Origin of the sequence: Terribacillus sp. DMT04, from assembly GCF_019056395.1 — a bacterium.
In the GTDB taxonomy this organism is placed as follows: Bacteria; Bacillota; Bacilli; order Bacillales; family Amphibacillaceae; genus Terribacillus; species Terribacillus aidingensis_A.
The window spans coordinates 57672-115342 of the sequence record NZ_CP077640.1; the positions used below are offsets into that span (position 1 = coordinate 57672).

Below are 57671 nucleotides of genomic sequence, written 5' to 3' on the forward strand. Positions count from 1 at the left end.
GTCATCAACTATATCAGGGTATGGATCGCCCACTTCTACAGGGTTGTAATCATTCTCAGTGTCATTTACTTCTGGTTTCTCTTGTTTCTCTTCATTAGCGATTTCAAAGACATTAGAGCCATGTTTTCGTATCCAGGCAACAAATGCCTTAACATCATTAAATATCAAGTGTCCAGGCTTTATCTCATGCAATACATTGTCTTGTGTACTCCGAATTAAACAAGTTGCATTTGCAAATTGTAACTTCTTGTAATCCTCAACAGACACATACTTTTCATCAGTAACCAGAAAATCACATTCAACTTTCGATACATCGATTTTCTCTTCAATGACTGAGATAGAAAGCTCTTCAATGACCGCGCCGAATTCGCTGCGAACAATATTGAGTAATGTATTGTCACATATTGCTAAAGAGATTTTCTTCATTTCTGATTCTCTCCTGTTTTATATATGTGTTAATTCTTTCTCTAATTTGAGGAGTAAAAGGAAACTTGCGATTTTCTACCTGCCCTATGTAACTTGCGGAGAATCCCAGATCTTTTGCGAATTGATACTGACTTCTACCTAAACGTTTTCTAAGGATAATCAATCTCTCAATATCGTCCTCTATTGTGCTGATTTCATTAAAGCTATTGATATTCACCTTTATCACCCTTGTGCCAGAATTTAAAATAAAAAAACCGCTATTATCCCTTTTCTTGGGATTATAGCGGTTTTCGCTTCGTTTATAATTTGAGATTATTATAGCACAATTTAAAGTGAAATCGGAAAAATAATTGAGCAATTGCTACGAATGGGCTATACTAGCCTTATATTCACTTTTTTTAATCTTTTTAAGCAACTCATTTGAGTTAGCTGTTTCATTATTAATGACACGTTACGGAGCCTTTGAGGTTCATAGATATCCCGTCTATGTATCCTCAAGGGCTTTTTTGCGTTTAAAAGACGTGAATAATAAATTCAGAAAGGGTGCAAAGAAATCATGGGAGATAATTTAGACTTTGCAAGTATTGAACAGGAATTTAAAAAACCATTTAAAGATGATGAACTGGGTTGGAGAGTATTAAACTCATTCAAAAGGAATAACAAAACGTATGTGAACTTAGCAGCATATGTAGATAGTAGAGCAATTATGAAAAGACTAGATTCTATATTAGGTATTGATGGTTGGGAAGACATTTATGAAGAAATAAATGATGGTTTTAAATGTGGAATACGAATTTGGATTACACAAGATCAATCCAGAATAAAATGGGATGGTGCTCCTCGTACTGATTTTGAATCAGTAAAAGGCGGTATGAGTAATGCATTCAAGCGTGCTGCAAACAAATGGGGCATCGGTAGATACCTTTACGATGAAAGTCTCGTTTCTACCGAGCTACTTCCGCAAAGAGGTAATAATGGGGAATATAACTATTTCCAAGATAAAAAGAAAGACCTTAAAGGCTACTATAAAGTGCCTGTTAAATCACAAAAAGCTAAAGCACCAATAGAACCACCTGCTAGAGATGAAAGTGATCAAGAGTTAGAAAAGATATTTGAAGGCCTCAATGATTATGAATACAAATTAGGGTTATCAAACAAACCAAAGTTGAGCGTCAGGATCTTTAATAGAGCAAACAATATTACAGAGAATTTGAATGTTAATCAAATTGATTACATTCATAATAAAGCTTCTAAAGCCGAACTGAAAAAATATTATTTAGCACTAAGACCGTTATACAACATCTGTATGGCTGCTAATAAATTTGAAACTAGCTTAGATGAAGTTCTTAAATATGCTCAAATTATCAAACCAGAAATAGAAGTAACTAACGTATTCTCACTTTTATTTCAACTTACCAATGATGAGGTTAAGCAGATATTTGAGATAGCTGAAACGGAGTATAACAACAATAAAAAGCATGCAATGTAATTGCTTCTAAGGGTGAACAGGAGATAAATCTTCTGTTTTTTTATTTACATCAAACATTGGAGGAAGAAAATATGAAACTATCGATTGAAAAAAGCATTTTATTAGAAGGTCTACAAAAAGTAACGAAGGTTGTTACTAACAAGAATTCTATACCAGTGCTACAAGGGATCCTAATGGACGTTGACCACGAAAAGATTGTTTTAACTGGCAGCGATTCTACAGAAACCATTCAGCACACTATACTTGTTGAAGAAGGTATAGAAGTTACGGAAGCAGGAAAAACAGTACTGCCTAAAAAAGTACTCGATATAGTTAAGAAAGCACCAGCAACTATTTACTTAACAGAAGATGGAGATAAATTGAAGATAAAGTTCAAAAAGAAAGGGAGAAGTGAATTTAATCTTAATTGTCTTAACGCTGACGAATTCCCTGCATTGCGGGATAACGAAAAGAATTCGGCAGCTATCAGTTTAAGTAGTCAACAGTTCAAGTCTATTGTAAATAAGACTATCTTTGCCGCAAGTACACAAGAAGCACGTCCTATGTTACAGGGTGTTCAATTTGGTACAAAAGAGGGTTTACTAACTCTTTACGCGACAGATAGCCATCGTCTCTCTAAAGTGCAAATAGAACAGGATTGTACAGACTTCAATGTTGTAGTGCCAGCAAGAGCTTTAGATGGCATGTTAAAGGTTTTTGATGATGAAGGAACAGTTGAACTTCATATTCAAAACGAGCAATCTGTCATGTTTAAAAGCGGTAATACGAGTTTCATCACAAGGCTCTTCCAAGGAAATTATCCTGCAGTAGAAAGATTACTGCAGATCGAGTCAGACACTACGATGACAATCGAACGAAAAAGCTTCCTTAATGGATTGGATTTAGTATCACTCGCAGCTGATAATACACGCCCTACTGTTCATCTTCATGTAAACGGAGTAGCAGTTTTGGAGAGTTTATCAAGCCAATCCGGAAAAGGAACAATTGAGGTTGAGTACAAAGCAATTGAAGGCATGCAAGACGAATTCGATATAACGTTCGATGCAATGTTTGTTATGGATTCGCTTAAAGCGTTACAGAGTGATGAAATTAATTTTAATTATGTAGCTAAAGATAAGCCTATTATTATCACTGGGGCTGACGATACTTTAGCTTCAGAGGTACATCTAATTACACCAATTAGAACTAAATAATGTTAGAGGCAGGGAGTATTCATTTTGAGTACTCCCCTTTCTATTATGGAGGATTAGTATGAACAAATTTAATATAAGTTCATTCGAGGAGAACCTTAAGGAAAAGCATAAGAATTCTGGACATTTATCTTGTAACAAAGGCTATATAACTGTCCTTGAAACTCTTTGGTACGGAAAAGACATTACAAGAATAGATTTCACAGCATTCACAGATTCTGATGTACAACTTGCACTCGACCATATATGGAGTATAGCAGGTGAGGCGTTGGATGATGGTGATGAAGCATTTGAAATTGATTGGTCCTCAGATTATATGACATATGGAGCAATAGATAACGCTCTTACAGCGATAGCAATGAGTAAATTTAAACGATATCACAATGAAAATGATGATTTCATTTAGGAGGATCAAATGAGTGTTATAGAATCGCAAGAAATTCACTCTTTAGAAGCGACACTATCCACGCTTTTAACAGCAAAGCTTTTTGTAGACGCCGGTGTAAATCCTGATGAGTTTCGAACTAAGGATATATACGTGAATTTCTACAGAGGAGACACCAATGGTTATGAAATATTTATTGAAGGCCTAAATTTCTTATTCGAAGAGATTGAAGAATATGATCCATACGATAATTCTAGAGAAGAGTTACTCGAAGTTGGAATCAGTGCAAATGGTCATGAAAAGTATCTGATATTAAAAGATAAGCTTTTTAATGGCTGTAAAACAATAGATTTATCTGAATACAAAAGAATAATAGATCAGGATAATCTCTTCTTTGATATGGGATTTGAATGGGCTTCTAAATGCGATGGTATTCTTATAAGCCTTGATGGTATTGGATACTATCACTCATTAACCAGGGCTATTTTAAAGCTTAGAGATGATTTAAAAAATCGAAAAGAGGAAATTGTAGCATGAAATTCACTATTGTAATAGATGATGACATCTCAAATTTTGATGATCATGTATTAATAACGCAGGAAGAAGAGAATGTGACAGTTGCTCAGTATACTATGTCTCTTTCTGATGTAAGTGCAGCCTTAAACAATTCAAGGGAAAGCTATACCTATATTGAGACTCCCCTTCTACCGAGTAATTGTTTGAAATATGAGAAGGTAGATGGTTCCAGGGTAAATGGAGGCTTTGTTGAAAATGTCTTTGTTGAGATCCCAAAAGGCAATTTCAACATTACATTTGAAGACAAGGTTTACAAAATAGGAGTTCCCCGACTAATTATAAAATACTCTGTTGCTTCCAGCCGAGTATTTGAAATAGCGATTTTTGCATTAAAACAAGGTCAGAGAATCGAGGAAGATGGAGAATTGTTCTACTTCCCCTTTCCTAATGTAGCGCACGAATCTGGTGTGGCGTGTTTTGGTGCTAATACTCTACCTAAAGTTGAGAAAATAAGACATTTAGAAACATATCATTACCTTTTCTTCGCAGCCCCTTTTGGAGCGGATTATGGTACTAGAGTTCTAACAAATAAGACTATCCTTCAATTATTTGAAAGTCTGGATAATGAGGAATTTAATGATGATTGGCTTATGCCGGCAACAACAAAAAAAATTGGTGACTTTATGAAAATAAACGATGAGGAGAATTTACAAAATGACTAAAAAACTTAATTCAGAGCAAACAGATATCTTTTCACTTTTTGATATGCCCGACGAGTATGCTGAGGAACAAAAGAAGCAAGCAGAAGAACGAAAAAAACAGCAGGATGAGAGATTAAAAACAACCAAAGAGGCTGCTAACAAAAAGGATAAGAAAGACGAATTCACGCTTAATACTGATACTAAAATATACTTTTACTCGGAACTGATCGATGTTAATGAGTACTTTAGTATCGAGGAACTTACGAATGGAATTCCTAATACTACAAAAGCAGAAGAAGAACTCACTTATAAAAAACTAAGTGAAAGAGAGTTATTGAGTAGGCTAAAAAAAGACTATCCCGTATTAGATGTGAGTACAGGAGCGCAAGCAGTGTATATCAAAAGTAAAAACGCTGTTTCCATAATACTTCAAGCTAAAAAGAAGGGTGGTCCTGCAGCTCCTACCCATGGATTAGTCAAAACAGATACCAAGATCCCTTATAGTATTTTGAGAGATTTCATATCTCTTGCAAAGAGAGTATATGACCTATATGGAACAGAGTTTCATGCAGATATATACCTGGATCATGAAACGAATGAATTCTTTTTAGATATTCCACAACAAGAAGTAACAAGCGTTACAGTAGAAGTTATTGAAGATGAGCTAACTACCGCATTACGTTTCTTGGAGCGAAGATGTACCAAGTATATGGAGATACATTCACATCATGTTATGAGGCCAATACCGAGTGCATTAGATGATGCTAGTGAAAGAATACCCATCTACTATGCAATAGTTGGCCGCTTAGATTATTATTTGCCTCAAGTAACAGTGAGAACTTTTGATATAGAAAGAAATGAGCATGTCAGTTTTAGTCCATCTTTAGTTTTTGAAGATCCTTTCTATTATGCTAATCCACAATATGATTTAAGTAAGGTGGAGAAAGTATGAAGGAAATAAGTCTTCTCAAAGATTTCGGGCGATACAATACTGTTTATCCTTTCATATGTCAGATAGGAACCGGTGCAACTGGTACACACTTAGTTCAGAACATTGCACAAATGCTATCAGGATTTAGAATGAGTTTTAATTACATTCTAGCTGATCCAGATGTAGTAGAAGATAAAAACCTAAAAAACCAATTGTTTATTAATAAGGACGTCGGCCAGACAAAGGCAAATGTCTTAGCCAAGAGATATAGCTCTGCATATGATATAGGGATAAGTTCTTATTCTGATGGATATGTAGAAGATGTAAAAACGTTAAAAAGGCTGTTTAGTATAAATGAAAAATATGCTGATATTAACTATGGTACATTAATCTTGCCTATACTTATAGGTAGTGTTGATAATAACTTCACCCGTAAGGTTATGCATGAGTTTTTTTATTCCGTACCTAGACTATTGTATATCGACGTTGGAAACGATTCAGTTAAGTTACCTAAAGATAAAGAACTAAGTAATATAGGTCATTGGACCGCGGATGAGAAGATAGAATATGATTCATCAGGTTGGGATGGACAGGTGGTCTGCGGATTGAGATTTAATAATGATACTATCTTAGATCCGGTAGCTACTATTTTCCCTAACATCCTGGAAGAAGAGGATGAAATAGCGCCAAGTGAGATTTCTTGTTCAAATGTTGTTGCAAGTGATCCGCAGCGCCTAATGACTAACCGTATGGCATCGATAAGTGTACTCACTTATCTTAATCAGATATTTGAATCGGGTACTATAAACAATCATATGACGTTCTTTCATGCGAAGGAAGGCTTTATGAGGAGTCAATAATAAAAGAGCTGCATAATAGACTGACCTAGCGATGTGAGACACAAAGAAAACACCCTTATTAGGCTGCCATGCTACCATATTCTTTTGGTGGGTGGTAGCCTAATTTTTCTTGGATGCGCTCTTCATTATAATACTTCATGTATCGGTGAATCCGTTCGATAACTTCTTTTTCTGTTATGGAATTGAATCTTGTATACATAAACTCCTCTGATTTTAAGCTCGAGTGGAACGATTCAATCACTGCGTTATCCCAACAGTTTCCACGCCTAGACATACTGCTGGTTAGTTTCTGTTCTGCCAATTCTTGTTGGTATGCATAAGACGTGTACACACTTCCCTGATCGGAATGCACGATGACTCCTTCTGGATTATGTCGGCTCGCTATGGCTTTCCGTAATGTATCCAGGACAAGTGATGTCTGTTGATGATTATCCAAACTGTATGCGACGATTTCATTGTTGTATAAGTCCATGATGGTAGAGAGATACAACGTTCGTGATCCGTATTGAATATACGTTATATCTGTCACCCATTTTGTATCAGGCTTTATAGCCGTGAAGTCCCGATTTAGAAGGTTCGGGGCGATAATGACAGACTCTCCCTGCGATTTCCATCTCTTTTTACGTTTAACTTTACATTGGAGATGGAATTTCTGCATGATACGCTGCACCGTGTTTCGATTGCGTTTGATACCATATTGGCGCTGAAGCAGCTTCCGTATCTTTCGATGCCCGTACCGAAACGAGGTTTCGGTACACAAAGAAATGATTGCCTCCTCAACTGCCGTTCTTAGGGGAATGCCTTCGGAGGCCCAACGATAATACGTTGACCTGGCAACCTCCAAGACATTTAAGATCGTTGTAACGGTATGCTTCTTGCGTAGTCTCTCCACTAAATGAAGGACTACTTCTTTTTCAACTCCTTTTCGATCTCCAAGTACTTTTTTAGAATTTCATTTTCTACTTTTAAGTGCTCGATTTGTCTGTTCGTTTTTTCCTCTTTAGAAGCATACTCCGGGCCGTGGCCATAGCTGTATTGCTTTCCAATCGGCTGATCAAATCGATGCATCTGATTATCCCGGTACCATTTCATCCATGTCTTAATCTGAGAAACATTTTTAATCCCATACTTCTCCATTAATTGTTGGTTGGTATACTGCCCACTTAATTTATCTTTTACCACTGCCCATTTCGTTTCTGCCGAATATCTACTTTTCCCCATAAAAAATACCCTCCAAATTTACACTTAATCTTAGTGTATCACTTGAAGGGTGTTTTTTTATGTCCCATTTGATTAGGTTAGTCTATAATAACTGCAGCTCTTTTTTCATACCTTTTGTAATCCTTGAATTAAACAGGTTCAAGAATTGGAGAAACATCTGTGTTTTCACTTCTCGTATCACAAGTAGAACAAAATTTGAGCCAAGTAGGGTATTCATCGTACATTGGTACCATAATACCACCACAAGAACAACTTTCATTATAATTTTCTGTTGCTTGTTGTTCCTCGCTTTCTTTAATTTTCATTTGATATTCCATTTCCATTACGCAATCGCTTAATTCATCTAGTTATAAGTTTTTCTTTTTCGTTCTCTAATTCTTTAATTCTAGCAATCTCCTTCTTGTTAAATAATCCTTTTATTAGTTTGAGCATTGCGAACATCTCCGGTTTATTATTCTGTTCATTCTAAATGAAGTTGTTCCTTGTCTTCAAAACTAGCTTCTAATTTCTCATTAGCTCTAGTGGCAGCAGTGTAGTCTAGGTACGAAACAATTATTACCGTTATTAGGATGCCGCTAGTAAAACCTAGAAAAAAGAGCTGCAAACTTTTTTTCACCGCTTATACATCTCCTTAAGTCAATATATGATGATTTGTTGTTAAATAACCAATTAGCCCGCTAGCTAATATAGTGACAGCAAGTGCTAGCATAAAAACTTTTTTACTCATGGTATCTTTCCCCTATACAAAGAGATAGACTAGCAAGAGAGCTATATAAAGCAATCCACTAATCAATCCAGCATTTAGTAAGCCTACAAAAAAATCGCCTTCTCTATTGATCATTGCCCTGCACCCTCTTCTACGACAGCAAGATATTCTTTCACAATAGCTACATTTACCTGTAGCTGCCTTCTCTCTAGCTGATTCTTCTCCAGGAATCTTGAAACTAGATTGTTGTAAATCAATTGAATCTCATAAGGAGTAAATGTTGAAGCGAGATTAACGTTGAAGATATAGTTATCACCTTCACCATTGTTTACTTGTATTAGAGTTACATCGCCAGCCTTGTTATCAATCTTTCTTAGAGAAGACCACCAATATAAATCCCACATTTCGGTTTCAGCAGTAACATGTTTCGGGCCTAGAAAAATCTGAGGAGTAATAAAAGTGAAGTCTCCTATTCGCGCCATACGGCTCTCTAAACCACCCTTTTGAGCTTCCACTCCTATAGAGTCTCTTTCATCGATAAACGCTCTCTTACTGCCCAGGAATGCAATGTCAAAAGCTATTTGATTTAAAGGATAGTGAACATCCTCATATTCACTGATTAAACTCATAATGAACTGGTACATTGTCTCAGATATAAGTGCTTCTTCCTCATTTTGTAAAACAGCTTCTCGTATCAATAAAGGGATTTCTTCTGTCAATATACCTTCTGGATTGGAAAGCCATATAGGATCCAAAGTTGTCTGCTCATCAGATAATAATTCTCGAACAATGAAGTAACCATTAAAGTATTGGGACTTAACAGCCTCAAAGAAGGGGTCTTCATACTCTCTATGTTTCTCTGGATCGGTAATAGCCTTCACTTTTTCAAGATAGTACTGATACATAATATTAAATTGCTTATTGAAATGCTCATCGTTTATAAATGATTGACGAAGTTTGTTTTCAGTAAGAAGTAAGGCTTCTTTTTTCGTACCAGCTGTATTTGTTGTCATTTGATATCCAACTCCTATTCTTATTGCTCAATGTATGGTGCAGATGGACTGTCATCAGAGAATTTCCAGATTCCATCTTCTTTGACGATCGTTGTGATATAGAATTCTTCTTTTTTGTCTCTTAATACTTTCCGATAAAAGTATGCTTCTACTTTTCCTTGACTGTACTGCAGCTTTGATAGAGTGTAATCTTTTGCAGCGGGATTACTTTCTTTGTAAAGTTCCTGGATGCTTTCAAATATATGAACTCCATCATGCTTGTCTTTAGGTAAATCGGCTACTACCTTATCGGAACCATAATTTGAAAGAAATTCGTAATACTGCTCCGCTTTCAACTCACCGTTTTCAAAAGAAAAGAGTATAGCTGCAACATATTGTGCGAATGACTCAGGGTCTTTCTCGTTTATCTGTTTTGACACACTCTCATTCTTTTCTATTTCTTCTAATTCATCTAAGTCATTCTCTTGTAATGAATCTGATATAGGTTTTTCGTATTCCTTATAAAAGTTCTCAAGCTCTTGTTCAGATTTAATGTCTTCAGTTTCATTGTCTTCAACTTGTTTGCCTTGTGTTTCCTTTGCCTTCTCTACAAAACTATCGCTGCAGCCTACAAGGAATACTAAAGTTAAGGTGAATGATAATACAATTAGTTTTCGCATGCTGTCCTCCAGTGACCTACATCTAATTTATTTCTAAGGTAATCTTTATCGTTATTATTTAAGTAAGTTGCTATAGTAGAGCTTTCTAAGGAAGTAGTTCTATGGATGATTTTTTCATAGAAAGAAGATACATCTGATATTTTCCAATTACCTTTACCTGGAGTTATGGCGTGATCAAGAATATTCGCAGCACAGTAACAAAGAGTTTTTAAATAGTCTTTGTTTACATTAGTAGAAACGCTAATTCCCTCAATCTTTCTTGTACCAAAGAGACATATAGTCACTATTAATGATTTGTGGTTCAATACATCTGTTCCAAAAAGCTTTGTAAACACTTTGTCACCCTGTGTATATAGCTGATTCCTTAGATTCTTTGCTGAACCGTTAAGTTTAATTTTAAATTGACTTCTATTAGGCTGAACCTTCACCATATCACCTAAATTATTGACTAAGATGTAATTGAATAAGTAATGTGATTTATCCCTTTCAAATGGAACTACTAAAGTATCTTGATTTAGTGCATCTACTTCACTGCAACTTATCAATGCTGCTATTATTAAGTTTCTGTATGACTCGCTTGATATCGTAATACACCTCCTTTAAAACAAAAAAAGCCTAAACGAAGCGCACGGAGGCACTTCGTTTAGGCTTTATACCTGTTATATTTTGTATACACTTATTCTACTACTTGTGAACTTTGATTATCAAGTATGTTTTTACCCTCTTCAGTTCTGAGCTTACTGTGCTTAACAAGTATAGCAGCACTCTCATACTCTATTCCAAGCATTTCAGATATTGTATCGATTTTATAATTAAGTTCATAGTGAAGGTAAAAAGCGTATGCTAGACGAATTCGCGATGGAGATAATTTTGTATTTAATCCAAAGTCTTTAGCGATTCCATTTAGATGGCCATGTATTGTCATTAATTCCATCGGACCAATTGAACCATCTTGTTTTTTGGAGGTTAAAAGGTACTGTGACATATTAAAGTGAGCTTGAAACATGTAATGGTTAAAGAAATCTGCATGTATACCCATATATTCTACAGAATGCTTCCCAAGATCTATAATGACCCTCTCTTCTGAAACAAACACATTCTCTTTTTTAACGTGATATTCAGAACTTCTTAATCCCTTAAGAGAAAGTAAAAACACAGCTTTTCGGCTATCAGTATAACCCGCTTCGTTTAAGACATCTGATGTTATTTCCATTAAACTTCGATAATCTAAAAATGAAGGACTCATTTTTATGTGTTTTATCGTATCGATTTTGGCTGCGGGATCAAGTGCAATCTTATGGATCCTTTCGAGATAGTCAAAAAAGTTCTTAAGAATACTCAGATGCTTATTCAATGTAGATGCGCTATTGCCATCACTTAATTCCTTATATTTTAGAAAATCCTTAATATCAGATGCAGATATCTGATACAGTTCTTTTCTTCTTTCGTACTTGTCATCCAGGAAGATAAATAACATGTTTACAGTCTTAATATAAGATTCAACAGTATCTTCACTTTTATTATTGTTAAGTAGATAGTTTGAATAACCAAAAGGCAAGCTATATCACCTCTTCTCGCAATCTTTTAATACATTATATCATCACTTCTATCTGACACATATTCACATGGGTCAAAAGACATCTTGATGACATCTCGTGTCTTTTAGAGATACATTAGAGTAATTAATTACCCTAATGTATCTCTAAAAGCTCAAAACATTGTCTCCAAAATGAAAAAAGACCTACCCTATTCCTTCTCAAAAAAAAAAGACGACACTACAGAGTGCCGTCTAAGATTTTATACTTTGTATCCCAACTTGAACCTCAATCCTCATCGCCCATCTCTAGGTATCCAATACCAATATCACCTAGTCCCCCTGCAGCTTCTTTTATACTATGAAATCTGCTTTGCATATCTTCTAACTGCAGCTGGTCTTTTTCAACCTTCTCTCTGGCGACTGCAAGTTCTTCTTCTTTAGCTTTTTTAAGGGAATATTTCTCTTCAAGCTGAGAGTCAAATTCTTTTTTAAATGCACTTACTTCTTCTTGAGCAGTTTGCTCTGCTTTAGCCATAACTTCATCTACATCAATCGGATTGTTATCAGGCCCTTTGAAGATGTTTTTCAGTGACCATTTCTGCTCATTTTTAACAGCCATTGAATTTCTCAATGAATTATCAAGCATGCGATAGTACTTCTTCTCGAGTGCCTGGTTGTTTCTGCTTAATTTGATATTATCAATCTGCGAATCAATGTGCTTAATTTCATTCTCGAGCAACTGTACTTTCTTAACAGAATTATCCAAGTTGTATTGTTTCTCAAATACACTACTCTTCAAAGATTGTATCGTAATCATTTTCTTTAAGGTTGAGATTTCCTCTGCAAAGTCTAAATCGTCATAGTTATAATCTTCTACTTCTCTTGATTTAGGAGGCGTATAGCTTTGATTCGAAATTGCACCTGTTAATCCAACGAGATAACCAATATCAGAAAGAGTCTTTTTCGGCTTGTCCATAAGAATGAATATCATATGAAGTTTGACAATACTTATGTAGTCAAGTCTAAAGAACCTTCCTATTTTTTCAGGGTTTATATAATCGTTTATTTCTGATCTGAAATAGTTCCTCAAAGTTGAATCAGCTCTAGCTAAAATAGTGCTGGCTTCCATAGTACTGTATTTAGCAGTTGTGCTCATGTTTAATATTGATTTTGTAAAAAGTTCGTCATCTAGCTTCCAGTATGCAATCTCAGTCCGAAGAGGATCTTCCTTAAATGTTTGCTCAAGCAAATTCTTCATATCGTTTTCGTTGGACAAAACGCTACACCTCTTCATTGTGTATTTCTACAATAATACTAACTATAAAATGCTGTGAAATCAAGGATATCAGCGTATATTACAAACGTTAACAGTATTTACTGTAGCGGAACTGTATCGCTAGTTAGCGCTGGTTCGTTACCTAGCGTTTTAGTGAACGTTATAGCGTTTATTGGCGTTTGTATAACGTATTGGTTGCATTTTGTTTGTGTATTATTAACGTTCGATTCGCGATTATTATACGTTCTTACACTATGGAAACGCTAAGTAGCGCAATGTAACGAAATACGATAGCTAATTATGATGATCTATCGTATTTTATCGTTCGTGGGTTCACAAACGTTTTGTAGCGCAAAAAAATAACCCTCTAAAAGAGGGCTATCTCATCTTAAAAATCGATATCATCAAGGCTAGATGGAGTAAAGCGTTTAGCGTTTTGATTATTTTCATCAGACTCCTCGAAGTCGTCTAAAGATAGTTTCTTTCTTCTTTGGGGCTTATCCTGTTTAGTTGAGAAGAAATCATCAAATTCACCTAAATTTAGTGATGCTGCAGCTTCTTTTTGAGCTTTCTTTCTATCTTCTTCGATCTGTAACCATTCTTGTAACTCGGAATTTAACTTAGCTATACGAGTAGGTGGTGAAGGTAAAACAGCTATACCATATAGAGTTAAATTCTTTACTCTGCTGTTATTAGAAATTGATAGGTTAACCTTAGTTTCCAATAAATCTGAGCTAAATTTATAAACATCATCTGCGATTCGCGGCTCGATATTTCTAGATGAAGGATACATAATAGCTACCGCTGCATTTACAGTTGAAGTTGAGTCATATTCAGCTAATACTTCATTGTTCCTAAAGAGCATATCTATTACACCTGAAAGATTAGAATCAGTTTTAATATCGTTATTTCGAGAAATAGATAACCAACCTGGTGTAGATAGCGTACTCAGAAGCTCAGTTTTGTCCAGTACCGATCTACCGCTTAGAAGGGGAATAGATGAAATCTCTGCAATTAAGCCAGATACAACCATATTACTATAGGATTTAGCATCTACTTGATGACCTCCGTTAGTTTTAAGAGGGCTTTTCTCGTAGTAATCATTCATTCGTTCATTGTCTATAACTAAAATACTACCGATTTGATTTTGATCAACCATACTTTGAAGCAATGATATACCTGCTAGTGCATTCTTTCTGAATTGGGAGCCTCTCTCATCTGAAGAAGGAAGGCTACATATAACGCCTAAAGGAATTTTATCACCAGGTAGTTTTCTTGCTTCGCGAACTCTAGAAAGGTAAGAAAGGGCTACTTTTAATGCGCCGTTTCCAGTTCCACCGCCAAGACTCACACAAACCCATACAAATTCGGCATCTTGAATCTCATCAGCTATGGCTACTTGCTGATATTTCTTTTTGTTCTCTACAGCTATTTCATAACCCAATTGTGCATTCTTATCTGTTCCTTCCAGTTCCGGAAACTCTTCACTAGAAGTAACTATTCTGTGAGAATCAGGGATAAGTTGATTATGTTCTTCCATATCTGACTTAGAAGAGTTAAGGAGGAATGTTGGATGGCCGAATCTTGAAAGTTCAGCTGCTATTCTTCCGCCGCCTTGTCCTAAGCCAATAATTGCTTGAGTAGGGTAACGATCCATCTCATTTTCAACCTCTTTAGAAAATAAGTGTTCAGACAGGATCGCTTTTAGAGCACCTAGTTTATTATTTTCTGTCATAGTCTTCATTCAATATCCCTCCGCTTTTTTTCTTGTGTTAAAAGGGTTCCTAACTGTAATCCCCTGATTGTTACAAAATAAGGAGTAGATGTGCCGTCTTCTTTTTTCTCTATGAATCCCTGGGATTCCAAAACAATGAAAGCAGCGTCATACTTTTTTCTTTTGCTTTTATAATCTTCGAGACGCGTTTTAACCAATCCTTTTATATTTTGGTTTTCACGATTATAAATTAGAATCTTCCGAAATACCTCAGTTGTAAACTCGTTATGTTTGTCTCTTAAGAACTTTAGCGTCTGTTTATCGTACTCAAAGTTCTTGAAGTATGTATCATTAGAAGATTGAACTATCTCATCCAAAAGTATCACCCTCTCCTTGTGTACCTAAAAGGTTCTTAATTATGTACCATGAATTCATTATAACAAAACCCTATTAAATAAGGCAAATGCAATGTTTTGTTAATTGTGGTACTAAAGGCACCTCTATTATGGTACACAAATAAGGTACATTAATTTGCGGGTTTTATATTTGTCTTTTAACTATAGAATCTGACCTTATTATCATTAGATTTGGACTTTTGGCATCTATCTCTCTTAAATATGTACTTGTTGCTGCTTTAAAGAGCTCATTGATCAGACTATAAGACGATGTTACGCTGCGTTCGGTTTAGGTAATGACATGATAAAAAGTAGCTATATTCGCTAATCAGCGTTTGTTTAACAAAAGAACTTAGCTATCTAGCGTTGAATAGCATCTTAAGGAATCACTAGTAAGCTCAATAGCGTTTAACTAACGGTAACGTTCATTTAATGCTAGCGCTACGCTTCGTTTTACTTAACCGAACGATAAAAGGACGCTAAATATAAGAGGGGAAAACGCTATTAAGCGTAACAGCTTAAGCGTAACAGTTTAACCGTAACAGTTTAACCGTAACAGAATGCCTGTTACGCTTAAACTGTTATGATATCGAAACAAGTTCGATAGCTTCGCTACGCGGAAATTTGCATCCTCAGAACCCCGAGTATTATCCCTCACAAAGAATTGAAATATAGTTAAAAACCATTTGTATAGCTGTTCTAGACAGCCTTAAAATATTACTCTAAACTATCCCTTAAATATGCCTTATCACTCCTTTATATAATGGGTAATTTCAACTTAGAATAGTCTAAACTGAAATAGGATGCTACAATGTTTTAAGAAATATATATACAACAGGGATAAGCCCATTCACATTACTCAATAGGAGTATAGTGGATGGGCTTTTGTTATGAGGAGGTATTTAAAATTAAGCATCATTTTTCATTCGGCATTAATGGAAGGGGAGTCTATCTACAAGATTTTGAATTAGATCTTCTAAGGATTCTTGCTAATCAGAAGTTAGTTACTTCCAAGCAATTTCTAAATTTATATAACATGTATAAACCTATCTCTGGTGATTCACTGAGAGTGAAGCTATCCAGATGGAGCAAGTATGATGTAGTCAGTACTCAAAATGTGAGGGTTCAAAGAAGATTTGGTAATCCGCTCAAGCATATTAGAATAGGCCAGAATGGAATAAAAATTCTAGTTGATATGAAAATACTATCTCCTGATTGGAATAAGGTTGAGATAAAGAAATTCTCTCAAATTAAGAACTATGATCATTACTTTGGGATTCAAGAGATAGCCACTAGAACCATCATTAACCTGCAGAACAAATTAAGTGACTTCAAATCTATATCTCCTGGTTTTGCAGATGGTTCAGTTATTAGTACGGATGAATTATCTTTGTTAGCTGCAGATAATGTGGTTCCAGATTGGATACTAATTAGCAAAGGGCAAGTGCTGTTCTTAGAGTTTGATACAGGCAATGAATCATTACAAGTTATCCAGGATAAGGTTAGGCATTACATATCACTATCCAAAAGGGACCACTCGAATAAATACATTGTTCTGTTCTCACTTATTGATGAGTCTATGCCTACGCTTCGATATTACCCTGACAACAGAAAGGTTAGAATCAACAATATGAAAATGGCAATCAAAGAAACATTTGATTCAATTGGAGGAAACCCGTCTAACTTAAGTGTTTATGTCGTTTCGTTAAATAGATCAGTACGATTAGCAGAAGAGATCTTAATTGGCACAAAACCATATGGACTTGTAAATCAAGAAATTGAATTAGATACCTTTGCAACTTTAATTAATGAAAATAAAGGCCTTAACTTTCGTTTTGAAAATACTAGACACCTTAATTCTCAGGCAGGCCATGCATTAGGAACGGTTGTTGAGATAGTAGATAAGAGTAGTGGCAGAAGAACGACTGCTTCTTTACTTCTAATGGACGAGGGGAGCGTTGACATGATTGCTAATGTTAAGCGGTTTTCTGATTATTCGCAGATGAATGTTTTAGACAATGATAGCAAGATACTTATAGGTGTCTTCAAAGATAAAATTCAGTTGGAGAACGAAATTATAGGAATCAACCTTCCTAACGTATATTTCACTGATATGGATAGTTGGAAGCCATCTGGTTCTCAGGAATTTTTACGATCTGTATCACCTACAAAGATGGAGGTATGTACACTTGAATAAAAAAGAACGATTTATTAGCAGCCTCCCTACTATAGTGTCTGTAACGCTTTTAGTTTCTTCTCTTTTTCTAACACTAAGAGCAATCTTTAATTACTCATTTTTAATGATTGGTCTGTTCCTAGACAAGATACCCGCGTTTATACTTTTCGGTAATCCATTAAAGCCAACAATATGGGGGATGCTTGCTATTCTCTTACTCTCTGTTACAGCATGGTTGATTTCAACTAAAGTGAATAGATTCAAGTCAATTAAGTGGAAAACGTATATATTCTTTCAGATGTTCGCGGGGATAGTAGCCTTTTACGTATGGTGGATATCTGCTCCTGTCTACAATCATGTAGTACCTTATTTACTCACACTGGTAAATGGAATTGACATGAATGCAACATGGTCACAATTACTACTGGGGAACCCGGATTCACTTATGGTTTTCATAATGTTTTTCCCGACAATTGTTATAACTTTGATCCTGTTATGGCTGGCGGGACGGTATTCCCAGCATAGTGATTCACTTAAAGTTGCTTTTAGAGAATTCGAGTTTAATTCTTACTGGCTACAAAGATTCATCGGGTTAGGGGAAACAGAGAGCTGGCCCGACGTTGTATTAGGGAAGGATTCAAAGACAAAGGAATTAGTTGTTCAACTAGGTAAAGATAGACCACTCAACAACTCTATTATCGGTAGTATTGGTACCGGTAAGACAGCTGCGTTGGTGCTGCAACTGCTCAATCAAGACTTACATTGGATGGCGAAATTCATCAATAAATTTGAAGAAATTCATGAGGACGAAGATTATATTTCTGAGGATAAGAGCGGGATGTACTTAAACGGTATATCTGTAATAGAACCCTCCAACGATCTATGTCAGAAAGTATTCCAGTTAGTTAAGGCGCATAACATACCAGATGAAGCGGTATTTTATATTGACCCTACTAATCCCGAGACCCCTTGTATTAATGCTATGCAAGGACCGGTTGATCAGGTAGCGGAAGCTTGGACAATGGTAATTGAAGGATTGGCCGAAGAGGGTAATTCAAACTTCTTCTTCCAACAGTCACAGCGCAACCATTTGAAGCAATATATATATTTGTTGAAGCTTCATGACCCTGATAAAGATGTGATCTTTGATGATCTAATTGATATATATAATAGTCCGCAACTAGTAAGAAGAATGCATGAAAAACTGAAGAAAACCTTCCCGGAGGATATAGCAAGTATTAAAGATAGAGATGAACGAAACCATTGGAAGATTGTACAACAAACTGATGAGTGGTTCGATATGCATCACTTGCCGCTATTGTCACGAAACGGTACACCTGAGAAAGTTAAAATACAGGGAGATTATTATGGAGAACCCGCATACTACGACTCTCAAGCAGAGATGGTTAAAGGTCTCAGAAATATACTATCCGATCTAGGTGCCAACAAATTAATTCGTAGAGTACTTTTTGGGAAATCAAATTTCAATTTTGATAAGCATCTTGAATTTGGCGGTGTATTACTAGTCAATACAGCTAAAGGAGAACTAGGCGGATTATCCAATGTTTTTGGTAAGTTGATTCTATTGAGCCTTCAGAATGCTGTATTCCGGAGAAAACCAAACGTATCTAATTTTCACCATATACTAGTGGATGAGTTTCCAGATTATATATACAGACCGTTCAAAGAGTTTCCTGCTCAGTCAAGGAAGTACAAGACTATTATTACGGTAGTTGCACAAACTGTTGCTCAGCTTGCAGATAAGTATGGTGAAATGTACCTGCAGACTTTACTTACGACTCTTAGACATAAGATGGTGTATGGAGACGTATCCGAATTTGATGCGAAGCTATTCTCGGGTATCTTTGGGGAGGCGGAGCATTTTGAAGAAACACAGAATGAGCAAAGTATTTCACCTCTCCAAGAGAATCCTGTAACACGAGCTGGAAGTTCTTACGTAAGAACAGAAGAGGCCATACTGTCTCCTAATGATATTATCTTCCAGAACGCTTTCCAGGTAGCAGCTAAACTTGTTAAAAACAATAGACCAATGCCGGTAAGACAAGTGAACGCAAACTTCGTTCCTAAAAAGGAATTTAAAGTAGCAAAGCACTTGGTAACAGATGAAAAAGGTGAATATTGGATTCAAACTAGGGAGCGATTCTTACAGAGTGAATACCTTGTTCAAACTCCTGCTGAAGAAGAAATAGAACATGGTGAAAGAGAAGTTGAGCAACAGGAAGCCGTGGAAATTAGAAAGGAGCATGACGATCCAATTATTATTGTTCCGGATAACGAGCAACCTGTAAGAGTTACTTATCATTCTGATAGGCAGACCAAACATGTAGCCCCTCCTGTAATAGAGCATACCGAGGCATCTGATGTAGATGCTAGTTATGATCCTCTAAGTGAATTGTTTAGCTCTACTGCTGCTGTAGGAGATGAAGAAGAAAAAGCAAGTCTGTCTGTTTTAGGTAAAGAGGAGAACGATTTGCTAAAAGTGCTGCAGAATGAATCATCTAAGGTAAGTAGCACTAAGCCAGAATCAATCTTTGATGAATTAGAAGAGGATTACAAATAATCTTAAAATCATAGTTTAATATTTGATAGTAAAGGAGTTTATATATGGAGGATAAGGTATTAGTAGATAACTTCCTTGAGTTAATAATACTTCTTGGAATGATGATTTCGGTAATTGGTATAATTAAGATCTCTTGGACAGTCGCTAAAAAACGAAATAAAGAAAAGTTCGAAAGGGAATGGGAAGCGGCGAGGAATGAAAGTAATGATATATAAGCCACTCCTTTAATCGGAAATTGAAGAGAAAATCACAAATTGAGGAGGAATTCTATTGTGTCTTTGCAGAGGCTAAATAGAGCAAGTAGCTTATACAAACAAGATATAAAAATATACAGTGATATCCTTACAGCTACGCTAAAATACCAATTAGTTAAATCACTAAGGAGTTGAACAGTTGAATATAATAAAGAAAGCCTCATATGCTCTTCTCGCTTTTCTATCTGTTTCGATTTTTTATGTAATTCCATATTCTTCAGGAATAAATCGTTACTCAGTATTAGTATTGGTTCCCTTGGCGATTTCCTTGCTTGGAATAAGTTGTGACAAACTATTTATGAAGGAAAATGAGTTACCCAAAGGCGCTATCATGCTATTGAGTATCTGTGCAACTATAGTGACTGCTATATATCTTTTTGCTCAGCCAACATATACATTTGATAGGTGGTAATCATTGCTGTAGCTGCTGTAAGACAATCAAAGTTACTAAAATAAAGACCCGCAAAAAAGTAAATCTTGCCAAATATATAATCATAATGTAGTATCTACACTATAAGCGAATATGACTAATGGGACACCCCAATACTACTTTGCCTCTAGGCATCGTATGTGTTGGGGTGTTTTTATTTAATTTTTTGGAGGGGTATCATATGACAGAAACACTTTTGAAGTCCTGGAACAGTAATGTCGAGCTTGAGGAATTAGCTAATAAGCGGCGTACCGGAGAAATAACAAGAGGCGCGGTAAGTTCCACTACAAAAATGAAAATGCCTACAGAAGAAAGTGGCAGAGTAGTAACAAAGGAAGTGGAAGTAGCTATTTTCAGACTTGAAGGCGGCATCAGAGCCTATTGCCCTGCAAGTGAATTCTCCGCTCATGAGTTCTCCAGCTTAATTGGCTTTGTTGGATCAATCCAGGAGTTTGTTATTACAGCTCTGGATCTCGAAAATGAAATCGCTACTGTCAGTGTTAAGAGAGCAGATGAAATAAAGAGCGCCGCTTTCTGGGAGGAATTGCGCACCCGTAAAGACGAAGAGACTCTGTCTAAAGAAGTTTACGAAGGTGTTATCTCCGGATATAATCCACAATCACGCACAATATTTGTGAAAGTGAATGGGACCAATTGCTTTATGAATACTGCAGAATGGGATCATGGCCGCATAAGAGATATAGAGACTCAGGTAACTCGCGGTTCTAAAGTTGAAGTAAAGGTATTACGTATCGACGAAGAGAGACAGCTAGTACAAGTTAGCAGAAGAGCAGCCATCGAGGATCCATTTGATCAATTGGAACAGATGAAAGACATGGAAGGTATTGCAGGTAAGATTACTAACGTTCATCCTATCCACGGTATTTTCGTACAGCTGGACAACGGACTAGAAGTAAAGGGTATTAAGCCGAGAAGTCTACAAGAACCGGATGTTGGCGATATTGTTTCATGCCGCATTAGAACTATTGATAAAGAGAGCCGGCGCTGCAAAGTTGTTATCTATGCTTATCCCCGCGGCAAGAAACAGAAAAAAGACGTAGCTTCGTTCCTTTTCGACTAAATGACAATAGAGCTTGTAAAGGATGACGCACTAGAATATCCCTATTATTATAACAAGCGGGGAGAAATTCCTTTTTGGGATCATCCACTAATAAAGGGATATAAGTTCTTGCCAAAGAACTATAGGCCGCATGTTAGCCTTGATGCGGTGCTGTCACTTTACCTTAGAAAGATTATCGATGACGCAGATATAATGCTCCTTAAAGTGCTTGGCGATTCCATATGTAGCAACGAAGACCAATTAAGAAGATACCTTGCTTCTAAGATGTCTAGATCAGATGTTTCTAAACGCTTAGACCGTTTCAGAAAGTTTGGTTTGGTAGACAGATGGAAGATTAGGGTATCTACAGATGAGGATGAAGAAATTAAGCCGCCTGCTCCTTTCACTCTAGGAGTGGCTGGCTATAAGTTTTTAAAACACTTCTACAATGAAGACTTCTTTATGGAACCAGGCAGATGGGATACACTTGGGGTAGGAGCGGTACAGCGGTATGTAGCAATGAATGAGCTCAGATGTAGGCTTATCGAGGCAAAAGTAGCTAAGTCATGGAAATGGAATACTACGATTGCTGATCATATGAGAATTAAAAAGCCTATGGGTGCTGCTGAAATCCAAACTCCTAAAGGAAATTTGAACTTCTTAATGGAGAGGACTCAACAGAGTCAAGATTTTGTGGGGTTCATTAGAGAAAAATTATATTCCTGGGCTGGAGTTTATAAGAGCTTAGGCAACCTTCCAATACGCGGGATGGGTGACAATATACCGGTAGTAGTTCTATTTACGTCTACACTATCAATAGCAAATCATCTTAATAAAGAACTACTGTTAGATACTTTCCCGTTTAAGATTTGGATTTGTGTTGAAGAAGATATGGTGGATTCAGGGTTAGAGACAGCAATATATAGCCCTATAAAAGGAGAGCTAAAGAGATCGCGGTTGGATTTCTTAGCAAAGCCTTATGAAGGCTAAAATACAGGACAAAACTTACAAAATAATGGTAATAAATTTTGTTGACGTTACCGAACACAAGTGCTAATATTGTCTCAAGCATCCTTTCTGAATATATATTCGGAAAGGTGGGTTCCCAGCTTCCCATGGCTGGGAACTGACAATATAATATTATCGGGAAAACCCCGAAAAAATCATGAATGATCGTGATTTTTTCGGGGTTTTTTATATTTCTGGATAAAAGATGGAGTGACGGTTTTGAAAAAAGTCTTACTAGCAATCGGAGATGCAACATACAGTAAAATTCTTCGAAACCACCTTAGTACGCATGAAGATGATTTCGAAGTGATAGACAGTGAAGTCATGCATCATCGTTATTTGGACGAATTTATTATTGCAGAACAACCTGACATTCTCATCTTACATGACTACTACTTACCTAATGACTTTAAAAGTAGTGATAGAGAATGGATTGAAACAGTCTATCGGATAAGAGAGCAATTCAATGACAAGGTACGAGTAGTATTTCTTTGTGAGAGAGAGAATAGTGATCCATTTCTGACTAACCTTGTTGCATACCATGTACTAGATATTTTCAACAAGAACTCTATTGATTTGGACGCCATGATTAATCAGTTGAAGAATGAGCCGCTTTTCTCAAACGTTTCAAGGTTCATGAACACTGCAGCAGAGGTAGCAAAGGTCGATATACCAGCTCCTACTGTACTTGAGAAAAAGCCAGAACAAGAAGATGTGGTAGATACAGAGCCTCTTAAAGAGGTAGAAGAGCCCCCACCGCAAAAGCCGAAGAAAGAAAAGCGAGAGAAACCTGAGAAGCCGATTGTACAAAAGCAAGTTATTAAGCGGAATTATCAAATACAGCTTAGTGAACAGGTTGAAAAGGTAGTAGGTATTCCAGTCGAACGAAAGACAGTCCTGGTTATCAGCCCCTTTGCAAGAAGCGGCTCTACATTTTTTTCGCACATTGTCAGCCGGCAGTTGGCTATGTTAGGAGTTTCGACAACCTATATGGAGAATCCATTTCAACCATCATATACATGGGATCGATTTAATGGCCATAACCTGAAGCCAAATTACAGAAGTAAGTATTTTCAGCAAATAACAGAGTATGAACTTGATTCTGAACAAGTGGAAGATTGGATCTTCCGTGACGTTAATCTCCTTGTAAAGAATCCTGCTGCAGAAAAAGAATATGATGAGCAATACTTTGGATTTGATAATTACATAAAAATGCTGTTCGCAAGTACAGCAACGGTAACGATTATAGACGCCGGTGCGGATTGGGCGAAGCCAGTTTATAGAGAATTATTCAGTGTAGCCAGCCACGTGTTCTGCGTGGTCGAACCAGATTTAAGCAATCTACAGAATATCTTTGACGAGAATGACTTACAAAAGAGCTTGCTCTTTGAAATGGCAAACGATGATAAGTTTCACTTAATCGGTAATCGTTTCAGCAATGGATTTGATAAAGAACTGATAGAGCTAGCAAATCAAGCATTAGACCTAGATTTCACTACCTGCATTCCCGAGTTTTCTTCTCAAGACGTTTTCATGTCTCAAACTAAAGGAGAATTCTTAAATGATTCAAGGAAAAATCGAGAGAGTATAGAGAAGGCTCTTGCTCCAGTTCTTGAATTACTTCTACCTAAAGAATTTAGGAAGAAACAAAAAGGTAGCAGCCTCATGGGACGTTTGATGAATAAGAAGATAAAAATAGTTACGAATGAAAATTAAATAACGAGGAGATATGAAATGAAAAATAAAAAGATTTTCCTAGCTTTAGGTACAGCTGTTCTGCTTCTGGCTTGCCTTCCAACGTATGAATTATTTTTTAAAGACAAGATGGATAGCGTTGAAGTTCTGATAGTAAACGCTGAAGAAGGTATCAAAGCAAAAGACCAGCTTACAGAAGATAATGTCATTGTAGAACGGAGAAGAAAACAGGATTTAGTTGCTGGAACAGCGCTTGCCACAGACTTTAAAGAGGTTATCGGCAAGGAAGCAGGTAAAAATCTAGTGAATAACTCAATTGTGTCTAAAGAAGATATTGATTTTGAAGATTTGGTTCCAGACCGCTCTAAAGGTGAAGCAATTAGACCAATTGTAAATGACATGATTTTTGCTCAACCAGGATCACTAAGAAGAAAAGACAGTATTGATATCTACGCAATAAGCGATACAGACATCGAAACAAATACAGCAAACGAGACTCAAGAGTCTGATAACGACTCTGATGATGCGGATGGAGAAACAATTGTATCCAGCACAAATCCTGACCAAGAAGTGGCAGCAACTAAATTAAAAGCACCAATTTTACAGGATGTAAAAGTTGTATATGTAAAGGATTCATCTAACCAAGAAGTTACAAATGAAATTGAAGAAAAAGGCACAGAAGAACGATTAAATGCGACAGGTAATATTTCCGATCTTGAAGTAATCCTGGATGAAGCGGACTTTGATTTGTTAATGAACACAGTACTAAGTGGAGAGAAACTATACATTACTTATAACTAGGGGGCAGTACAAATGGAGATGGTAATAGGAACTTTAAGCAATGACAAAATCTACAAAGAACTTTTTGAGCAACATGATGATATTAAACTAGCACTCACAGTAGGCGAACTAGATAAGCATAATAAGACTTTTACTGTTGATATTAACGCACTACTAATTGATGGAAATCATAAACATCAACATGAGTTAGGTAAGGCAACAGAGCAGTATCCCGATATACCGGTTTTTTACAAGCTTCCTGATGGAATCAATCGTGATGAAGCAAAACAGATTCAATACTTCTGCTCAGCTTATAAGGTTAAAACGTTACCACCTAACTTAAGTCCAAGAGAAGTCACAGATAAGATGTACAACCAAATGAAAACAGAGATGTCTATCGCCAGTAAACAGACCGTAGTGTTATATGGAACGCACAGTGGGGCCGGCGTAAGTACCACAACATTTAACCTAGCAGAATCTATTTCCTCTCAGGTAAATGAGAAAGTGTTGGTACTCAGTTTGAATGCATGGGATCCTTCCGATTACTTCTTCGAATATAACGGAAAGTTCTTAAATGACTTAAAGGTCGATCTTCAAACAAAATCTTTGACTCCTAACCTACTTGAAAGGTCAGTGCACAAGCATAAGAATTTCTACCACTTGGCCGGCAATCGTGATATTAAGCTGCAGCGCTTTTATCGAATCGAAGAGATTGAACATCTATTAGATATCGCAAAGAAAACATTTGACCTGGTTCTAATTGATGGCGGTACACATTTTGATACAGCAGTAGCTGCCGAGACTTTAGTAAGCAGTGATTTAAGATTTATTGTAACGACACAAGAAGATAAAGGATATCGTGGTTATTTCCCTCACGTCTTTGAACAATTGTTAGAACCAGCTGGTGTGAAGAAATCAGAGTTTATGCTTTTAATTAATCGATACAATCCAAATATGTCTCTGATTTCTGAGAAAGACTTGGAAGATGAGATGAATATATCACGTCTAGCTACTATCCCTGATATGGCAGAACTTGGTCCGGTTGCAGTTCGCCAAAAGGAACTTCTATATAACGTAGCTAAAGGCGAATATAAAAAGAACATAGATATTGTATCTAACCTAATTATCTCAGAAACTAAATTATCAATTAAAGATCAAGATATTGATAAAAATACAGGTCTATTCGGCAAATTGTTCACTAATAAAAAACCTGCAGGAGTTGGTAGATAATGATCAAAAAAAACCTCCTACATGATGAACAGCATATCAAGGAAGAACATTATGACGTCGGCCAATGGCTCACTAGCCGCATCAAGGATATTGGTGGAGAAGCTCCTAGAACAAAGTCAAGTACGGAAAAGAAAGAGGAAGAATTTAAGTCCCTTTGCCAAAAAGTCAAAACGCAAATGGATGTAAATAACACGCTAACAGGTGAAGGAAGTAGTGAATGGCTTGATAGAGTACACAAAGCTGTAATAGGTGATAAGGATGAAATGGCTTACTTCATCAATAAGATCAACGAAGTGTTGCATTCAAGTAACTTAAGCGTTAGTGAATATCCTTATTTTTATGACTCCTTAGCAGAAGCCATTTTCCATGAAGTTTGGGGTATCTCCATTCTTCAGAAGTGGGAGAAGTACCCGGAAAGTGAAGCGGCAGCAATTCGCGGGACCGAATTATGGATAGATGTTAATGGAGAATTTGTCCTTCAGGAAGAGCGATTTGCAAGTGATGACGTAGTGGAACATATCAAGAGGACATTTACTATCCGTTCGAGTGATTCAATTATAAATAAAGAAACTCCAGAATTGGAGATTGAACGAGAAGATGGCAGCCGTATCACTATGATCCAGAAACCCCGCAGCCGCGAGAACTATGTTATGTTCCGTAGATTTGTTGTAAAAGAAGTCAGCTTAGAAAAGCAGGCTGAACTAGGCACCATTGACGAAAGGGATATTGGAATCTTCCAAGCTCTTTCCCGTACTATGCCGAATATTATTATCGCTGGTCGTGTTCGATCAGCTAAATCCACCTTACTAAAGACTATGGTGAAGCAGCGGGATCCAAAATATGTGATTGCTTCGATGGAGAAACACTTCGAGCTGCAGTTAAGTAAATCCTTACCAAACCTAGTCTTTGAGGTTCAAGCAAAAGAAGGAGACCTTCACACTGCTTTACTTCGTTTACTCCGGATGGAGCATGACTTTATTGTTGTAGGAGAGATAAGGTCATTAGAAACAGAAGCTTACCTACAAGCATGTGAGCGGGGCGAAAGAGGGGCTATAAGCTCATATCACTTAACGGATAAAGATAGCATAGTTCCGCAGATTACGCGTCACTTACTAGATGAATTTCCTAACCGAGTATTTGCAAATGAGTTGGAGCGCGTAGCAAGAAACCTAGACCTAGTTATTACAACTACTGCTGAAAGAGACAGGAGAAAGAAAAGAGTATTGTCTGTTACAGAAATCATTTGGAATGAAGAAACTAAGCAAGATGAAACTAATGATTTGATTAGATATAGTTATTCGACTGGTAAGTACTACTACAACTCTAAGATCAGTGATCGGCTGCTGCTGCTTATGGCAGAGGAAAACTTGCCTGAAACTAAGAAGTTAGTTCATCTATTAAAAGAACGTGAAAAAGAATCATCGATGAGGGATTACAAAGAAAGCACTAGACATTTATTGGCCGAGATCTTTGGTGAAGCAATATGAGCAAACTCTACCAGTGGTTCTGGGGAGACGGTATTTACTACATTTTCTATATTCTCATTTCCATAGCCGTAATTTACTTTGTCCAATTAGTCTTAAGCGCACCCGTTAGAGAAAAATATGGTCAGTGGAAGTACAAATACAGATTACGAAAGATGCGGATTGAATCCACCGTAAAAGAAACTGATATCACTCATAATGGTGCCTTTCTGAATCACATTCAAATGTTGATTAACGCAACCAAAAATGAAAAATCAGAACAAGATGTGGGCTCGTTCTTTATCACATCGATGTTGCTCTTAGTCGTCACAAGTGTTATGACGGTTATTGCTTTTAAGGACATAGTTTTAGCAATAACTCTCGGAGTCCTTATAGCAACGATACCTTATCTGTTCCTGCAGATAAAGTTAAGGAAAATTAGGTCCGCTATGTCCGGTGAATTTAGAGAGTTAGTTCAAATAATAATGCAACAGTATAGCGCTAACCAACACGACATGTATTATGCCCTAAAAGAAACTCAAAGGATTGTTGTAGAACCTACATTAAGAAAGATAATGACTAAGTTAGTAAATGATCTTCAAACAGCTAGAAATAATGAAGAGCTTAGAAATACAATCTCTGTTTTTGTCTTTACTGTAGGAAATAGCTGGGCAAAAAGACTAGGGAGTATCATTTTAAAGGCATATACGGATAAAGAAAATGTATTAAAGACACTAATGGTCTTAACAAGGCAAATAGAAGATACAGAAGAGATGCTAGAAGAAGAAAAGTCTGGAATATTGGATACAGTACACACAGGTTATCTTACAATACCAATTCTGATTGCCTCTGTAGCATTAGGCTATTTTGTATCTGGTGCACAGGACTGGTTTAACTTGCAATTTAACAATAGATATACTCTGCTTCTATTTACCTTAGGATCGATTGGAACAGTCTTTTCCGTAATTATTTCTTTAATACTTAAGAGTCCTAAAAATGATTTATAAAAGAAAGGAGGGAGAAAGTTTTGGATCAATCGCTGATCTTTAAGATTATCCCAATATTGTTTTATGGATTTTATACTGTTTTGGCCTTGAGTACTGGTTATCTTGTATACGCTGGGCTCACTACTAATACTGAAAGGTTACAGACGCGGCTGCGATTAAAACAATCCTTTAGTAATAGTAAGCAACAAATTATCAAGACCGCCAAGGAAACAAAGGCAGAAAAATGGTTCAAGCTCACAAATTATCCTTTAGGTTTAAATTCGACGAGGTACTTTGTAATTTATTTCAGTATTGTGGGCTTGCTAATAGCAAACTATGTTTTGCTACCAATGCTAACTGGCAGATTAATTAGCAATTGGGCTTTCGTAGGTATTATCGCTTTCGCGCTGCTGTTTTTACCTAGTTTTCCATACTCGCTTTTCGTATATACGATGAAGCGGATAGTAGAATACCGAATTGCTAAAAAGAACGCAGAGATATTCATGCTCTACGACCTTATTACCAACGAATTAAGAATGATGAACAACACTAGGATCAATTCATACAACCTGTTAAGAAATTTAAGACCCTACTTTGATGTTATAAGTGAATCTTACAACCGCTTACTAACAAATTGGACAAATGATGAAGGTCCTAAAGTAGCTTTAAATCGCTTTGCAGATGAAATTGGTTCAAAAGAGGCTCGGGCACTCGCTAATATCATCAGTAGTTTAGATGAGATTGAAATAGATACGGCATTAAACTCACTTAGTGGATTAAACGATATGTTCATTAAATCCCAAATAGAGAACTATCGCAGAAGGAAAAAGGTCACTAATGAGCTCTCTTCTCTTCCAATCAAGGCTACACACTTTATTATCATTTTGAACTTCGTTGCAGTAGTGATTGTAATGGTTATGGAGATTCTTCAAGACAGTCAAGGATTTTAAAGGAGGTGGTTTATATTGAATACTACCTTGGCTGCTTGGATGAAGCTGGGGTTTGCAGCGCTCATCACAGGAATACTTATATATGGTTTGTTTTTCGACCAAATTAATGGTTTTGTGGGCGACGTCAATGGTTACATTGAGCAAAGTTCCTAAGGAGGGTTGTGCATGTCCAAGGTGCTTCAGGCTTTTATGTTTATAGGATTTACAGCGGTAATAATATCTCTGATAGCTTACACAACCTTTGAACTCATGTCTAATAAGAATCAAGATTACCAAAGTAATATCGAAACTAATCATCAATTATGATTTTTAAAGAGTGTTATAACTCTTAAAAAATAAATTTAACTATCAATTGGAGGAATTAACAATGAATACAGCTTTATCTACTTTTCTAAAATTCGGTATCACAGCATTAGCGATTGGAATTTTGCTCTTTGGTGTAGGTTATAACCTTATGAGCGATCAAGCAAATACTTACAGCGGCCATGTAACAAGTGTTGAAGCAGACCTACCATCGAAGTAAGAGTAAGGGGGGAACCCCCTTACTTCATTTTTTTAAGGAGTGAATTTAATGCCGGCAGTACTTCAAAAATGGATGACGATTGTTTTAGTGGCAAATTTTATGTTCGCACCTATATTAGGCTATGTAGACAGCTTGCACAGAGAAGCGGTTGAAGTTGTTCTACATGAGGGAGCAAAGAAAGCATCTATAGAGGGAAGATTCACGGAAGAGATTATTGCAGATATGCGCTCAGAACTTGTAGAAGATTATAACTTTGACCCAGATAAAATTGATATTAATGCAACAAAAAATCTTACGTATAGAAACGAATACATAGAAGGAAGTATTGAAGTACCTCGTGGCCCTATATTCCTCTTTGATATTTTCATTTCAGGTCCGCGAACAATTAAGAAAGACACCCAAGTTTTAAGTGAGTATATAAATTAGCATCTAAAGGAGTTTAAATATGTCTCATGTACTCAGAATCTTATTCCTGGGAGCTATGTTTGCTTTTATTATATCTATGCAATATAACCAGGAAGCTGATAGGACTGCCAATAGACAGGTTAAAAATGCACTTGAGCTTGCTGTACACGATGCTGCGCTTGCCCTTGATGAAGCACAATTAGCTCAAGGGAACATTGTGTTTGATCAAGTGCAGGCGAGAGATAATTTTAATCAAAGCTTAGTGATTAACCTAGAATTAAAGAGTTCTTCAAATAAGTTCTTCGAACCGGAAGTCGATTCTTACTACCAGGACGAGTTTGAGGTAGAAAGTATTGAATTTATAGATGATAGTAATGCTACTTTCCCTATGGACTACAATAACAATCAATATAATATTGTAGAACGTGTAAATGGTCCAAGTATCGTCGCGGTTTTATCAACTAAGAGCCCAAGATATTTTAGAGGAGAAGGAATTAATATAAGAAAAGCAGTAGTTTATGAGTATTTTAAGTAAACATTCTTCCAAAACTGCCGATAATAGTAAAGACTACTGTTTTTCTCCTCCAAATTACATATTTTTAAAGCCCACTTCTCAGAATATACTGGATTTTAGAAGTAATTTGAACTATACTATATGCATACTCATTTTATTTCTGATTTCTTGGCAACCATTACTGGTTCGCAGTTTTAATACTAAACTAAAGCGTTCTATGGAACCTGGGTTTTTCAACACATTATTTGTTGAACAATCTACTTCTATAGAGCGCTTTTTTTGTGTCTATGTTTAGTATTAGAGCTTTATAGAGTAGAGAGGCAGTAGCAGAAGAAATGAGTGTGAGAAAGAAACAAATAAGAGGAGAGTGTAGTTATGAAGAAAATGAGAAAGTTGTTTTACGGTTTACTAGCGGTACTTATTTTAAGTTTTGGTTTTACAAAAGAGCAGCCAGTGTATGCGGCAGATAATACATCTACGCTTACGATCGTTGCAGATGAAAACACAAGCTTTGCGACTGCAGCTAATGCTACTGGTGACTTAGAAGGTCTAGTCTTTGGTTACTATGGTGACAATCACTTCATTGTTAGCGGTTTAATCAACTACGATGTTGAAAGAAATGGCCAACAATATGAAGTACTAGTCCCAGGATCTGGCGAAACAGTTACTCTAACAGTTTACACTGTAGAACCAGGTGCAGGTACTACAGAGCCACCAGCAGAACCAGAGACTCCAGTTGAAGAGCCAACTACTCCGGAAACACCAGTTGAGGAACCAACAGAGCCAGAAGCTCCAGTTGAAGAGCCAACTACTCCGGAAACACCAGTTGAGGAACCGACAGAGCCAGAAACTCCAGTTGAAGAGCCAACTACTCCGGAAACACCAGTTGAGGAACCGACAGAGCCAGAAACTCCAGTTGAAGAGCCAACTACTCCGGAAACACCAGTTGAGGAACCGACAGAGCCAGAAACTCCAGTTGAAGAGCCAACTACTCCGGAAACACCAGTTGAGGAACCGACAGAGCCAGAAACTCCAGTTGAAGAGCCAACTACTCCGGAAACACCAGTTGAGGAACCAACAGAGTCAGAAACTCCAGTCGTGGATCCTAATACACCAGTAACTACTACTCCAGATTCTTCAGATGAGAATTCAACAGTAGTAGTAAATCCTGTAGACAACGATTCTGAAACTCCTACTTCATCTAATGAAGAGCAAGTGAAAGATACTAATACTACAGAAAACAACAATGGTGAAGTAACTAAACAAAACGACTCCAATGAAGTAACAGATGCTAAAACAACAGCTTCTGAAACTTCAAGCAGCAAATATACAGAGAAGACACTTCCACAAACGGGAGATGATAATAAATCATCTCATAACACGTTAATCGGAATTATTCTTGTTACTGTAGCTGCAGTAGGAGCGATGTTGTTTGCTTCAAGAAAAACATTCTTGAAAAAATAACTAACCGAAAAAGGGAGAGACATTAGTCTTTCCCTTTTTTTACTATAGGGGGGCCTGAGATGAAGAAGTATATGAAATGGTTGGCATGGATAAGCATTATAACTCTGTTTCTAATAGGAGGATATAATATCTATCTTGGCCAACGGGCGAGTGATGAATATAAGGAACTCAACCGAGATAGTCATGATGCCCTGGAACAAGCTCTGAAAGAACCGCAGGCTGAACCAGTGGTCTTACTGCCCACAGAGAATAAAGATAATGATGAAGATGATGGTAACTTAAAAAGTATCAAAGTTGTTGAAGATTCTACGTCAGGAATTGTAGCAATTCCTTCTTTGAAGATTGAGTTAGCTATATTCGAAGGAGCTTCTGATGAACACTTAAACAGAGGAGCTGCTACAGTACTTCCAGGAGACGTTATGGGAGAGGGGAATTACACACTCGCTGCTCATAATATGAAAGACAAATCGTTGTTCTTTAGCCGCATAGAGCAGTTAGAAGACGGTGATGAAGTATACACCACTGATTCCAATAAAATCTATAAGTTTGTAGTAACCGAAAAGAGAACTATTCACGAAACAGAAGTAAATATTTTAAACGATCGAGGTCTTAATGAAATTACCCTTCTAACTTGTGAAAGTTCTGATGATACATACAGAACAGCGGTTATTGCTGAACTTGTTCAGACAGTAGGATACAACAAAGATATGTGGGAAAAATTAAACTCATAAGGAGCGCGACATGAAGAATACAATACGATTTATGCTAGTGATCTTATTATTTTCGTTTCTAGTAAAACCAATGGATAGTTTAGCAGCTGCAAGCTGTCAGATTTCTATTGATTCATCGAAGAATACAAGTTATGGAACAGGAGCAAATGCTTCTGGGGTATGTAATGGGTTAATCGTTGGGTATTATGGTGACAACCACTTTATTATCTCAGGATTAATTCGTCAAGATATTAGCCACAGTGGTCAACAGTTTAATGTTGTGGTTCCAGGTCAATCTGAAGAGGTTAAACTCACAGTTTATACCAAGCTGACGAACACGAAACCCGAACCTAAGCCAGAGCCAAAACCAGAGCCAAAGCCTGAACCTAAGCCAGAGCCAAAACCAGAGCCAAAACCTGAACCTAAACCAGAGCCGAAACCTGAACCTAAGGTAGAGAACAAAACAGAAAGTAACCCGAAATCAAGTCAAGATACAAAGCAACAGTCGCAACCGGCAACCGGAACAAATTCATCAAGTAATTCAAGTAATCAGGAATCAAATTCACCATCTGCGAAATCAGATTCAAGTTCTGCGTCTGTTTCAACTGAAGCAAGAAAGAGCTCAAATGATAATATAGCAAAAACGTCTGATTCTACTAATGATGAGAGTGACGATTCTTCTAATGTAAGCACTGAAGAAAATGTCTCTAATAAAGAGGAAAATAAAGAGACAGATTCTACTACAGATAAAGCATCAGACGATGAGAATGCTGATAAAGAGGAAAAAGAGAATAAAGAAGACAAAGGCATAGATGAAGAAAAAAAATTAAAAGAATCCGCTGCTAGTGAAGCCAAAAAAGAAAAAGTAAAAAGTACCGAAGAGGACCAAGGAAGTAATAGTTTATGGTGGGTATCTGCAGTTATTGTACTTGCAGTGATTGTGACAGCAGCTGTTCTTATATGGAGAAGAAAAAAGAGAGCTAAATAGATCACACTATTGCTTAAAAGGAAATTAAAATATAAAATAAAAGTAACTAAATAAGACAAGGTATAAGGCCTAAATAGACATGTGAACCATGCCTATTTAGGCCTTTTTCGATTTCTTTAAGGAGGTTTTATCATGTTCAAAAACATTATCTTATTCATTATTCTTGCGGGAGATACATAGTTATCCTTCTAGCAAAAAAGAAAGGAGGCGTTTCCTCTGAAGAAAATAACAATATCAATAGTTATGCTCCTGGCATTCCTTATTGTTTTTACAGTGCATGATAAGGTAGAAGCCGCGGATTCTCCATACGATGTTGAATCAAGTGTTAGGAATGGTTGGAGCAAGAACTTTGGAAATAAGAGTATGCCGGCCACAAGTGGTAGAGCGCTCGCTTATGATGTCTATTCTCATAAGTACACATCTGGGGGATTTAAAGTTGTCTCGAAAGATTTTGGAAAGGGCAAACGTGAATACGTCAATTTCCAAGGGTGGGCTGTATTATTTGGTCATAAAAAACACACAAAATCAAATCAAGAAACGTACATTGTGGCACAAGAGGTGGGAGGCAAGGATGTAAAAGTCTATGGTACTCTTCAAAAAAATCTAAGCGCTACAGAGGACCTAGAGTACAATAATCAGGGCTCTGGTGTTTGGAATGAATGTTCTTCTAATGCAACCAACAAGGATAACCAGTATGATTGTAATATGCGTTACGATGGTGTTGGGTTTGATGCTTATCTGCCTTTAGACGAGCTATTTACAAATGATCGTAAGAAAAAAGAATGGGCATTGTACATCGTAAAAAGAGTAGATAATCACATTGTATATACAACGCTGAATGTTCCTTTTAATTTTTCGAATCGTGAATTTGCTGAAGGTGAAGTCTCTCTCTCAAGTGGAATAGATGCGAATAAACTTCAGATGATCGGCACAAATGTCTTGAGGCGAACAGAACCACGTCAGAAAGCAAGTTCATCAATAAGAGGTAAATACTTTACTACAAATAGAACGTATACAAGCGTAGACTCGGACGAAAGCCAGACTGCTGTATGGTATGCGGTTAACGCACCGGAAGATAACAATAAGAAGCGGTGGGCAGCATCTGCTTACTGGTCCTTCTTAGGCAGCCAGGCTAGGCTTTCTTACATTCCTAATGAACCTCCTTCGGCAAAGTTCAAATATAGCCCAAGTACCGTTTATAACGATACTCAGGTTAAGTTTACCGATCAATCGAGTGATCCCGAAAATGATAAGCTTACTTACAAATGGGAGTACACAAGACCAGACTTAAGTAGATACATATCGTTTTCTACTTCAAAGAATCCCGCAAAAGTACTCGATGTTAAAGGTAAGTGGAAGATAAAACTTACAGTCTCTGATAAGTATAATAGTGATACTTATGAAAGGGAAATCGATGTAAAGAACAGACCACCAGAAGCGGGTTTTACGGCCAGACCAAACCCAACGACGCGACTGGAAACTGTGCAAATAAAGTCCAATGCTAGTGATCCGGATAGAGACTCAATAACACATAAGTACGAAATTCGATTAAAGGGCAGCAGTTCTTGGACAAAACTCAGCGATGATAAAGATACATCATACAAGTTCCCTGAAGTGGGTACTTATGAGTTACGGCAGACTGTAACTGATGTTGATGGTGATTCTGATACAGAAATTGTTAGCGTACAAGTTGAAAATCTCAAGCCAATCGCTGATTTTGATGCCACACCAAATCCGACGAACAGACTTACAACCGTTAATATTAAGGATAAATCGAGTGATCCAGAAGGTGACAAGCTTACTTATAAATATGAGATAAAGCTACAAGGTACCGAGACTTGGTCCTCTATCAGTACAGCAGCTGACCATTCATATAAGTTCCCTAAAGTTGGCACCTACGATGTAAGATTAACTGTGACAGATACAGAAGGTGATTCGGATAGCATAACAAAGCAAGTGGAGATTGAAAATATTGCTCCTGAAGCAAACTTCACTATAAATCCAAACCCCGCAACTCGTATCGATTCAGTTAAATTCACTGATAAGTCGTCTGATGCAGAAAATGATAAGCTTACGTATCTCTATGAGTATCGTATAAAAGGAACAGGACAATGGACTAAGATGAGTACAGAAGCAAATCCTGCGTTCACTTTTAAAACCGTTGATGAATACGAAGTAAGGTTAACTGTGACAGATGAACATGGCGCTAAGGATAGCGAAACTAAGTCTGTTACAATAAAGAACAATCTTCCGGAATTAACAGTTACCTATACTCCATCAACAGTATATGAAGGAGATAAAGTATCTATATGCTTGAAGCCAACCGACAAAGATAATGATCCGTTAGACATCGAATTGAAGATGAAAAAAGGTAATGGAACTTTAGAATCCGTACTTCAAGAGAATGATATGAAGAGCGGTCAAAGCTCATGTTATACAATCGATAAGGTAGAAAAAGATGACTATACCTTTGTTGGCATTGTGGATGATGGATTTGACAAAGTAGAAGTTCCAGTTGTAATTGTAGTAAAAGCCTTAACTCTGGAAGGGTTTGTTGAACATACGGATAAATGGAATGAAATCCATCAGGAACTGGGCAACAAGCCTGAAGATTTCTATTCTGGTGAAGCATTCGTACTAAAAGCGAATACATCACCTTATCCTGTCACAAACATTGAGTCTAGGTTTAAAGGCTACCAGGAGAATAGCAGCCAATTCAGAAAGACTGTTAAAATGCAAATGGATACAGATACTGAAGCTAACGGCGAATTGTATGAAGAAAGCTTCTTGAAAGGATCTACAGCCTTGAGAGAAGGAGAAGCTACATTTGAATTTGTTGTTACCTATGCTAATGGCGTTGTAAAGACTGATACAGTTACAGTAAATATCATAGGAGACGTATATGACGTTCTTAAATTCCATAAAAGCTTCTAAATAGCATCGCAACCATTTTAGGAGTGTTACTACTAAAACCCGCTATTGTTTAATATAATGGCGGGTTTCTTCTCTAGAGGACGCTCCGGAGAAACATAAAGCAACAGGACAGTCTTCTGTCTACGCTGATTGAATTCCTATCAAAAGGACCCTGCGCCGTTACAGGTGTAGAGTCCTTTTTTTGTTCCGATTATTACCTTTCAGCAAAGTAATACTTTCTGGTGCTTAGGAAAGTCAATAACAAATTGTACTATTTAACAATTAACAATACACAAAATTTCTATCTTTTGGAATAAACCTGTGATAAAATCACTATAAGTTGTAGAATTATATAAAATTATTCCTCTTGAGAAACCAAATGTAACTTATAGTCTGTAGAAGTACTTTTATGGGTATACTATCATTTGCTTATGGAAGAACTTGAAAAGGCGCTATATAAAGGCTTAGGCATTATTGTGAAGCAATTAAGGATCCAAAAAGGCTTGTCTCAAGAAGAACTTGGAGCAATGTGTGGATTACATCGTACATATGTCAGTGACATAGAGCGCGGCCGGAGAAATGTTTCACTACTAAACATATATAGATTATCTGTTGCACTGGGCGTTCATATGTCGGAACTGCTGCGTTATAGAGTACTTACCGACGATAAGGATTTATAGGGAGCGAAGAAAGGTTGATGTATATGGGCACTTATGCAACCTGGAGCTACTAGTGCAACCGACCTTCTCTTTAGCTAAAGAAGGTTATTTTTTTTAAAAAAGTAAATTATGAAATCTTACAACGGTGCTATTAATTATGTATTACGATTAAATAAATCATATTAGGGGAATTAAAACATTTTAAAGGGAAGGTGTTCTCGTAATGTTAATTGGAGCAAATAAGCAAACCAGACTTCTGTATAAACGTACATACTTTATGTTAAATAAAGAGGAATATGTTGAATTAGTAACTTTGTCTAGCGAGATTAGAGATTCTGAACAAGATATATTAGAAGGTATGAAAGTTTATAAAACTGGTTCAAGAGAACTTAAAATTAACGAATTGAATTCAAAAGTAAGTGAGTCACTAACAACAGAAAAAGTAATTGAACACGTTATCGAATTGGATCAAATTCAATTTGATGATTTAGCAAATAACAACTCTGATCTGTTTAATTATGGATTGAACTAACAATTATATCTCTGTTATAATTCAGCTATAAGATATTATCTTAATTTTTATTGCAATCGTATTGCGATTAGCTGTGTTTACAAATTATAAAAGAGCCTTTGGGCTTGGTTTTTACATTAAAAAACCAAACCCAAAGGCTTTTTTTTATGCCTTTTTTGGGGGTGATTCATGAGGCCATTGTATTAATAACTAATATTAAGAGAGGATGCTTGTAATGAAAAAATGGGGCGGAAATGATGATATTTTCATAATTACGGTATTTATCAATCACAGTATGAATGAAATCAAGAGTGGTTTGGCAGGTGTAAGCTTTGATCAGCGAACTAAGAGTTATTTTGTGCAGGCTGATGATAGGACTTTTGAAATTTGTCCTTTCAACTCACAACCTAAGAATGGGCTATCCGCGATAAGAGTGTACTCAAATGCGAGTGCTGAGGCAACTTCTTATATTCTTGATATGGTTCTAGGCTGGGCATCCCCTGTAGTAACAGGTGTTGAATTACAGTATAAGGACCAAGACAAAGTGGATAGAATGTTGCGTGAGTTAAAGAAAAGCAATAAACACAAGACAATTGATTCAAGAGGTATGTTCTTTAAAGATGGAGCATATTTCGTAGTCAGTTCAAATCAAATGTTGATTCAAAAAAGAGCCAATCCAGGGAAAAAACTCAAGGTATACGAAACCCTGCAGCTCATAGAAGATTTAGGGAAACAGCTAGATATCAACGATGAATTGAGTCTGCTAACAATCTTAGATCAGAGTTATGCTTAAAAAATAGATTAGAGGCGGCTTTAAGAAAATTTTCTTAAAGCTATTTTTTATGGGAGGAAATTTAAGATGATTATAAATAATTCAGAGTTACTTAATACAGGAGGCAGATGTATGGTGCTACACATTAGCGTAAGCGGCCATGCAGAGATAAAATCCATAACAATAAATGAAGAGGCAATTGTAGCTTGGAGTACACCTCAAGATCTGATGATATTCGATTTAAATGATCTTATTTGGGAGACAGACGATTGGATGGATTTACGTAATTATTTTGATGAAAAAACTTCAGCTGCAATACACAAATTATGGAATGACAGTTGGAAATGGTATGACCACAAGAAGAACAAGAGTTTAGGAGATGAGATTTGATGGGAGAAAAATTATATATCCTCGTGGACTTGCAGGATTTGGATGATCGTAGAGTATGCAGCTTGGAAGAAGCAAAGGATACATTAATTAATATTTGGAATAACTCTGAACCTGATAATGATGAAGACGAGGCGGAATTTGAAAATAACCTTAAGGAGCACATAGCTAACATTAAAGCTGCTGATGCTGTGAAATTAGATAGCTACTTGCTGGGAATTGATCATTGTATTTGTAGCAATGAAGAACAATACCTGGAGTTAGTGACGCAGATACAAGAAATGCATCAGGAGGGAGTACTATAAATGAAAAACATGACTGCAGCAGATATAATGCAAGAACTTGTTGAAGGTGGTATGTATATTCAGCTTAAAACAAAGGAGCGCCAACTCGAACAGATTCGGAATGTAGTTAAGGAAGAGCTGATAAATTCAGAAGTTAAAAGACATGAATTTAAAAAACAAGGTTTGGTCGCAAAATTTGTACCTAAGAAAGTCAGTAGAATCGATACTACTGCTCTTAATACTTATCTTGATGATTTAGGGTATTTGAAAAAAGTTGTTGAACTTGATCACTCTCTCTTAAAAGACAACCTTTTCATGGCTGAACAATTAATGGACTACAAAGTTCCAGGAGATTGTACAGTCGTTCCTTATTTCAATAAGATAGGAAAGCAGCTACTTAAAAGCACAGATACTATAAGCGAGGGAACAATAAAAGAGCATCTATTGAACTTTAATATGATCAACAAAGAATATAAGCAACTAGAAGAAAAATATGAATCCGTTAAACTAGAGATGCAATCGTGCTCCTTACTAAAGGAGCATCGTAAGCTTTCCTACAAATATGGTTCAGTTATCATAAAAGAAAATAAGCCTAAATATGAAAATGAAGAGATATTTAAAGATTTTGGATCAGGTGTATTAATTGAATACGGAAAACCAAACACTGAAAAACTAAATGATTTGATGTTAAATGGTTCAATTAAAAAGAGTGATTTAGAACAGTTTAAGCATATTGAGAATGTGAGATTAGATTTTGTAATCATGTCTTTAGATGACGAAGATAAATTAAGAAATGCATGGATGTCCAAGAGAATCGGGTAAGAATGACATTAATAAAAAAAGCGGAGATCTGTGGGACTGACCCCTGTTTTTGAGACAGGGATCAAAACACCTTCAAACAGCCAATTGTCGATATTGTATCGGTGATTGGTTGTTTAGTTTCGTTTGAATACGAATGTTGTTATAATAATGAATGTAATCTTCGACAGTACGCTCTACGATGGCACTCGTAGTCCGAACTATGCTGTTGAGATAGAACGTTTCAGACTTTAGTGAGGAATGAAACGATTCGATGGAGGCATTATCAGCGGGCGTCCCTTTCTGGGACATGCTCATGGTAATGCCTTTTGCTTTTACAGCTTTTTGGTATTCGTAAGAAGTGTATACGGATCCTTGGTCACTATGCAGTATGCAGTTCTCCGGCAATGTTGGTAGCTGAGCGAGTGTATCTAACACAAACGCTGTGTCTTGTTTATCTCCAACTGAGAAAGCAATTACTTCACCATTGTACAGATCCAATATGCTGGAAAGATACAATTGTTTCTGACCGTAAGGCAAGTAAGTAATATCTGTTACGAGTTTCTCTAACCGACGATCGGACTGAAAGTTCCGATCCAATATATTTTCTGCGACGGCATATGGCTGCCCTGTATTCTTACGTTTTTTCACTTTGACGCGGCACTGCCATTGATTCTTCTGCATAATGCGCTGCACAGCCTTGTGATTGACACAGTATTCCTGTCGCAGTATGGCAGTGATTTTTCGATATCCATATCGGTACCTATGTTTTCGGCACAATGTGCCGATTTGTTTTTCTAATTGTTCTTTCCATGCATCTTTCTCTTTAACTTTCCAGCGATAATAAGATGCTCTTGAGATGCCTAGATGCATACAGATATCCTGTACTGTCATAGTTTTATTCAAGTGTTCTACAAGCCCAACTGCCGTTTCTCTATCAACTTCCTTTCCAATTCCTTGTACTTTTTTAAAACTTCATTTTGTTGCTTTAAGTAGCGATTCTCGGCCTGCAGCTTCTCCATTTCCGATGTGTAAGCAGGTCCTTTTCCGTAAGTATATTGTTTTCCGACAGGCTGTTCGAAACGATGCACTTCTCCTGATTTGTACCATCTAACCCACGTTTCTACCTGAGTCTTGTTCTTTATATTTAAACTGTCCATAATTTCTTTTGTAGACCTGCCTGCCATTTTCATTTCTACTGCTTTCTGTTTGACTTCCAATGGATAACTCACTCTTGTCCCCATAGAAAAAACACCTCCAAGTATTATTTCGGATAACGATCATCCGTTTTCAACCTTGAAGGTGTTTTTTATTTGTCTCAGCCTAAGGGGTCAGTCCCCTGTATCTCCGCTTTTTTTGTTGTATATGTATTGGGATTTTGAGACAATTACTTTAGTTATTTCGTACTATATTTATTCTAAAGAATGAGGGTGACAAGATGGTTGATTTTAAGAAACTAAAATCGAAGAAGAGCAAGCCGAAGTCTATAATTCCTACAGAGATACTAAGAAGATTGCCTAAGCCAGAAGGATTTAATGATCTATATACAAGTCAAACTGAAATACTTAAAAAATGGTTTGATCTGAGAGATAAACAAAAAGATATTGTCATTAAATTACATACTGGTGGTGGAAAAACATTAGTAGGGTTATTAATCGCACAATCAACTCTTAATGAAACCGGCGAACCGGTTCTTTACCTTGCACCTAATAAGCAACTAGTGCAGCAAACTCTCGAGAAAGCTGAAAGACATGGCATACCTGCTGTACCATACGTACCAGGAGAGAACCTTGACGAAGAATATGTTAACGGGAAAGCTGTTATGGTAGCTACTTATAAAGCTCTTTTCCATGGTAAAAGCAAATTTGGTTTGCGAGGTGAAGCAAAGATACAGAAAATAGGAGCTGTTATTCTCGACGATGCCCATGCAGCTTTTTCAGTTGTTCGTAATTCTTTTACACTTGAAGTAAAAACTAAAGATAATAGAGCACGCTATTCTGAACTGGTAGATTTGTTTAGAAAATCTTTTAAAGATACAGATAAACTTGGAACACTAGAGGATATAGTATCAGGCTCTGACTTTTCAACACTCGAAGTACCGTACTGGGCTTGGAACGAAAAATTAGAGGCTGTAAGAGAACAACTTAAGTCTGATTCGGATAAGTATGATTTAATATGGCCATTATTAAGAGATCAACTGCATCTCTGTCATGCACTTATTAATAAGGATGCGTTCACAATAACTCCTATTCTTCCCTTGGTAGATGCATTCCCAACATTCTCAGAAGCTCCAAGAAGAATATATATGTCAGCTACCATTGCAGATGATAGTGAAATTATAAGAACTTTTGATGCCAATCCAGAAAGTGTTAAAAATGCTCTTCAATCTCGTTCTTTGGCGGGTATCAGTGAGAGAATGATTCTTATACCAGAGTTGATGCCATTTAAGTACAAAAAAGAAGATGGTGAAAGAATCATAAAGTGGACTTCTGAAAAAAAGGATCTTGGATCTGTTGTTCTAGTATCATCAGATAAAAAAGCAGCAGAATGGTCGGCAGAGGCAACCGTTGCAAAGGGAGCGAAACAAGTAGAAGAATTGGTTAATCAGTTACAAGAAGAACAAATTAGAGGACCTGTCGTCTTTTCAAACCGTTATGATGGAATTGACTTGCCGGGGGATTCGTGTCGTTTACTTTTGATGAATGGATTGCCATCAGGAACATCGAGCTACGAACTATTTAGAGCAAGCGCTCTATACGGTGGTAATACAATAACTCGAATGTTAGCACAAAGAATTGAACAAGGCATGGGTAGAGGCGCACGTGGAGCCGGAGATCATTGTGTAATCTTATTAGTAGGAAGTGATATTTCATCATGGATTTCAAAAGATGCGAATTTTAGATTTCTAACTAGTGCAACAAGGGCTCAATTAGACATGGGGATCGTGATAAGTAAAGAAATAGAAAATTTAAAGGATTTAGCACTAACTATTCAAAGGAGTTATGAAAGGGACAAAGACTGGACTGAATATCACGCTGAAACTTTAGCTGATCTTGAAAATGAGTCTGATGAATCATACTTAAAGCAGGCTGCTGCAGAAAGGAAGGCCGTAAACCTTTGGAATGATGGTTATCATAATGAGGCAATTGCAAAACTTGAACGTGTAATACATAACGAAGAAGATACTGATCCTCAGATGCGAGGATGGTTTCTACAATTAGCTGCTCGCATATCAAACGAATGGGGAAATGATGATAGATCATTAGACTTACAGCGGCAAGCCTATGCAAATAATAGAAATTTGATAAGACCAAAAACCCTTCCGCCTTATCGTCCATTACCTATCCCTGGAGTACAATCAAAAGAAATTGTGAATAGAATTGGAAGTTATCGGCTTCGACAGGGTTACTTACAATCTTTTGAGGAAGTTGTTTCTAACCTTCATCAAGATGCTACAGCTAATCAGTTTGAACAAGCACTCTGTGATTTAGCATTATTTATGGGCCTTAAATCGGAGCGCCATGATAAAGACGGTGAAGGTCCTGATGTACTGTGGCTCCTCCCTGATAGTGTTGGATATGTTATAGAAGCAAAAAGTAGAAAAAAAGCAAAAAATGCATTGACAAAGGGAGAACATGGTCAGCTTCTAGTTGCTGCAGAATGGTTTGCTGCAGCATATCCAGGATACAAATGTTTTAGGGTAAGTGTGCATCCGAAGAACAAAGCAACTCGATCGGCTGTGGCAGGAGCGTCTCATGCAATAACGTATGAGAAACTTATGTCCCTCGTTTCAGATGCTCGAACACTTTTGGAAGCGCTGGTCGACTCACAACTTGAAACTAAAATGCTAGAAGCAGAATGCAATCGTCTACTTGAAGAGTCAAATCTTCGGTCTGATCGGATTGCGGATAACTACTTAGTTCAGTTCGAAGAACAAGAATGATATTAAAATATGGAGTGAAGATGAGGAATTGAACTTGTGGCTTTTCAAATTGCAGCATAAATTTCATCGATGAATTGAATAAAGGGTAGGGTTAGTGACCTGTAGTATATCATTAACTTATTCAATGCAAGGTATTACCCGTTGTAGAAAAGTAGATTTAATAGTAAACTATATTTATTAAGTTTTCTTTTCTATTTTATAGCAACCATTACTGGTTCGCGGTGATTAATTAACCTTATTATGAAACGTAACGCGCTCTTTGGAGCTATTGTCTACACATTAGTGTATTTAATAGACTCTGAAGAGCGCTTTTTTGCGTTTTATATAAATTATCTTCAGAAAGGATGTTTTAAACATGGGAAGCAACACAGCAAAATCGAGTACAACAATAAGAAATAATGGCTTAGCAAGGATCGAACGGGTTATGAAGACAAGAGCTCAAATCGAGTACATTTACAAAGGTGGTCAAAGAGAGTTCTATCGCTGTAAGACGCGTAACAAAAAAGAGGCGCTCCAGGAAGCATTGAAATTTATCTCAGCTTTAGAAAAGGTCCATCAAAAGAAAGTTATATGGAGATTTAAAGGTGAGACAGAATATCGCATCGGCGCAGCTGTAGAGAAACGTAGTATTAAAAATACAATCCAAAAAATCATCGAATTCTTTTTCGACGTTGATTGAGAGGAGCAATTAAAAATGAAAAATACAGTGATCGAACAACCAAGCGAAATTAGAGGGGAAAAACCAAGGGTTATTCTAAGCGGAATGGAGCCAATTGATACAATAATTGGTGAAACCGTGCTAAATATTTCAGGAATGACTGACAGGAATGAAGAAATTGAAATTAGTTACGTGTGTGGAGAAAAAGGTAATGAAAAACCCACTGTATCAGACTGGGAGATTAGATATGCTACCCTAATTGAATTAGGTAGTTATGTAACTCTTACGTTTAAAGGTGTGGCGTTTGATTATAAGTATGAACTAAACAAATCAGATTGTAGATGGTATTTAGTCAAGCAAGGTCCTGGACTAATACCTGTATTCGAGGAGGAATAATTATGTTAAATCGCGTAGTACTTGTTGGGAGATTAACCAAGGATCCGGAACTGCGTTATACACCAAATGGAGTGGCCGTAGCCAACTTTACATTAGCAGTTAATCGTCCTTTTTCTAATCAGTCAGGCGAGCGAGAAGCAGATTTCATAAATTGTGTTGTATGGAGACGTCCAGCTGAGAATCTGGCGAACTTCATGAGCAAAGGGAATCTTGTTGGGGTTGATGGACGTGTCCAAACGAGAAGCTTTGATAATCAAGAGGGTAATCGGGTTTATGTAACAGAAATTGTTGCAGACAGCGTACAATTCCTCGAGACTAAAAGCGGCTCTCAAGGAGGCGGACAAAGTTCTTCTGGATATTCAAATCGGAACTCGAACACTAATAGTAACAATAACACTAATTACAATGACAACAACTATAATCGAAATAACGACCAAGATCCTTTCCGTGATAAAGGTGAACCGATTGATATTTCTGATGATGATCTTCCGTTTTAATAAATTATGAGTAAAAAAGGTACTTCCTAATTAGGAGTACCTTTTTTATGGAGGTAGAAGTATGTCGCACATAGGAAATAAATTAAGAGCCGGTTACTTTGCTACACCGGAATTTCAAGGTGAGCTTTTAATTAAGCTCTTAGAAATAAACTCAGGAGCTTCTTTCTTCGATCCAACCTGTGGTGAAGGAAAGATACTCAATCAGTTAGCTGCAGCATTCCATACAGATGAAACACCGATTTTAACATACGGTGTGGAACTAGATAACCGACGTGCAGCTGAAGCGGAGAAAATATTGTGTGAGGCTAGAAATGCACCAATAGAAAGTATGGTCATTTCTAACAACAGTTTTTCTCTCTTATTACTGAATCCGCCTTACGATCACACGATTAAAGGTATCGGAGATGAAAAAACAGAGCGAAAAGAGTGGACAGAGTTAGTAAGAAACAACAGATTCTTAAAAGAGAACGGATTGATTATATATATCATTCCAAGCTATCGATACGCTGATAAGAAAATCTCTAGATATCTTGCATCGAACTTTGAGAATGTAGGTGTATTGAGGTTCTCAGATGAGGATTATGATGAATATAAGCAATGTATATTTATCGGTAACAAAAAGAGGGGTAGTGTTAAGAAAACGAATAAGAAGCTACTTGGTTTCTTGCAGTCAATGGATGATGAAGAGTTCGTAGCCCGACATGTCACATCGATTAGTACGTTGATTGGCAAACATAAATGGAATGTTCCTGGAGCTGCTACAGGCCCTTCAGTGTTCCATTCAAGGCTTGATGGTAAATCATCTTTTTACGAAGAAATCAAAAACTCAAAGGGATTCGCGGCTTTTAAAGAACGCTCACGACCTAAGCAACTTAGCATAGGCGGTAATCCTGCTTTGCCAATAAACCAGGGGCAGATGGCTCTTTTACTCGCTAGTGGTGCAATTAATGGTGAGATAGGAAAAGCAGAAAACTATCATCTAGTTCAAGGACTGGAGTTAGTAGAAAAAGTCACGTCATCTGAAGAAAACACAAATGAAAATGGTTCGACTACAATAACCACAAAAACCAGAACAAAGCGATCCGTATCAGTAAAAGTAATTACACCTGAAGGTATCGTAAAAAAGCTAGTGTGAGTTTATCAATATAATAAAACAAGAGGAGAGGAAGCACCTGCTTTCTCTCTTTTTAATGGAGGAATAAAAATGCAAAATCAACTGTCATTATTCGATGAGAACGTAAGAATCCTTGAGAACCAAGAAATCAGGACACATAAGCAGCACAACAATAATGTAGCTTATGATGTTGGAGTTAAGATTGGAGGAGCCAGAAAGGATCAAGCGGCTCTTAGAAAGAGTTTTGAAGAAAATAGGGATCTTAACAACTTATCTTTACTGGAGGAAGTTAGCCCTGTCGAAGCATCTCTTGTTGTTACAAGGAAAGAACTATTTAAAGATTTTTCGCTCTCGATAGAAAAGGAGAAAGGTACTTCTCCTCAAGCCGCGAAAATCAAAGACCTTGTAATAAAGAGAATACAATCGATCCCTTCTGATTCTAAAGAATCAAGAGAGGAATTTGTCAAAGCGGCTTTGAATTATCAAATGTTAGTTGAAAACATATCAACAATTGATGAGTTCATCGAGTTTATATATGAAATTAGAATTAAACTCACAGCTGATTGTATGAGTATGTTCAATGTAAAGGGTCATTTAAGAGTGATTAAAGAACGCCTTGAAAAAACACCGGCTCCTTCAGCATTACATCGGCAATATACAAAAGAACTAAAATACTATAATGCTATTTTAGACGAAGGTTCTATTCCAGATAGAGTTAAACTCACAGCTCTTGGACCGAATTTTGTGAAATTCTTTCTAAGTGCGAAGAGCGCAAATACAAGTCTACGAAATATTAAAAGAGACATTCAAAGTTGGGATCACCTTACGATAAAGAGTAGAAAGAAAGGAACAAAAAATCAGCCCCTCTGGGAGCGAGAATTACCTATTACACCTGTCATAACGGCCGGATATGCTTATAAGATAAACAAACCAACCGAGCTAATGGAGTTATTTTCATTTAGAGGCGTAGAATTCGGGCATTATATGGATGACAATAGAGGAGCCGATCACATAAATAATTGTGCTTCTGCATTTATGGACCTATCCAACGTCTTAAATATGAATCATAACTTCTCTATATCTTTAAACGGTACGTTGTCTATGGCATTTGGTAGTCGCGGCAGAGGAAAAGCGCTTGGTCATTATGAACCTATAGCAAAAGTTATTAATTTAACAAAGAATCGAGGATTACTTGGTGTTGCAGCACATGAATGGTTCCATGCACTAGACAATTGGATCTTTGATATGTCGCATAACTATAAGAACGGCCAAATTGGTTTTATGACTGATTTAGAGAAATATGGGTCATATAACTTATCCAATGCTGTTGTTTATGAGTTCAAGGAACTTATGAAAACCATAACTGAAGGAAACTCAATCTCTGAAGTACCAGTTATGCGTATGAAGAGGAAGCCTCCTATCACTGAGCGTGTCCTTGCCAGGAGAGCATATAATGAATGTGATGGAGACTTATTGCAAACAATGCATTATATACATGATGCATTAAGAGAGCATATCGATATGGCTGCTTATTATGGAGAACAAGTGGAAAAGGTTAAAGCAAAAAATGACCGTACTTTAAGAAAGCTTGCCTCATTCGTAGCTGAGCTTCATGAAAGCCGTACTGGTAAGTTTGTAGATACAGTTCCTTGCCCTACTAATACCAGTAGCTATATGCAAGCAGCACTTAAGCTCGATAAGGGTAATAGGGGTAAGTATTGGAGTAGCAATAGAGAACTGGCGGCGCGTGCATTTGAAGCCTTTCTAGAAGATAAATTACAACAAGCAGATATAGTAAATGATTATTTAGTCTATAAGACAAACAATCCTATTGCCTTCCCAGAGGGCGAGGAAAGAGAGAAAATCAATCGTAAGTTCGAACAATTATTTGAAACATTTACGAAGATACATCTAATATAATAAAAAGCCTGGGATCTTTATGAGATTTCAGGCTTTTTCATTTATAATGAAAGTAGCGTAAATTAGGGGGATATAAAATGTACAGTTCTCATATAATACCTTCTGAACATTGGTCTATAAAAAAAGTAAGTAATGACACGTTGGAGATCAAATTAAAAACCAAAGCACTTGGTTATGATAAATGCGTAATAGCATTCTATAAGTACACTGTACTTGATTTAGTCCCTATCTCTCACATTAAAGTTAGAGTCTTCAAAAGTCACTTAGAATATAATTCTTACTTTCCTCCTGAAAGAGGGCACGTTCAAATTCTAAGGACCGAATACATTGATTTTGAAGAGCAAGCAATTGATTATCCTTTTCTAGGAACTATTGAGTTGAGCGGTAAAATTAAGTTTAAATTCAAAAAAGAGAGAGACATTAAAAGATTCGTATCAAGTCTTGTTAAAACTAAACTAACTTTATAAGATAGCTATATCTATTTTGTGATTACTTAAATACATAGATTTATATCATGATCCCATGGTATTATTGTTTATAGCTTAATAAAAAAGGGACACCCCATGAATTCTAACCTTTTAAATAAGGTCTATTTTTCATGGGGTTTTTCTTGTTCCTTATATAAAAATATAAAACCCACCATCGCTAAGCCGCAGCTGTAACTGCGAGGAGGCAGGTTCTCTTGGTTATTATCTAAATTAAATATATCACAGATATTTGTACCTCTTCAAGAAGAACCGAAGCTAAGCGTGTTGGATTCAGGAGGATGAAACATGAAAGAGAAAAAAACAGAAAGCAGCAAATTCCATTACTTCAGATACTACGATACGGGTAAAACTGAACCAGCTGCCAGAACGATTAAAGGTAAAAAGCAAACTTACAATAAGAAAGTTACCGAGAAGGTATATTTCGACCCTCAAACCGTATTTAATTTCAATCTGGAAACTGTCACACCGTCGGTATCCGTTGATGACGGCGGGGGATTCACTCAATATCATAATTATCTGTGGTTATGGACTCCATTTATCGGAGGAATGGAAGTCTTTACATACATGGCTATACGTAAATATCTATTTGACTATCTAGATCGACATGGCCAGCCAGAAGAGTTTATAACTTTTCCCTCTTTAGAAGAGATATGTCACAGGATAGGAGTAAAGAGAGCGGCACTAAACGGTTATCTTGATTCACTTGAGAAATACGGCTTCTTATTTAGATTTTGGAAGTCAGTCGATGTTTTCGATAAGCATGGTAAGCCTAAAGGTATGCGTGATGCCGGAGTAGTATATGTCGTCCGGAAGAAGATCCCCATATTGAGCGATGATTTAGCTGAACAATTAACAGTAGAGGACCGAAAATATCACGAACGTATAAAAGCACTTGTTGCCGAATCTTCCTCATTAATGATATCAACTGAGGATGACTATAAAGAAGAATACCAAAAACATCTCAAAGACCTTACTGACCAAGGAATATTTAAAGTTAACAATGGCAGCAACCGGAATGTTTTTACGTTTGTTGAGGATGGAACGACAGTAGTGAAAAGTAAAGAAGATGTGATTAGGGAAATCACACAAAATGGTTTGAGTGAAGAAGATAAATTGATCTGGACAAAAATCTTAAATGCATTAAGGCACAAGGTATCTAAACCTTCATTTGACACTTGGCTTAAAGGGACACTTGGAAGGCAACTGGACTCCAAGGAGTTTGTGATCCTCGCACCAAATGAGTTTGCAAAGGATTGGCTTCAGACTAGTTATATACAAATGATAAGGGATACTTTCAAAGAGGAATTACAAATCGAAGCCAACATTAGCATAGAAGTATTCGATTCTCAGAAAGACGCACGATGACGAGTATTAATTCAAGAAACAATATGGCTTCTATATTGGCTGCTGTATTCGGCTTATTAACACTATTAATCGGAGGAGCTTTAATTAATAATTTAATATAGCAATCTATAATCGACACTCCATAAGGGGTGTCGATTTCTTTTTTAGAGTTAGCTATCATTAATCTATAACCCTACATATAGATTAATGATAGGGGGGGATATAGAATATCTATAGGTATGCAATCGATAAACTATATCCCCATTTATCCACAAAAACTGTGAACAACACAAAAAGTAATCGCTTATAGAAAATCTATACCCCCTATATAGAAATACCGTATAGGAGTATCAGCTATCATTTTTTGATATGGGGGGGATCATAAATTGATACCATAATAATAGATTCTTTTAAAAATACTTAATGCATTAAATAAATAATAAATTATTCACTGCTTTCCGAGTCTTAACTCTAATACTTTCTTGTTTAAGGGATGAACAGAAAAATATTGTACGTCCTTAAAAAACACAATGATTTCCTATATGTTGCTATGTACATGTATACGTACAGGAAAGGAGAGTAAAAATGGAGTTGAAAATTAACATGCACTTGCGTTTAACACTAAATAGCGATTCAATTATGGCTTTGTTAATGCTGCAAGACATTATACAAACTATAGTTAATTAACTAGAACATGAGGCAAGTATTGAGGGAAGCATCTTACTGCTCCCTCTATTATTTGCTTAGCTTAATACAAGTGACCACATTATAATAAATTGTTACTATAATCTTGTCGAATTCTACAATAACAGTTATAATGAATGCATGTATTAAGTCGGTTATTATTATTTAGCAATTCCATTAGGGAATTAGCTGTTTGTTGATTTAAATTAAATTTATACAGCCTTTGTGGTTGATAGCTAGGTTTATTCCTACTATTAAACTCAAGGGCTGTTTTTTTTATGCCCTAAGCGGGATCTACGAGAAACATGGTGTAAACCAGGCTTCTCGTTTTTCTATATATAAAACAAAAGAGAGAGGATGCTTTTTATGAAATCATGGGAAAGCCAATCTAATTGGCGACAAGAAAATCTTTCAGAAGTAACGAGAATAATAAACGTAAGGGGTTTACTATTATGACACCAAATCAATTTGACTGGCTGAAGAGTCATCTACATCAGTTGGCGTCAGACGACCAAAAAAGACTACAAGAACTCGGAATTTCAAAAGCTGTCCAAGCCGAAAAGCTAAAAATCTCTATTACGGATTTTGCTAAGGTGATGGATGAAGCTTCTGAAATCGTAGATAAGTACATGAATAACTAAAAATGGAGGTGACTCCTATCGCTAGAGGATAGAGAGAAACCTCTATCCTTTGGTGTTTAGGTAATAAAATGAATCAAGTTCAATGGGATTTAGTAAATGAGAATTCAGATTCTCCTAAGATGATTGAGATGTATATGGACCAGGCTTGGCAGGATGCGTATTGTTACGCGCTTGCTGTTGAAGAGACTGAAGATCAGGCACAAGTGCCGCCTAATTTACTCTTTGCTATCATATCCGGAAGTGACTCTACACTTCAAGCAATGAAAGCAGCCGTAGATATAGGTAGCAATGGCCTTTATTTCGGACATGGTGTAAAAGGTCTATCTCAGTTTTCTTTCGAGAAAGAGTTTCAATTTAGCTCAGAGAAAGGGAAATATGAGAAGTTTCCAATCACCCTTTCAAACGGAACTAAGGCTCTGGCTATTGTCCACGATAAAGTCTTATCAAATGAAGAATACATTCTTTCATTTGGAGATGAACCTGCAGAAGACCTTAGACAAATACTTGGCGGGGGACAATACGGATTACATATACTTCCTGAATGGAAAGATTGTGTGTATCAGGAATTGGTCCTAAACGATTATTTGGAGAGAGTAGACTTCTACATGGATCCTGGATTATTTCAAGAAGGCTTTACATTGCTCAGACTAAGAATGGTAGAGCATGAAGCGGATGCTTTAATTTCAAAATTAATTAAAGCGGGGAAGCTGCAGTTTCCACAGCATGGTAAAGGCGAGAACTTACATGAAGTAGTGGATCTGAACAGTTATATGACCAACTACGTGGATGACATGATTGAGAAGATTTCTGCTCAAGTTTTGCCTATTCACAACCCTATGACAGATGGAGTATCAGAGCATTTCAGCAGTTATAAGCGAGAGTTGTTTCCGGTCCAAGCCCATGTTTCTACAGCAATTGCAAAGCGGTTGAAACATGAAGATAATTTCATCATTCAAGGTGAAATGTCCACCGGTAAGACTACTATGCTTGCTGCTATCGCGGATGCTTTTCATAAAAATAAAGGTCAAAAAGGTTATTTTTGTTGTGTAATGGTTCCGCCATCTCTCACAAAGAAATGGCCAGAGGAGATAAAAGAAATCATACCAGGAGCAATCGTTCACGTTATCACTAAGACGGAATCGTTAATAAGGTACCATTCAGAGTGGATACGGAGCGGAAAAGTGAAACCTGTTAGACCTACCTTCTTTGTCATCAGTTTTACTACGATGAGAGGGGATTCAGCTTATGTACCTGCGGTAGACTTCCAGGATAACAAGATAAACAAGTATGGATACTATTGCCCAGATTGTGGCCATCCTCACCAGGTAGTTGAGTCGACTGATTCACAACTTAATGAAAGCGGCAGCGAGGAAATAGTAAAAGTAAAAAGAGACATGGCAGAAAATGAGTTTGGAACATCAAGAAGAGTCGCGGATAGCAAGATGCCAGCAAATGCTTTTTGCTCGGAATGTGGAGGAAGCTTATGGACTAAGAGTGTCCCTAATCGCTATGCCTCGTTTAAAGAATGGGCCGCATTTGAAAAAGAAATAATGGCAGCTATCTCAAACGATAATCCACGATTAGCAAGACGTTTATTGGACAATCAAAAGGATATCCCAAAAAGGAAAGGACTACCTCGCAAGATAGCAACAATTGAGTATATCAGAAGAAAGATGAAAAACTTCTTCGATATATCCCTTGTAGATGAGATTCATGAGCTAAAGAGCGGAATGTCCGCACAAGGCAATTGTCTAGGATCACTTGTTGCATGCAGTAAGAAGGTAGTCGGAGGTACAGGAACACTTTTCGGTGGAAAAGCGGAAGATGTATATTACTTGTTATGGCGATTATTCCCTAATGTTATGGTTAAGAACGGTTATAAATTTAATGACGTTCGAAAGTGGAATGAGGAGTTTGGAAATATCGAAACTACCACCATTACTACAACAGACAAAGGTGAATACTCAAACAAACAAAGCCGCGGCGGTACGAAGAGATCTGAAAAAGTGTTACCAGGTATCTCTCCATTTGTCTTTGGTAAATTCCTTGTTCAAAATAGTGCTCTTGTCAGATTAGTTGATGTGTGGCCTGATCCGGTAGAGTTGGTGAATGTTCCAACAATACTTGTTGAGATGGACCCACCGCTAGCCGAAAACTACAATGCTATGACTTCTCATTTTGAGAATCTAATTCATTCAAGACAAGACGGGAAAAAACTATATCTTCCACTTACGAACACTGGTATTTCTTATCCGGATAATCCCTTCACTTATCCAGACGTTTTATATAAAAACGATTTAGGCGAAAGGGAAATTATATGGCAGCCTCTTCACCTTCCAGAGAACATGACTCTAAACAAAGAGAAAAAGTTACAAGAACTGGTACAAGGTGAGATGGAACAAGGCAGAAAATCCATAATATATGTTCGCGATACCGGTTCCTCAGTTGAAGGAAGAGACGTGAGACCACGATTGAAGACGATTCTCCAAAAAATTGGCGCCAAGGTCGATATACTTGATACTAGCTCAACCTCAACCAATAACCGAAGTGAATGGTTAAAAAATAAGGTTGAGAATGAGGATCACGATTGTATCATCGTTTCACAAGAACTAGTTAAAGTAGGATTAGATTTACTTTGTACACCTACTATTATCTTTTATCAGTTCAGTTGGTCCTTATTTACTGTCAATCAAGCTTCTCGAAGAGCATGGAGAATTGGACAATCAGAAGAATGCCGGCTTTATTACTTAGCTTATGAGCATTGTTATCAAGAACAAATGGCACAGCTTATAGCCATGAAAAATAAAGCAGCTGGAGCCATCAATGGTGAAGTTTCCTCTGATGGACTCAATGCAATGCTTGGTGATGATGGTGATCTTCAAAGCATGCTTATTAAATCGATTAAAGATGGACGGAATCTTAAAGGATCTACTGAAGAATGGGTCGAGCAATCTTCAGAGAGAGCAAGAGAAATCTTATCCGGGATCGGAAAGAAGCCATCGGTGAAGCAACAATTCATCCAATGGACAAAACGGACCATAAAGACTGAATCAACGAGAAATGTACTTATTAAACGAGTGAATCAAATAGTAACAAGTATCGAGAGTGGGGAAGTAGATGGTTTCAGTGTTCATAAAGAGGTTCTATCGGTGGATCTAATCCATGCATTCGGTTTCAGAAATGTACCAGATGCTACCGTACTTTCTCATCTGGTTGAACCAGAGAGAAAATTGCCTGCAGCTGTGAAGCATGAATCAAACACTACCTTAAAAGTCTCGAGCAAGAAAAGTAAAGGTAAGAAGAAAAACAGAATAGCGGATGGACAATATGAATTGGACTTGTTCGCTTTATGATGGAGGTAAATAAATGTATGTTCCTTTGCAAGAATTAATGATAGTCCTCTATTTATTAGTAGAACATTACGTGTATGAGCGTAGAATGACACTAATGTTTTATAGTGACAGCAAGTTCTTTGAGGCGGTTAACGCTCTAGAAGTAACTGAAGAGAGTATCGAACAAGAAGAGCTGACGTTGGAGTTAAATAATCGTGTTGAAGTACCTCCAGTAGAAGTTTCTAAATTGGACGATAATGCCAATGACTTACTGAGGGAGATCGCAGAAGAAGTATCTGGTTATAACGAAGAACATATGCCTCCTTACAACATATATGAAGAGGATGGACAGATGTACATTGAAGAAGAAGTACTTGAACCGCAAGAAATAAGTAACAATATAGATTCTGCTAAGAACATACCTACTCCAGTTATGGAACAATGGACTGTCAGGTTAACCAGTATAGATGGTTCATCGATTCAAGTCTACGATGGTAACTATCATTGGTTAAACATCTCAGCTAAGAAAGCGCGTAGGTTAGAGGAAGATTCAATTCTGCTTCTATTTGTTACAAAGGAAGAAGAAGAAATACTTGTGCACCAAATAATGGTGTTAGAGCAATCTATCAATGAAGACTACGCTATTCCTGATGAAGATATAAGGTACAGCAGCGGAGAAGCAATTTAATTATGGGAGGCATTTCGCCTCCTTTTCATAGGTATCATCGCTACAATATGTACTTATGAAAAGGACAGCGCGAAATGCATCGAGACTTTTGGACTATTATTGTAAAAAATGTATCCATTCCATTCCATTCCATTACATTTTAACTAATAATATGGAATAATAGTGTATTGTAACCTAGATAAATAGACCGTTATATACATCTCACATCCATACATAGTCCTTAATGCTCAATCTCAAACCTAATTCTTTAAACCTATAATCCAACTACATATACGAGGTGATCTTACTTATGCTTTTAAACGAACAAGGCATCGACAACTTAATTAATGAGATAGAACAAAAATCAATGAACCTGGAATCTATTGATTTTACTTACAACCCGAATCCAGAAAAAACCTTCACTAAAATCTCTGGTATGGGCTTTTCCGGAATTGCTCAAGATGAAGACTATTACGAGAACATTAAAGAAAATATTATTGCTGCGGAGACAAGTTGGTTTGAGCCGATGTGCTCGCACTTAAATGCAAAATTAGATGCTACAGTCGCAGTAATGCCAGAGGGGGACTTTAACAGCAACAAAGTTACAATAACAGCTAATCTACAAGTTCCTAAATATAAATTGAGTATTTACGAATTTTTATATAAGCATTTAACTCGATACGCTATTTTTCATCAGAGTATTAGCAAAGTAGAGGTCCTAGGCTACAAAAGTGAATTAGCAAATATTATCTTCACTATCACTATCGATTCAAGAAATGTAATTAAGACACTTAAGAATCGGGTTGTAAACAAACAAATAATTGAACAGTGGATACACGTTATAACTTCTGTTGCAAAGGAAAACGAGGAACAACATTCATATAGGAATCATTTTGATGTTGTCAACGGAAAGATGAATACCCAAACTAAGACTGAGCTAATCTCGGGTTACTTCGTTGTTAAAAAGAAGGGATACAGCGGTGCGAACTAAGATATTAATTCTCTCTTTTCTGTTTCTGCTTACAGTACCAACGTTAACAGCTGCGGCCGAATCTGTCCCCTCATATTTTAATGACAATGCCGCATTTCAAGAAGGGTTAAATCATGATGATAACAAGTTTTTAGGTATATCATCGAACTCTGCAGACGAATATGTTCCAACAGCTGCTTTTATCTTTAATGCAATCTTTACTATAATGACGCTGCTCGGAATCATACAGCTTGGTTATTCTTTAGTAACCAAAACAGGTTTTAATCTGAAGGGTGCAACAGGGATCTTAATCTACACTCCTTTAGTTGTGGTTATAGTCCGGATATTTTTCATTTTCGTATTTACAACAGTTCTACCTAATGTTACACTGATTATCAACGATATAATCAGTTTAATTCTCGCTATATGCTTATCAGTTTCAGTTGGAATGGTTCTG

Annotated in this window: 58 protein-coding genes and 1 riboswitch (2 of these 59 cut by a window edge); of the genes, 46 read left to right on the plus strand and 12 right to left on the minus strand. The window is 36.8% G+C overall.

Features of this window, described 5'->3' with window-relative positions; translation table 11 throughout:
• Together KS242_RS17685 and KS242_RS17690 are read right to left on the minus strand one after the other, a co-directional pair.
• Window positions 1–426 carry the 5' portion of a CpaE/TadZ family protein gene (locus KS242_RS17685; RefSeq protein ID WP_217324314.1) on the minus strand. It extends 930 nt beyond the left edge of the window, so 426 of the gene's 1356 nt are visible here — the first part of the coding sequence; it begins with the start codon at window positions 424–426; the stop codon falls past the left edge of the window.
• Window positions 398–652 carry a helix-turn-helix domain-containing protein gene (locus KS242_RS17690; protein ID WP_371747647.1) on the minus strand — a complete coding sequence of 85 codons (255 nt, stop codon included), beginning with the start codon at window positions 650–652 and terminating at the stop codon, window positions 398–400. The genes KS242_RS17685 and KS242_RS17690 overlap by 29 nt, the downstream gene beginning before the upstream one ends.
• Window positions 653–982: 330 nt before the next feature.
• Here KS242_RS17690 and KS242_RS17695 point away from each other — a divergent pair, with 330 nt between their 5' ends.
• The 7 genes from KS242_RS17695 (at window position 983) to KS242_RS17725 (ending at window position 6498) form a co-directional block, all read left to right on the plus strand.
• Window positions 983–1915, plus strand: coding sequence for a Rad52/Rad22 family DNA repair protein (locus tag KS242_RS17695; RefSeq protein ID WP_217324222.1), 933 nt, complete (start codon window positions 983–985; stop codon window positions 1913–1915).
• A 71-nt stretch (window positions 1916–1986) separates the two neighbouring features.
• Window positions 1987–3108, plus strand: coding sequence for a DNA polymerase III subunit beta (dnaN, locus tag KS242_RS17700; protein ID WP_217324223.1), 1122 nt, complete (start codon window positions 1987–1989; stop codon window positions 3106–3108).
• Between the two features lie 58 nt (window positions 3109–3166).
• The gene (locus KS242_RS17705) at window positions 3167–3511 is read left to right on the plus strand and encodes a hypothetical protein (protein WP_217324224.1); all 345 of its coding nucleotides are present in this window, start codon (window positions 3167–3169) and stop codon (window positions 3509–3511) included.
• Between the two features lie 9 nt (window positions 3512–3520).
• Entirely contained in the window at window positions 3521–4027 is a 507-nt protein-coding gene (locus KS242_RS17710) for a hypothetical protein (RefSeq protein ID WP_217324225.1), read from the plus strand.
• On the plus strand, window positions 4024–4728 hold the full coding sequence (locus KS242_RS17715) for a prokaryotic E2 ligase family D protein (protein ID WP_217324226.1): 705 nt from the start codon (window positions 4024–4026) through the stop codon (window positions 4726–4728). The genes KS242_RS17710 and KS242_RS17715 overlap by 4 nt, the downstream gene beginning before the upstream one ends.
• Complete coding sequence (locus KS242_RS17720; protein WP_217324227.1) at window positions 4721–5659, plus strand: hypothetical protein; 939 nt, start codon at window positions 4721–4723, stop codon at window positions 5657–5659. The genes KS242_RS17715 and KS242_RS17720 overlap by 8 nt, the downstream gene beginning before the upstream one ends.
• Window positions 5656–6498, plus strand: a complete 843-nt coding sequence (locus tag KS242_RS17725; protein ID WP_217324228.1) for a ubiquitin-activating E1 family protein — start codon at window positions 5656–5658, stop codon at window positions 6496–6498. The genes KS242_RS17720 and KS242_RS17725 overlap by 4 nt, the downstream gene beginning before the upstream one ends.
• A gap of 58 nt (window positions 6499–6556) precedes the next feature.
• Here the strand turns inward: KS242_RS17725 and KS242_RS17730 are convergent.
• The 9 genes from KS242_RS17730 to KS242_RS17770 all read right to left on the minus strand — a co-directional run bounded on the left by KS242_RS17730 (window position 6557) and on the right by KS242_RS17770 (window position 15010).
• Window positions 6557–7719, minus strand: a protein-coding gene (locus KS242_RS17730; protein WP_217323524.1) for an IS3 family transposase whose coding sequence is annotated in 2 segments (ribosomal slippage) — window positions 6557–7443 and window positions 7443–7719 — 1164 coding nt in all. Because the reading frame shifts where the segments join, the coding sequence is not laid out codon by codon here.
• 128 nt (window positions 7720–7847) lie between these two features.
• Entirely contained in the window at window positions 7848–8042 is a 195-nt protein-coding gene (locus KS242_RS17735) for a hypothetical protein (RefSeq protein ID WP_217324324.1), read from the minus strand.
• Between the two features lie 514 nt (window positions 8043–8556).
• A complete protein-coding gene (locus KS242_RS17740; protein WP_217324229.1) occupies window positions 8557–9438 on the minus strand; it encodes a hypothetical protein in 882 nt (293 codons plus the stop codon).
• 20 nt (window positions 9439–9458) lie between these two features.
• Window positions 9459–10097: a hypothetical protein gene (locus tag KS242_RS17745; protein WP_217324230.1), complete on the minus strand. Its 639-nt coding sequence runs from the start codon at window positions 10095–10097 to the stop codon at window positions 9459–9461.
• Entirely contained in the window at window positions 10085–10432 is a 348-nt protein-coding gene (locus KS242_RS17750) for a hypothetical protein (RefSeq protein ID WP_217324231.1), read from the minus strand. Before KS242_RS17750 ends, KS242_RS17745 begins: the two co-directional genes overlap by 13 nt.
• A gap of 341 nt (window positions 10433–10773) precedes the next feature.
• Window positions 10774–11655, minus strand: a complete 882-nt coding sequence (locus KS242_RS17755; RefSeq protein WP_217324232.1) for a tyrosine-type recombinase/integrase — start codon at window positions 11653–11655, stop codon at window positions 10774–10776.
• Window positions 11656–11920: 265 nt separating this feature from the next.
• Window positions 11921–12910, minus strand: a complete 990-nt coding sequence (locus tag KS242_RS17760) for a hypothetical protein (protein ID WP_217324233.1) — start codon at window positions 12908–12910, stop codon at window positions 11921–11923.
• A gap of 388 nt (window positions 12911–13298) precedes the next feature.
• Complete coding sequence (locus tag KS242_RS17765) at window positions 13299–14654, minus strand: FtsZ/tubulin family protein (protein WP_217324234.1); 1356 nt, start codon at window positions 14652–14654, stop codon at window positions 13299–13301.
• Window positions 14651–15010 (minus strand): hypothetical protein, encoded by a 360-nt coding sequence (locus tag KS242_RS17770; RefSeq protein WP_371747649.1) that lies wholly within the window; start codon window positions 15008–15010, stop codon window positions 14651–14653. Before KS242_RS17770 ends, KS242_RS17765 begins: the two co-directional genes overlap by 4 nt.
• A gap of 886 nt (window positions 15011–15896) precedes the next feature.
• Between KS242_RS17770 and KS242_RS17775 the strand changes: the two genes are divergently transcribed.
• From KS242_RS17775 to KS242_RS17900, 26 genes are all read left to right on the plus strand, one after another.
• Entirely contained in the window at window positions 15897–17216 is a 1320-nt protein-coding gene (locus KS242_RS17775; protein WP_217324235.1) for a replication-relaxation family protein, read from the plus strand.
• Complete coding sequence (locus KS242_RS17780; protein WP_254391893.1) at window positions 17209–19776, plus strand: type IV secretory system conjugative DNA transfer family protein; 2568 nt, start codon at window positions 17209–17211, stop codon at window positions 19774–19776. The genes KS242_RS17775 and KS242_RS17780 overlap by 8 nt, the downstream gene beginning before the upstream one ends.
• Before the next feature lie 44 nt (window positions 19777–19820).
• Window positions 19821–19991, plus strand: coding sequence for a hypothetical protein (locus tag KS242_RS17785; protein WP_217324236.1), 171 nt, complete (start codon window positions 19821–19823; stop codon window positions 19989–19991).
• Between the two features lie 178 nt (window positions 19992–20169).
• Window positions 20170–20442: a hypothetical protein gene (locus KS242_RS17790; protein ID WP_217324237.1), complete on the plus strand. Its 273-nt coding sequence runs from the start codon at window positions 20170–20172 to the stop codon at window positions 20440–20442.
• 199 nt (window positions 20443–20641) lie between these two features.
• A complete protein-coding gene (locus KS242_RS17795) occupies window positions 20642–21541 on the plus strand; it encodes a S1 RNA-binding domain-containing protein (RefSeq protein WP_254391894.1) in 900 nt (299 codons plus the stop codon).
• A 108-nt stretch (window positions 21542–21649) separates the two neighbouring features.
• Window positions 21650–22510: a replication-relaxation family protein gene (locus KS242_RS17800; RefSeq protein WP_254391895.1), complete on the plus strand. Its 861-nt coding sequence runs from the start codon at window positions 21650–21652 to the stop codon at window positions 22508–22510.
• Window positions 22511–22747: 237 nt separating this feature from the next.
• Window positions 22748–24244, plus strand: coding sequence for a hypothetical protein (locus KS242_RS17805; protein ID WP_217324239.1), 1497 nt, complete (start codon window positions 22748–22750; stop codon window positions 24242–24244).
• An 18-nt stretch (window positions 24245–24262) separates the two neighbouring features.
• Window positions 24263–25024, plus strand: a complete 762-nt coding sequence (locus KS242_RS17810; RefSeq protein WP_217324240.1) for a hypothetical protein — start codon at window positions 24263–24265, stop codon at window positions 25022–25024.
• 12 nt (window positions 25025–25036) lie between these two features.
• Window positions 25037–26233, plus strand: a complete 1197-nt coding sequence (locus KS242_RS17815; RefSeq protein WP_254391896.1) for a CpaE/TadZ family protein — start codon at window positions 25037–25039, stop codon at window positions 26231–26233.
• Window positions 26233–27720: an ATPase, T2SS/T4P/T4SS family gene (locus KS242_RS17820; RefSeq protein ID WP_217324241.1), complete on the plus strand. Its 1488-nt coding sequence runs from the start codon at window positions 26233–26235 to the stop codon at window positions 27718–27720. Before KS242_RS17815 ends, KS242_RS17820 begins: the two co-directional genes overlap by 1 nt.
• Window positions 27717–28703, plus strand: coding sequence for a hypothetical protein (locus tag KS242_RS17825; RefSeq protein WP_217324242.1), 987 nt, complete (start codon window positions 27717–27719; stop codon window positions 28701–28703). The genes KS242_RS17820 and KS242_RS17825 overlap by 4 nt, the downstream gene beginning before the upstream one ends.
• Before the next feature lie 20 nt (window positions 28704–28723).
• Window positions 28724–29632 (plus strand): hypothetical protein, encoded by a 909-nt coding sequence (locus tag KS242_RS17830; RefSeq protein WP_254391897.1) that lies wholly within the window; start codon window positions 28724–28726, stop codon window positions 29630–29632.
• Between the two features lie 15 nt (window positions 29633–29647).
• On the plus strand, window positions 29648–29785 hold the full coding sequence (locus tag KS242_RS17835) for a hypothetical protein (protein ID WP_217324243.1): 138 nt from the start codon (window positions 29648–29650) through the stop codon (window positions 29783–29785).
• Window positions 29786–29999: 214 nt separating this feature from the next.
• Window positions 30000–30155, plus strand: a complete 156-nt coding sequence (locus tag KS242_RS17840) for a hypothetical protein (protein ID WP_217324244.1) — start codon at window positions 30000–30002, stop codon at window positions 30153–30155.
• Between the two features lie 48 nt (window positions 30156–30203).
• Window positions 30204–30581 (plus strand): hypothetical protein, encoded by a 378-nt coding sequence (locus KS242_RS17845; RefSeq protein ID WP_217324245.1) that lies wholly within the window; start codon window positions 30204–30206, stop codon window positions 30579–30581.
• Window positions 30582–30600: 19 nt separating this feature from the next.
• Window positions 30601–31095, plus strand: coding sequence for a peptidase M23 (locus KS242_RS17850; protein ID WP_217324246.1), 495 nt, complete (start codon window positions 30601–30603; stop codon window positions 31093–31095).
• Between the two features lie 354 nt (window positions 31096–31449).
• The gene (locus tag KS242_RS17855) at window positions 31450–32538 is read left to right on the plus strand and encodes an LPXTG cell wall anchor domain-containing protein (RefSeq protein ID WP_217324247.1); all 1089 of its coding nucleotides are present in this window, start codon (window positions 31450–31452) and stop codon (window positions 32536–32538) included.
• A gap of 59 nt (window positions 32539–32597) precedes the next feature.
• Window positions 32598–33269: a class A sortase gene (locus KS242_RS17860; RefSeq protein ID WP_217324248.1), complete on the plus strand. Its 672-nt coding sequence runs from the start codon at window positions 32598–32600 to the stop codon at window positions 33267–33269.
• Between the two features lie 10 nt (window positions 33270–33279).
• Window positions 33280–34236, plus strand: a complete 957-nt coding sequence (locus tag KS242_RS17865; RefSeq protein ID WP_217324249.1) for a hypothetical protein — start codon at window positions 33280–33282, stop codon at window positions 34234–34236.
• A 363-nt stretch (window positions 34237–34599) separates the two neighbouring features.
• Window positions 34600–37170 carry a PKD domain-containing protein gene (locus KS242_RS17870; protein WP_217324250.1) on the plus strand — a complete coding sequence of 857 codons (2571 nt, stop codon included), beginning with the start codon at window positions 34600–34602 and terminating at the stop codon, window positions 37168–37170.
• Between the two features lie 410 nt (window positions 37171–37580).
• The gene (locus KS242_RS17875; RefSeq protein WP_217324322.1) at window positions 37581–37829 is read left to right on the plus strand and encodes a helix-turn-helix domain-containing protein; all 249 of its coding nucleotides are present in this window, start codon (window positions 37581–37583) and stop codon (window positions 37827–37829) included.
• Window positions 37820–37902, plus strand: a riboswitch (cyclic di-GMP riboswitch). It overlaps the preceding gene by 10 nt.
• A gap of 129 nt (window positions 37903–38031) precedes the next feature.
• The gene (locus KS242_RS17880; protein WP_217324251.1) at window positions 38032–38340 is read left to right on the plus strand and encodes a hypothetical protein; all 309 of its coding nucleotides are present in this window, start codon (window positions 38032–38034) and stop codon (window positions 38338–38340) included.
• Window positions 38341–38554: 214 nt separating this feature from the next.
• A complete protein-coding gene (locus KS242_RS17885; RefSeq protein WP_217324252.1) occupies window positions 38555–39112 on the plus strand; it encodes a hypothetical protein in 558 nt (185 codons plus the stop codon).
• A gap of 111 nt (window positions 39113–39223) precedes the next feature.
• A complete protein-coding gene (locus tag KS242_RS17890; RefSeq protein ID WP_217324253.1) occupies window positions 39224–39481 on the plus strand; it encodes a hypothetical protein in 258 nt (85 codons plus the stop codon).
• On the plus strand, window positions 39481–39783 hold the full coding sequence (locus KS242_RS17895) for a hypothetical protein (protein WP_217324254.1): 303 nt from the start codon (window positions 39481–39483) through the stop codon (window positions 39781–39783). Before KS242_RS17890 ends, KS242_RS17895 begins: the two co-directional genes overlap by 1 nt.
• Window positions 39784–40584, plus strand: a complete 801-nt coding sequence (locus tag KS242_RS17900) for a hypothetical protein (protein WP_217324255.1) — start codon at window positions 39784–39786, stop codon at window positions 40582–40584.
• A gap of 72 nt (window positions 40585–40656) precedes the next feature.
• Here the strand turns inward: KS242_RS17900 and KS242_RS17905 are convergent.
• Window positions 40657–41804, minus strand: a protein-coding gene (locus KS242_RS17905) for an IS3 family transposase (protein WP_217324256.1) whose coding sequence is annotated in 2 segments (ribosomal slippage) — window positions 40657–41531 and window positions 41531–41804 — 1149 coding nt in all. Because the reading frame shifts where the segments join, the coding sequence is not laid out codon by codon here.
• 194 nt (window positions 41805–41998) lie between these two features.
• Here KS242_RS17905 and KS242_RS17910 point away from each other — a divergent pair.
• From KS242_RS17910 to KS242_RS17970, 13 genes are all read left to right on the plus strand, one after another.
• A complete protein-coding gene (locus KS242_RS17910) occupies window positions 41999–44503 on the plus strand; it encodes a DEAD/DEAH box helicase (protein ID WP_217324257.1) in 2505 nt (834 codons plus the stop codon).
• Between the two features lie 355 nt (window positions 44504–44858).
• Window positions 44859–45182, plus strand: coding sequence for a DUF6018 family natural product bioysynthesis protein (locus KS242_RS17915; protein ID WP_217324258.1), 324 nt, complete (start codon window positions 44859–44861; stop codon window positions 45180–45182).
• A gap of 15 nt (window positions 45183–45197) precedes the next feature.
• Window positions 45198–45557 (plus strand): hypothetical protein, encoded by a 360-nt coding sequence (locus KS242_RS17920; RefSeq protein WP_217324259.1) that lies wholly within the window; start codon window positions 45198–45200, stop codon window positions 45555–45557.
• A 2-nt stretch (window positions 45558–45559) separates the two neighbouring features.
• Window positions 45560–46054 (plus strand): single-stranded DNA-binding protein, encoded by a 495-nt coding sequence (ssb, locus tag KS242_RS17925; protein WP_217324260.1) that lies wholly within the window; start codon window positions 45560–45562, stop codon window positions 46052–46054.
• A 61-nt stretch (window positions 46055–46115) separates the two neighbouring features.
• Window positions 46116–47189: a DUF6094 domain-containing protein gene (locus KS242_RS17930; RefSeq protein ID WP_254391898.1), complete on the plus strand. Its 1074-nt coding sequence runs from the start codon at window positions 46116–46118 to the stop codon at window positions 47187–47189.
• Between the two features lie 69 nt (window positions 47190–47258).
• Complete coding sequence (locus KS242_RS17935; RefSeq protein WP_217324261.1) at window positions 47259–49088, plus strand: LPD1 domain-containing protein; 1830 nt, start codon at window positions 47259–47261, stop codon at window positions 49086–49088.
• Between the two features lie 77 nt (window positions 49089–49165).
• Window positions 49166–49555, plus strand: a complete 390-nt coding sequence (locus KS242_RS17940; RefSeq protein ID WP_217324262.1) for a hypothetical protein — start codon at window positions 49166–49168, stop codon at window positions 49553–49555.
• 306 nt (window positions 49556–49861) lie between these two features.
• Window positions 49862–50941, plus strand: coding sequence for a DnaA N-terminal domain-containing protein (locus KS242_RS17945; protein WP_217324263.1), 1080 nt, complete (start codon window positions 49862–49864; stop codon window positions 50939–50941).
• A 1115-nt stretch (window positions 50942–52056) separates the two neighbouring features.
• Window positions 52057–52245 carry a hypothetical protein gene (locus KS242_RS17950; protein ID WP_217324264.1) on the plus strand — a complete coding sequence of 63 codons (189 nt, stop codon included), beginning with the start codon at window positions 52057–52059 and terminating at the stop codon, window positions 52243–52245.
• 68 nt (window positions 52246–52313) lie between these two features.
• Window positions 52314–55598, plus strand: coding sequence for a helicase-related protein (locus tag KS242_RS17955; RefSeq protein ID WP_217324265.1), 3285 nt, complete (start codon window positions 52314–52316; stop codon window positions 55596–55598).
• A gap of 85 nt (window positions 55599–55683) precedes the next feature.
• Window positions 55684–56265 (plus strand): hypothetical protein, encoded by a 582-nt coding sequence (locus KS242_RS17960; RefSeq protein ID WP_217324266.1) that lies wholly within the window; start codon window positions 55684–55686, stop codon window positions 56263–56265.
• A gap of 289 nt (window positions 56266–56554) precedes the next feature.
• Entirely contained in the window at window positions 56555–57235 is a 681-nt protein-coding gene (locus KS242_RS17965) for a hypothetical protein (RefSeq protein ID WP_217324267.1), read from the plus strand.
• Window positions 57225–57671, plus strand: partial view of a hypothetical protein gene (locus KS242_RS17970; protein ID WP_217324268.1) — the 5' portion only. 138 nt of this gene lie beyond the right edge of the window; the window shows 447 of its 585 coding nt (coding positions 1–447); it begins with the start codon at window positions 57225–57227; the stop codon falls past the right edge of the window. Before KS242_RS17965 ends, KS242_RS17970 begins: the two co-directional genes overlap by 11 nt.

Coding starts and splice junctions, on each gene's coding strand:
- KS242_RS17715 (WP_217324226.1), top strand. CDS start 4,024: ATGAAATTCACTATTGTAATAGATGATGACATCTCAAATTTTGATGAT.
- KS242_RS17870 (WP_217324250.1), top strand. CDS start 34,600: ATGCCGGCCACAAGTGGTAGAGCGCTCGCTTATGATGTCTATTCTCAT.
- KS242_RS17725 (WP_217324228.1), top strand. CDS start 5,656: ATGAAGGAAATAAGTCTTCTCAAAGATTTCGGGCGATACAATACTGTT.
- KS242_RS17960 (WP_217324266.1), top strand. CDS start 55,684: ATGACACTAATGTTTTATAGTGACAGCAAGTTCTTTGAGGCGGTTAAC.
- KS242_RS17710 (WP_217324225.1), top strand. CDS start 3,521: ATGAGTGTTATAGAATCGCAAGAAATTCACTCTTTAGAAGCGACACTA.
- dnaN (WP_217324223.1), top strand. CDS start 1,987: ATGAAACTATCGATTGAAAAAAGCATTTTATTAGAAGGTCTACAAAAA.
- KS242_RS17825 (WP_217324242.1), top strand. CDS start 27,717: ATGAGCAAACTCTACCAGTGGTTCTGGGGAGACGGTATTTACTACATT.
- KS242_RS17895 (WP_217324254.1), top strand. CDS start 39,481: ATGGGAGAAAAATTATATATCCTCGTGGACTTGCAGGATTTGGATGAT.
- KS242_RS17865 (WP_217324249.1), top strand. CDS start 33,280: ATGAAGAATACAATACGATTTATGCTAGTGATCTTATTATTTTCGTTT.
- KS242_RS17775 (WP_217324235.1), top strand. CDS start 15,897: ATGGGCTTTTGTTATGAGGAGGTATTTAAAATTAAGCATCATTTTTCA.
- KS242_RS17785 (WP_217324236.1), top strand. CDS start 19,821: ATGGAGGATAAGGTATTAGTAGATAACTTCCTTGAGTTAATAATACTT.
- KS242_RS17845 (WP_217324245.1), top strand. CDS start 30,204: ATGCCGGCAGTACTTCAAAAATGGATGACGATTGTTTTAGTGGCAAAT.
- KS242_RS17820 (WP_217324241.1), top strand. CDS start 26,233: ATGATCAAAAAAAACCTCCTACATGATGAACAGCATATCAAGGAAGAA.
- KS242_RS17745 (WP_217324230.1), bottom strand. CDS start 10,097: ATGCGAAAACTAATTGTATTATCATTCACCTTAACTTTAGTATTCCTT.
- KS242_RS17810 (WP_217324240.1), top strand. CDS start 24,263: ATGAAAAATAAAAAGATTTTCCTAGCTTTAGGTACAGCTGTTCTGCTT.
- KS242_RS17875 (WP_217324322.1), top strand. CDS start 37,581: ATGGAAGAACTTGAAAAGGCGCTATATAAAGGCTTAGGCATTATTGTG.
- KS242_RS17855 (WP_217324247.1), top strand. CDS start 31,450: ATGAAGAAAATGAGAAAGTTGTTTTACGGTTTACTAGCGGTACTTATT.
- KS242_RS17720 (WP_217324227.1), top strand. CDS start 4,721: ATGACTAAAAAACTTAATTCAGAGCAAACAGATATCTTTTCACTTTTT.
- KS242_RS17695 (WP_217324222.1), top strand. CDS start 983: ATGGGAGATAATTTAGACTTTGCAAGTATTGAACAGGAATTTAAAAAA.
- KS242_RS17940 (WP_217324262.1), top strand. CDS start 49,166: ATGTACAGTTCTCATATAATACCTTCTGAACATTGGTCTATAAAAAAA.
- KS242_RS17840 (WP_217324244.1), top strand. CDS start 30,000: ATGAATACAGCTTTATCTACTTTTCTAAAATTCGGTATCACAGCATTA.
- KS242_RS17900 (WP_217324255.1), top strand. CDS start 39,784: ATGAAAAACATGACTGCAGCAGATATAATGCAAGAACTTGTTGAAGGT.
- KS242_RS17955 (WP_217324265.1), top strand. CDS start 52,314: ATGAATCAAGTTCAATGGGATTTAGTAAATGAGAATTCAGATTCTCCT.
- KS242_RS17890 (WP_217324253.1), top strand. CDS start 39,224: ATGGTGCTACACATTAGCGTAAGCGGCCATGCAGAGATAAAATCCATA.
- KS242_RS17795 (WP_254391894.1), top strand. CDS start 20,642: ATGACAGAAACACTTTTGAAGTCCTGGAACAGTAATGTCGAGCTTGAG.
- KS242_RS17945 (WP_217324263.1), top strand. CDS start 49,862: ATGAAAGAGAAAAAAACAGAAAGCAGCAAATTCCATTACTTCAGATAC.
- KS242_RS17930 (WP_254391898.1), top strand. CDS start 46,116: ATGTCGCACATAGGAAATAAATTAAGAGCCGGTTACTTTGCTACACCG.
- KS242_RS17920 (WP_217324259.1), top strand. CDS start 45,198: ATGAAAAATACAGTGATCGAACAACCAAGCGAAATTAGAGGGGAAAAA.
- KS242_RS17935 (WP_217324261.1), top strand. CDS start 47,259: ATGCAAAATCAACTGTCATTATTCGATGAGAACGTAAGAATCCTTGAG.
- KS242_RS17910 (WP_217324257.1), top strand. CDS start 41,999: ATGGTTGATTTTAAGAAACTAAAATCGAAGAAGAGCAAGCCGAAGTCT.
- KS242_RS17950 (WP_217324264.1), top strand. CDS start 52,057: ATGACACCAAATCAATTTGACTGGCTGAAGAGTCATCTACATCAGTTG.
- ssb (WP_217324260.1), top strand. CDS start 45,560: ATGTTAAATCGCGTAGTACTTGTTGGGAGATTAACCAAGGATCCGGAA.
- KS242_RS17705 (WP_217324224.1), top strand. CDS start 3,167: ATGAACAAATTTAATATAAGTTCATTCGAGGAGAACCTTAAGGAAAAG.
- KS242_RS17885 (WP_217324252.1), top strand. CDS start 38,555: ATGAAAAAATGGGGCGGAAATGATGATATTTTCATAATTACGGTATTT.
- KS242_RS17765 (WP_217324234.1), bottom strand. CDS start 14,654: ATGAAGACTATGACAGAAAATAATAAACTAGGTGCTCTAAAAGCGATC.
- KS242_RS17880 (WP_217324251.1), top strand. CDS start 38,032: ATGTTAATTGGAGCAAATAAGCAAACCAGACTTCTGTATAAACGTACA.
- KS242_RS17735 (WP_217324324.1), bottom strand. CDS start 8,042: ATGGAAATGGAATATCAAATGAAAATTAAAGAAAGCGAGGAACAACAA.
- KS242_RS17740 (WP_217324229.1), bottom strand. CDS start 9,438: ATGACAACAAATACAGCTGGTACGAAAAAAGAAGCCTTACTTCTTACT.
- KS242_RS17815 (WP_254391896.1), top strand. CDS start 25,037: ATGGAGATGGTAATAGGAACTTTAAGCAATGACAAAATCTACAAAGAA.
- KS242_RS17915 (WP_217324258.1), top strand. CDS start 44,859: ATGGGAAGCAACACAGCAAAATCGAGTACAACAATAAGAAATAATGGC.
- KS242_RS17965 (WP_217324267.1), top strand. CDS start 56,555: ATGCTTTTAAACGAACAAGGCATCGACAACTTAATTAATGAGATAGAA.
- KS242_RS17850 (WP_217324246.1), top strand. CDS start 30,601: ATGTCTCATGTACTCAGAATCTTATTCCTGGGAGCTATGTTTGCTTTT.
- KS242_RS17860 (WP_217324248.1), top strand. CDS start 32,598: ATGAAGAAGTATATGAAATGGTTGGCATGGATAAGCATTATAACTCTG.